The following is a 50,765-nucleotide window of genomic DNA, read 5'->3' as shown; positions in this document are numbered from 1 at the left end:
GAAGTCGCGCCCGGACAGCGGATGAAACGGGTGGGTCACCCGAACGCGTCGGTACTGATCGTCGCCATCGGGTGTAATCGACGGCGTAATCCAACGCATTCGCCGAACAATTCGTGGGAACGCTACGCCGTGAGTGCCTCGACCACCTGCTCATCCATGGTGAGCGGCACCTGCGCAAGGTCCTGACCGAGTACGAGCGCCATTTCAACCATCATCGCCCGCATCAGGGCCGTTCGCTTCGCCCGCCATTGCACGATCCCAGCAAGGTGATCGACATGACTTTGCGGATCCACCGTCGAAGGACCGTCACAGGACTGATCAACGAGTACCACAGAGCAGCCTGATCACCCGGCAAACACCCAGCTCAGCAGCCGTGTCCGCGTTTTGGCACCCCACAGGCAGCCGCCTGCACCCGCAGCACGTCTCCGACCAATTCCTCTGGCTGGCCTACCTGGCCGGGCTACCGCCCGTCAGACTGCATGACCTTCGCCATGGCGCGGCCTCGCTGATGCTGGCAGCCGGGGTAGAGATGAAGGTGGTACAGGAAACCCTGGGACACACATCCAGCGCCTTCACCGCCGACACCTACACCTCCGTCTACCCGCAGGTGGCCACGGCGGCGGCCGAGAAGACCGCGGCCTTGCTGTTCGGCGAGGAAGACCAGGCCGCGCCCGGGAAACTCATCTCGCTGAGAAGCTGATAGTCGGATTAAGCATCCGGCCCCGCACTCGCCGCCTACTCGCGGCGAGGCGGCGCCGCTGTTCTTGCCGCAGCAGTCGGAGACGGTGAATGGATCATGGTGTGTGCGGGGTTGGTGCGCGCGAGCACGTAGGGAGCACGCAACCGCTAGACAAAAGTTCTAGAACGCATCCGATCCCGTATAACCGCAGGTCAGACCATGATCAAGCGCGCCCTGCAGGATTCGAACCTGCGACCGTCGGATTAGAAGTGGAGGGTATGTCTGACTCTTAGCAGCACTCTGAACTGGTGTTTTGGGTACTGCCTGATCCTCACCTAGGCAAAGTAATCCGGATATAGTCCGGATCTTGAAATTCGGCCCGCTCACGGGACTCGTCGACCACTCCTTACGTTCTCCGTGACGTCATATTACCCGTGGCCAGCCACCATACCCGGGGGGCTGGGGCTGAGGAACGAAGTCCCAGACCGTCGATCGCCCCCAGCCTCTTACGGCGACCAGTCACAGGCGGGCGATCGTGAGTGCAGCGCCAATCGCTATCGGCTCTATAGGCGTGCTACTCAGGGCTTTGTGGCAGATCTGATCTGCGTGAGTGCTAAAACGTCGACGCCATCCGCGGAGACCGTCCCACGCATCCTTGATAATCACACCAAGAAAGAGAATAGATTGAGGTTAATAGAGAAGCTCAACTGCAACTATTCCAATTTGACATGCGGAGCCTCTCCGCAATGTAGACTATAGCCTCGCACGCCAGTTCTTGAGTTCGCCCAAAAGCAGGTCGAACGCGTCTGGATAAAGCCTGATAAAAGCTATAAAAAGAAGCGGCCAGTAATCGTGACGTAGCGCATCGACGGTCAATCGATATGCGGACTCTGATAGTGTATCGCGCGAGGCACCTTCCAACTCGTCTTGGAGAGAGTTCGCGATTCCGAGAAGCAGGCTATTGATGGCATTAACTCGATGCTTATGATTAGCCAGGTCGCCGATAAGAGTTTCTGCTAGCAGGAATCTGTCCTCACGAATCAAAGCATCTATAATTTCTTTCGTTGTGGGCGATTGGAAAAGATCGCTTAAACCTCTGATAAGATTGCGCGCCTCACCCACATAGCGCTCCCCCAACTCGGCATCATGATCGATGAGAGATGCACCGAGACAGCCAGTCAATCCAGCTCGGACCTGAAGGTCCGAGATATCGTCTATGAAGGACTTCGCAAGTTCAAAAGACTCTTCGCGAATCAAAAGCTTGGCGATATGCCTTGCGGTAGAAGATTGAAATAGCTCGTCCATCCCCTTCAGAAGCATACGCGCTTCACCGAGAAGGCGCCTTCCCTGCTCGACATTCCGAGTAACGATCGACGCCCCAAGTGTACCCAGCCCTCTGGAACGTTCCTCAGACGCAGATATTGTGGCTATCAGCCGTTCCGCGTATGCTTCCTGGTCATACATGGCCAAAGCCGCTACATTATCGGCGATAATAGTATCCTTTATCTCCAAGCGCTCCACGCGATGCAAACACTTATCAAACGCGCCAATATGACCTTGATGCGCAAGGAAGCTGGCCGTATCAGCAATAATGGCATATTGAAATCGCCGCTGGTCAACGTGTGCAGCAGTATTCAAAGCACGTTCCCATTGCCCAGATCTGGTCAGCACATATGCCTTTCCCTTCGCCATGACTCCACCACGTAGTGGATGCCGCGATTCCCCTTTCCCTTCAAACATGCGATCTACGATCGCCAATGCTCGCTTTGGAGATTCATTGACAATCGCCATCGCTACCTCTATCTGGGATTCCAACCGTGCAGAGAGCGGCTCGATACTTTCTGTGGTGTGAAGAGCTAGCTCTTCTTGCCCATGTTCGGCGAACAGTACAGAAATAAGTCTGAGCGACCTGCTGCGTCCGGCTAGATCTTCGATATCGTAGGCAAGCGATCGAGCGGCCTCCCAGTCTCCCGATCGAGCCAGAGCTACAGAGACGTCCGTAAGGGCGGCTGCACGACGAACGGGATGGCCAGCTCTGAGCACTGCATCTCTTCCCTCGAAAGCTGCAGTTCTTGCACGTTCACGGTCTAGATCCGATATGAGCGTGGAGATTCTGGCAAGTAGGCATGCATACTGGAGTGCAGAAATTGGAGGAGGTTTCCATTTTCCACCAGAACTACCGATGCCCATAATGCCACGATGGAGCGTGTTAACTATCTTGTTCTGCCCGAGAACTCGCGCACGCTCAATCGCCACGTTAGTTAGAACAGCGATATCGAGACTGCGACTGTCCGCGACACTCTGAAATGCTATAATTTCGCTAATGGCACCCGCAGACGAGGCCTCTCTAGCAAGCATTAGATCATGGCGTTTAGCATCAGACACTAGATCGCTATAGCGCTCAATATTATCTGCATCCAGCAGCATTCTCCCGTACGGGCTAAGCAGATATCTCGGCGTGTCCGCTGGCCACCCTCTCGCCTTATATGTATCCGCCCATTCATTGATCCTCCTGCGATAGTGGTCGAGGTCACCATCCAGTATCAAGTTGGCACTACGGCGTAGCGTATCATGCGCAAATACATACCCATCGTGAGAGCCATCATTGAAACCCACCCGAAGACTTCTCCCCAAGCGAGTATTCAAGGTCTTACGTATGTCAAAGTGCTTTCGGCGCGTAAGCTCCGCGAGATCACGAACCGTGAGTCCATCTTGGCAAGCAGCCAGATAACCCACTATCTCCAGGTTTTGAGATTTCTCCTCCAATAGTTGTTGAAGCTCATTTTCAGCTTCAATCTCAAGAAGCGTGGCATATGGCGATGGCGTAAGTTCATATCGTCGGCATGATCGCAATGGATGCTGGCCAGGCACATCGCTAGGGAGAGCGGGATGCGGCCGGCCTGTCACTATAATTCGAACATTCTCCGGCGGATTGCGCGGCAGAGCCGAAGCAATACTTGGCCTGCTGCCGCTATCTTCATCCAGACCATCGATAACCAAAACTAGCAGTGAAGTTTTCGGTATTGACTGGGCGGCAACGGAGATCAGATGGTTGAACTGCCCTATCCGACCCTCTTCGTCGTTTGGAATGCGTACATGCCTATTTGCGATATAGGCAAGCTGGCGCGTCATACTTACAAGAAATGGATGAATACTCGCTTCGCTGCTGATTCGCAGAGCAATAAAGAAGGATGCAACGTTGGTTCCGAAGGGCGGATTGAGGACAAACCACGATGCTAGCGCAGTTTTCCCCGCCCAAGGTGGCGCTTGTATCCAAAGATATTTTTCATTGCCAGCACAAAAAGAAATCAGCTGATCAATCTCGCTGTCACGATCCACCAAGTTCTCTGGAGCGTAGTTTTTGACACGCGCCAGGTAGCTCGGGCTCGATGTCGGTCTGCGGTTTGGGCTAAGAGGGTCAGTTAGTTCTTCTCTTCCCGAAGGCAGCCCAATCAGGTTTTGCAGCCGCTCAAGGTTAGCGCGGCTCATTTGTTGATAAGAAGTGTCAATCCTAACCGCTGTGAGACGTTGGGCACCTTCCGTCTTATAGTGCCTGGCGATTACGCCAATCAGCACATTTTCGGCGAACACTGCCGCGCCCGACATGCCTTCCCAGGGAGATGCTTCTCCTGATAGCGGGATATTCAGCGGCGTCGAGACATCTATCTCCAGGGTTCCTTCCTTTTGATTGGAGAGCAAGGGAGCACTTCCGCTTAGGTGAAAGCTATCGCGATACTGTGCAGGCCCGCCAATGTGCTCTGCAACGACATCATCGTCACGCAATTTGAACCGAGGGAACCCGACGGCACTGCAGGCCAGAACTGCAGCTTTCTTGCCAATTAGCCCGAAACTGATCGGAGTTACTTCATCTACTACGGAGTAATCAACAGCAAGGACCGCGATATCTGTTTTCTCATCGGATAGTTCGACCGTAGCTACGCCGAGCCATTCTTCAGCAGTGTCACCTTTGAAGCGCACTTGTATAGTAGACGCATCACTAACAACATGCGCGCACGTGAGAACCCTTCCCAAGGCAACCAGGTAACCACTGCCCCGCTTCGCAGAGCCATCCATATGCCTGACGATTACTTCAGCGATTCTCTCATATTGCGGATGAGGATTCTCCGCTTCGTCGAGTTCGCTTTCATCTGGCGCATACAGCTCGGGTGGTTCAGGGAATTCATCGTCGTACCGCATAGGTCATTAGCGTTCGCGGTCTCCAGATGATCCAGATATCCATGGGGTGGTAGTGGAATTTGCCACTTTAGGCTCCAAGGTAAGTTTTACTTTCTGGGTAGCCACGGATGTCTCTTTTGTATTGCCATCCGCGCTCAGTATCCAGAAGCGAATCTTCCCGCCTAGGCCGTCTTCTTGTGTTGCCGCGATTGATAGCTCTAGCTCTATGGGGCCGAGTTCGAATCTAAGCTCTTCGTCCTTTGCATTCTCGATCGCCCCTGTAAGCTGGGCGCGGAGTTCTTTTATCGCTGTTGTCAGTTCTATCATTAAGACCTCCTAAATTTTGGCATATCCTAACACTCATAAGCTGAACATTACAGGCCAGCGCGCCGTGTATGTCCTGTTGGGGTGTTTGGGGGGATTGTGTCGGGGAGTAGACGGAGACGCGTCCAGGGTGGCTTGGCCAGCCACACAGCGTTGATTTGTACAGCATGAAGGATGCATACAGTAGCGAAACCAAGCGGCCCGAGCACGGCCGTGCGCGAGAACGGCCCCCAGGCCGCACGCGCAGCGTGCGGCCGAGCGCAGGGCCGCGTCGGCGCCGCGGCTTGATACCTAAGAGATCAATTCGGCAAGTTTTCCAATGCCAGAACCCACGGGTAGGTGCCAATGCGTTCCCCGCCGGAGTTGGGCGGGTGTGGCTCGAACTGGCCTGGTCCGAGTAGGACGCGCACGCCCTCTGCCTTGAGCTGGTCAATGCTGCGTTGGAAGGGGATACGTGAGGCCAGGGCGGTGTTGACGAAGGGCAGGATGATGACTGGGATGCCGAGTCCGGGGGCTTCGGAGAGCAGGCCGAGTGCATAGGTGTCGGCAATGCCTTGGGCGAATTTGTTGATCGTGTTGTAGGTGGCCGGGGCAACGATGATGGCATCGGCGCGGGGTGATTTCGGCTCATCGGGGCTGCGGTACTGGCTGCGTATGGGGCGACCGGTCTGCTTCTCCAACGCGGGGATGTCGATGAAGTTCAGGGCTGGCGGGGTGGCGACGATCTGGACGGTCCAACCTTTGTCTTGGGCGAGGGTGACGAGGCGGCCGACGTCGGGGGCGGGTCCTGCGGCGCAGACGATGATGTAGAGAACCTTGCCGGGTTGGGTCACGCGATGACTCCCAGGGTGGCCGCGTATTCGCGGGCTTCACGGCGGACACTGATCGGGGCGGTTGCCAGGATGTCACGTACGAGCCGGAGAGCCGCGGGGCGGCCGGTGATTTCCTCGGGGGCGATCTCGCCTGCGGCGCGCAGGATGTGCAGCGCCTTGTCGTGCTGGTTCCACATGAGGAACGCGCGGGAGGTATCGAGCAGAAGTGTGGCCTTACGCTCGTTGATCGGTAGCTGGTCCAACTGGACCTGGCGGGCGTAGTCGATGGCGGTGCCGGCGTCCCCGAAACGGAGGGCGACGTTGACCCGGTGGCACAAGACGTTGTTCGGGCCGAACGCGGTCCACATGTGGTTGCCGTCGTGGCCGAGCCGGTGACCGGCTTCGGCAGCTTCGTTGAGGAGTTCGACGCTGTTGTGCCGGTTGCCGGTGTTGGCGGCGGCGACGGCTCCGCGTAGCAGCAAGGACCCGTAGATCGACAGGTCGTCGGCGGAAGGGCTGGTGAGGTCGGCATCCATGCGTTGGGCTGAGCTGCGTGCGGCGTCGGTGGCGGCGCGGTGGTGCCCGCCGTCCATCAGGGCGTGGGTGATGATGCGGGAGCTAGAGCCGATCATGAGGGGACTCTGACTGGCGTGAGCGGCTTGGATGCTGCGGTCTGCCGCGAGCCAGGCGAGTCCCTTGTCCTCCTGTTTGAGCAGGATAGAGGCGGTCACGTGGTATGCCTCGGCGCACAGCATGTGGGCGCGTAGCTGATCGTCGCCGTGCAGCGTGGTGCTGGCGGCACGGAGCTTGCTGAGCAGGGCCGGCAGTTTGGCGGTCACCTGGGCGTATCGGCATGCCTGGTAGTTGCGCTTGGCGGTGGTGACTGCGGTGGCAAGTGCGTCGAGGTCGATCAGGCCATCTGCGGGGGCCGAGTAATCGACGAGTACAGCGGCGAGATTCTCGATGTCGAGGCCGGTGTCCTGGGTGGGACCTGGTTGTCTGATTACTGAGCTGAAGAGGGCGGCCCCGGTGAGGCCGACGAATTCGCGGCGTCGCACGTCGTTCTCGTCCTCTCCTGTTTCGACGAGATTCACAGCGCGTGGTGCATTTGCAAGCGTATCAACCGTTTTGGGGGAATCCAGGTGCGGGCGGGCGCGCTTGGTGGGGACGAAGCCCAGGTCTTCCGGGTCCAGGTGGGTGAGCTCGGTCAAGGCCAGTCGGTACGGCTCGCGCGGCCATGTGACCTCGCCTGCCTCCCAGCGGCGTATGCGCTCCTCGTCACAGGCGAGGTTGTACCTAATACCGCTTTTGGTGAGGTTGACCATTTTCGCCATTTCGGCGCGGGTCAAATCGGCCTGCTGCCGCCAGTTCCGAAGTCGCACGTTGGGCGTTGCCTCGGGCATACCTGGCCTTCTTTCCGACGTGGATCGAAAAGGGGGTTAAGAGGGGGGCCTCTTAGCGGGTCCCCTCATTCTGCTTTGCCGGTGGACTTGCCATCAATCAACCACGGTACGTCAAGCGGACTTCCGCCACAGGGAGTACCGAACGACTCGCAAGGAGATGGCGACGGTGACCCGGCCAGACGAGAACAGCGAGGCAAGGCTCTGCCCTGCGTGTCGAGGGCGCGGTTGCAAGCTGAAGGGCTCACGCCGCGCTCTCCTGATCGGCAACGACGGAGAGGAGCCCGAACGGATTGGGGAGCAGAAGTGTCTCGACTGCCTCGGAAGCGGCCGGGCCGAAGGGAGCGGAAGATGAATCCGATCGCGGCCGAACTGGCGGCCGACGTCATGCGGTGGGCTGCGGAGCGCATGCTGGTGCGGCTGCGTGATGAGCTCACCGCCCTCGGTATGAATGCCGAACTGCGCGACAACAACAGCGCGCTGATGGTGGCTCGACCCCATCCCGGGCTGCCACTGTCGGTGGTCGTAGGGCATGGCGGCGCGTATTACACCTGGCAGGACGCGAACAAGCGACACCCGACCAACGATCCGCAAGGTGCAGCCTCGATCCTGGCCGAGTACATCAAGGGTCGCTGAAACGGACGCGGCGAGGCGGTGACAGTGCTCGGCCGGACGGGGCCGATGCGTTTCCCCTGCCTCGTCGCGTCTCATAGTCCCGGCAGGCTGTTGCTGCCGGTCCGACCTGCCGGGGCGTGTTCATGGGCGGCTTGCGTTACCTGAACCTGGTGGACAGATGGTCCGAGCCAGGATACGCTCAAACTTGGTAAAACAACCTGTCGGGTGTTGGACGGTCAGAATGTCGCTAGAGTCCGTGCCACCGAAGTATGCGCAGCTTGTGCAGGCGCTTCAACGGCGTATCGAGTCGGGAACCTACCCGCCCGGCTCTCTCCTCCCCAGCGAACACCAGCTCATCCAGGAGTTCAGTGTCTCCCGGCCCACTGTGGTAGCCGCGCTGCGGGTGCTGCGTGAGCAGGGCTGGATCGAGTCCCAGCAGGGCAAGGGACGTTTCGTACGGGGCCGTCCTGCGATGGCAGCGGTGGAGCCCAACCGTCCCGGCCAGGCGTACCTGACCAACCCGGAAACTAACGCCCCCGGCGAACTGGTCGAGGCCGGCGCCGTTGCGCTGCCCAACCGTGTGGCGGCGTTGCTGGATGCACAGCCCAAGAGCAAGGCGTTCCTGCGCCGACGCTTGGTCGTCCGTGATGGCGAGCCGAGCGAGCTGGTCTCGCTATGGCTGCTGTTGGAGCTGTCAGAGGGCACAGATCTGACCAGCGGCGAGCCGTTGCGGGAGGGCATCCGGCAGCATCTCCAGACTCGCAAGGGCGTCCGCTTCGATCACATCGTGGAGCAGATCACCGCCCGCATGCCCACCACTCAAGAGGCCAAGCAACTCGGCATGCCCAAGAACGTCCCGCTCCTTGTGGTCTTCGGCGCCGTTCGCGATGCCTCCGGCCGGCCCCTGGTCGTGGTCGAGGTACTACTTCCGGCAGACCGTCACGAACTGGAAGACGCCTACCCCATCAGCTGACCGGCCCTTCCGGCTACTTGCGCAGCACCAACCACGCCCAGAGAGCGGCCACCGCCAGCAGGGCCACGCCGAACACAATGGTGGCGCTGCGTCGCCTGGAGACGAGGGCGAGCAGGAGCCCCAGCGTGGGCGCGCCGAAGCCGACGATCAGCATGGCGGTTCCGCAGATCTGGGAGAGCTGCTTGTTTCTCGGCTCTCCTCCGATCAGGGCAAAGCCGTAGCTGAACCACAGCACTCCCAAGAGGGGCGTGCCCAGGATCCATAAGAGGAACAGCAGCCATAGCCAGGCGGCGTCCTTGCCCGGCGGATCCGATTTCATGATCCGGATTGTTCCTCTGACGCCTCGGATAGCCCAGCAGCGTTCGGCGCCAACCGTGACACAACTTGGCATCGTGACGTATCCGGCTGGTTAGATCGCCGTCACCCGTTCCTAGGCACTTGACCTACCAAGTTTGCCAGTCGTACTCTCAGAGCATCACTTGATAGGTCAAGTGTCAGACATCCAAGAAGGGAGCCATCATGGCTCTGCAAGGCCCCATCCCCGTCACCTTCGCCATGGTCTTCCCGCACGGCTGCTACATCGTCGGCGAGGTCGAGCCCGTCAAGGACTTCGACGCCTCGTCCAACGGCCGGTTCGTGCAGGCCCGCGACAAGCAGACCGGAGAGCTGGTCTGGCAGGTCGCGGTCATGGACAGTGACCCCACTCTCAAGCCCGCCCAGAAGACGGTGGCGGTCAAGATCCTCGCCCCGGTCCAGCCGGTGCCCCCGCAGCCGATGCCGGGGCTGCCCTTCACGCCGGTCGAGTTCGACGGCATGTCCGTCACGCCGTACGTCAACGGCGCCGGACGGCTCGCCTACTCCATCAAGGTCCACGAGATGCACGCACCCCGCCAGAGCACACCGAACAAGCCCGCAAAGGACGCCGCCTGATGACCCGTCGCCGTACCCCTCGAACCAGCGTGATCCGGCTGACCACCGGCCGGACCGCCCGAACCCTGCTTCACCCCTACGGCCACCGTGAGCCCGTGCTCGCGCTCGACTTCGGAGCCGCCAGCGTCCTGGTCACCACGCGAGGACCCGTCACCGCGGACGACCTGACGTTCGCGCGCCAGCTCGCCCACGAGGCCGCCCGCTACGCCCGCTCGGTCGAGCGCACCTACCGCGCCCTGACCGCCGACCACGAGATGACGCAGCAGGGGAGGGCGGCGGCGTGAGCAGCCTCAACCCGTACACCTACCTCACGCTGTCGATGCAGCCCGGCTCCAGTCCGCGTCTGCACATCTCCTTCCACACGGCGGACCTGCACGTCCGTGCCGGAATGCTCGACAAGCCGCGCCCGTACCTGGAGATCTCCTCCCGCGAGGCGAACGTGTCGATCTCGACCACCGGCGCCGGCCCCGTCACCGACGCGGACCTGAGCACCGCCCGCCTGATCTTCGACGCCGCCGCTCGCTACCTGGCCGACTGCGAGCGCCTGCACACCAATCAGTCGGCCACCAAGACCGCCACCGACACGGCGGCCTGACCAGGCAAGGCGGGGCCGCCAGAAGCGGCAACTTCCGGCGGCCCCTCGGTTCTCCCACGACCCAACATCACGAGAGGCATCAAGCTTATGTTCCGCAGGCTTCCCGGTGACGAGGCACGCAACCTCGTCTCCACCACGCCCGACACGGCCATCGTCTTCCGCCCGGCCGTCGTCACCACCCCGGCCATCGTCACGATCGTCATCCTCGCCTGCCGACTGCTCGTCGGACTGGTACGGCTGATCTGGCGGCACCCCATCGCAGTCCTGGCCGCGTCCGTTCCCGTCGCGCTGTACTACCTGTACGGCTGGCAAACCGCTCTGCTCCTCGTTGCGCCCGTCCCCACAGGGCTCCTCGCCTGGGCCGTCGCCGATCGCGCAAGCTTCGCCCGGTGGGTCGGGTGGCGGCTGCTGGCCTGGTGGCGGCTCATCTTCATCTACCGCCGCCACTGGCAACCCGTCATGATCGTCTCCGGCCTCGGTAAGCACCTGCGCGGCCGGGACTACCTGCCCCGGCTCGGCAAGGTCACCTGCAACGCCTGGGCCGACACCGTCACCGTGCGCATGCTGGATGGCCAAGCAGTCAAGGACTGGGCCGACCGCATCGACGCACTTGCGCACGGCTTCGGTGCCTCCTCCTGCCGCGTGTCCATCCTCAAGGCCGGTCGGCTGGTGCTCACCTTCCCCCGCCGCGATCCGCTGGCCACGCCGATACCAGCGCTGCCCATCCCGGCCGTGCCGACCGCGGGGCCGGTCGAGATCGGCAGGCAAGAGGACGGCTCCCCCTGGCTGCTGAAGATCCTCGGCACACACGTGCTGGTAGCCGGCGCCACCGGAGCGGGCAAAGGCTCCATCATCTGGTCCACCATCCGCGCACTACTCCCCGCCCTGCGGGCGGGCCTGGTCGAGATCTGGGCGCTGGACCCCAAACTGATGGAACTCTCATTCGGCCGTGCCCTGTTCGGCCCCCACTACGCCGCCACCCCCGAAGAGTGCGCCGACCTACTCGAACAGGCCGTCAAGATCATGCAAGCACGCGCCGCACGCTTCGGCGGCGTCCAGCGCTCCCACACCCCCACCGTCGATGACCCGTTCATCCTGGTCCTCGTCGACGAGGTCGCGTTCCTGACCGCCTACCAGGCCGACAAAGACCTCAGACGGCGCGTCTCGGCTGCACTGGCCACCCTGACGACTCAGGGCCGCGCGGTCGGCGTCGGCGTCCTGGCAGCGCTGCAGGACCCTCGCAAGGAGGTCATGACCATCCGCAACCTGTTCCCCGACAAGATCGCTCTCAGGCTGGACGAGTCCGAACAGGTAGACATGGTCCTCGGCGATGGGGCACGCGACCGCGGCGCACTGGCCGACCGGATCTCCGCGAACCCTGGACTGGGCGCGGGCGTCGGCTACGTCCGTCTGGAAACCAGCCCTGATCCGGTACGGGTTCGCGCGGCCTACGTCTCTGACACCGACATTCGCGCCATGGTCGCCAGCTTCGCCACCAAGGGCGGTGAGGCCCGATGACGCTGGCCCACGTCTTGGACGGACTGCGCTGTTCGATGTGCAAGACCCTCAACACGCTCTGGCTCGACCCGTCTCGGGCGCTTGTCGAGTGCCGCGAGTGCGGACAGTCGGCATTGATCTTCCCCGAGATCGGCGAGGCCAGGCAGGAGGGGTGCCGATGACAGACCGGTCCACTCCTCGTGCCCTGCGGATGGCCCAACCGCTTGCCCGCAACGTCATGGAAGAGGTCGCCAAGCAGCACGGCGTGTGCATCCGGCCTATCCCGCTCAAACGGCTCGACATCCACACCGGCCAAACCGAGATCATCGATGTGCCCTGCGGGGCAACCCTGGACAGCACATGTCCGCCGTGCGCCAAGCGCAACCGCCAGCTCCGCATGGCCCAATGCCGGGAGGGATGGCACCTCGACCACGAACCGACCATCACGCCAAACGAGCCCAACGACGAACAACGCTGGCTGATCGAGTTCCGCGCCGACATGCAGGCCCAACGCGACCAGGCCGAACGCCTTGGCCAGGACACCACCGACCTGGACGCGGAGATCAACGCGGCAGGTATGCGCGGCAACGTGCTGGGCCGGGCTACGCCGAAGCGCACCCGCTCGACTCGGCGGCGTCAGGACGCTCCCGACCTGCCCAAGCGCAAGATGGTCAACACCACGCTCGGGCGGACCTTCACCAGTTCGGATGGCAAGGTCTACCGGCCCTCGCTGTTCGTCACGCTCACCCTGCCGTCCTACGGGAAGATCAAGGACGGGGTCCCCGTCGATCCCGATACCTACGACTACACGCGGGCCGCTCGGGATGCGCTGCATTTCTCCAAGCTGGTGGACCGGTTCGTGCAGAACCTGCGCCGCGTGGCGGGCTACGACGTGCAGTACTTCGCCACCGTCGAGCCTCAAAGGCGACTGGCCCCTCACCTGCACATAGCCATCCGGGGCACGCTGCCACGCGCGGACGTCAAGCAGATCGCGGCAGCCACCTACCACCAGGTGTGGTGGCCATCGGCCGATCAAGTGGTCTTTGAAGGCGATCACCTACCGGTTTGGGAGAACGGCGTCGGCTACCTCAACCCGGACACCGGAGAGGTCCTGCCCACCTGGTATGAAGCGCTCGACCAGCTCGACGCCGACCCAGCGGCCGAACCCCTGCACGTGGTGCGCTTCGGCGACCAGGTGAACGTCCAGGGTGTGCTGGCCGGCACCCCCGACGCGGACCAGTGCATCCGGTACCTGTCTAAGTACCTGACTAAATCCCTCGGCGAAGGGCTCGACTCTGATGACCCGACGCAGCGGGAACACACGGCGCGACTGCTGGAAGCGTTGCGGTTCGAGCCATGCTCGCCGACGTGCGCGAACTGGCTGCGGTGTGGCATCCAGCCCAAGGGCGCCAAGCCGGGCATGGTTCCTGGCCGGTGCCGGGGCAAGGCGCACAAGCCCGATCACCTCGGCTACGCCGGTCGCCGCGTTCTGGTCTCCCGCAAGTGGTCGAACAAGACCCTGGCCGAACACAGGCAGGACCGCCGCACCTGGGTCCTGGAAGCCCTCGGCCAGACCGACCAGCCACCAGACCCCCACCGCTACGTCTGGAAACCTGTCCCGGCCGGAGACGCCAACGTGCCCTCGCTGGCGGTGCGCCTCCTCCGCGCGGTAGCCGAACGCCAACGCTGGCGCGCCCACATGGCCCAACTCCAGGCCCAAGCAGACAGCCAAGATCTCTCGGCAACTGAGCACACGGGGAGGGCGGCATGAGCCAGCGAGACGAACTACTCACCGTCGCCCAGGTCCTCGACGAACTCGGCGGCGTCTCCCGCCGCACCTTCTACCGCTGGCGCGAGATCGGCAAGGCGCCACAAGGCATCCGCCTGCCCAACGGCGAACTTCGCATCTACCGCAGCGACCTCAACGCCTGGCTCGAATCCCTCAGGAGCGCCGCATGAACACCTCCTACAAGGTCAAGTTCTGGGACATCCGCACCAACACCAGATCAGACGGCAAGAGCAAGAAACCCCGGATCGTCTCCCACACCGTCCGCTGGACAGTCGGCAACCGCGAGAAGTCCTCGACCTTCAAGACCAAGGGCCTGGCCGAGAGTTTCCTGTCCGACCTCCGTCAGGCGGCCAAGAAGGGCGAGGCATTCGACCTGGAGACTGGCCTACCGACGTCGATGGTCAAGGCTAAGGACGCCCGCACCTGGTACTCCTTCGCGATCGCCTACGTCCACGCCTGGTGGCCTCACGCGGCGGCCAAGTCCCGCGAGGGCATGACCGACACGCTCGCCACCGTCACCCGCGTCCTGGTCACCGAAGCGCCCGGCCGCCCGTCCGACGAGATCATCCGGAGAGCGCTGCGCGAGTACTCCTTTCTGCCCGAGGACCGGAGGCCAACTCCGACACCGGAGATCGCTCGTGCTGTGCGCTGGCTTGAGACGGCGTCGCTCTCCCTGAGCGCTCTGGAAGAGACCAAGCACGCTCGTACGGCCTTGGAAGCCCTGGCTCTGTGCCTGAACGGCAAGGCCGCGGCGACCTCGACCTATCGCCGCAAGCGGGCTGTCTTCCACCACGCGCTCGAATACGCGGTGGAGTTGGAAGAGCTTTCGGCAAATCCGCTGCACAAGGTCAAGTTCCGCAAGGCCAAGGTGAGCGGCGAGGTTGACCGGCGCTCGGTGGTCAATCCGCAGCAGGCCCGCGAACTGCTCACCGCGGTGACCTATGTAGGACGGTCGCGCGGGCCGATGCTGGCCGCGATGTTCGCCTGCATGTACTTCGGCGGCCTTCGTCCGGCTGAGGCGGCCGGACTGCGGCAGAAGGATTGTCACCTCCCAGCGGAGGGCTGGGGTCTGCTGACGCTGGAGAAGACCAGGCCGCAGAGCAACAAGCGCTTCACTGACTCCGGGCAGGCCCATGATGAGCGCGGTCTGAAGCATCGGGACGTGAAGCAGACACGCACTGTTCCCATCCCGCCCGAGCTGGTGGCCATCCTCCGCGATCACATCGCAGCGTTCGGGGTCGGCGAGGACGGCCGGCTCTTCCGCACCCGCACGGGCGGCGTGATCTCCGGATCGGCCTACGCGAAGGTCTGGCAGGAGGCTAGGACGTACGCCCTCACACCTGACCAGGCCGCCTCTCCCCTGGCGGGCAGGCCGTACGACCTTCGGCATGCGGCTGTCTCGCTCTGGCTCAACGCGGGCGTGCACGCCCCGGAAGCCGCCGAACGGGCGGGACACGGCATGGACGTGATGCTCCGCGTCTACGCCAAGTGCATCGACGGCCAACGAGAAGTCGCCAACCGGCGCATCTTGGGCGCGCTAGCTGCATGATCCACAACCACTGGCAGGACCCCGGGACATCTCGGGGTCCCTTCGCCGTTCCGGGCCTCGAAACCGCCGCGCCCACCTGGGAAAACGGGCCTGCGAGCATTCCGCGTATGTTCCGCGACCAGTGGCACAGGGCTGCTTTCGGCCGCTTCGCCCTGCCTACGAGCCAAGACCACCGATCATGCAAAAGACCAGGTCAACCCGCAGATTGCCTGGTCTCGGTTGCGCGCCCTGCAGGATTCGAACCTGCGACCGTCGGATTAGAAGCAAGATCTTTTACTGCCGCGCTGTGCCGTTGGGTGTTGATTCGTGCCATCTCAGCGCGGTTTGCATGCCTAGCAGTGCCGGGCCCTGACGGCGTATAACGGGGCGTACGAGCACGCACCGAGCACGGCCACCACCCTCTCCGGTGGTGCATCTGCGCCCTGCGCAAGTAGATCCCGCGTTCCAGTCATCCAGGCACTGTCCACAGAGGTCGCTCGCAGTGCTCGGCACGTGCTCTAACCGATACACCACCTCCGTAGACGTGACCGGCAACTCGGACACGCCATGGCTGCGGCCGTGACCCCCTCGTGAACGGCTTGCCGTCCGGTTTGATGTACGCCGTTCAATGGTGACGTGCTTGGCTACCGCAACGGGCGAGGTCCCATCGCTGCCATGCCTCCGCATGAAGGTTCGACGCTCTGCCATGCACGCAGCTCCGGCCTGCAGTACCTTGCCCGAATGTTCGCGTTCGACCCGCAACCTGTTCCCGCACCCACGGTGACCGTGACCGAGACGGTGATCGTCCCGACTTCGATCCCTGCGCCTATCATCGCACCGCCAGACCCAGCCATCGACTGGGTGAAGGACGTCCTATTCGGCGACTTCGGCGGTGCAGCCATCGGAGCTGCGGTAGCCATCGCCGTCGCCTACAGGCTGATGAATCGTGAGCGGGAAGAGCGGCTTGATGACCGACGACGTGATCTAGCGATGCAGGTGTGCACCGAATTGGAGGGCTTTCTCAACGCCACCAGGCAGGAAGGCGACATGACCCGAGAGCAGCGAATGGAGGCCAGGCTGCGCCTAAGCAAGCTGACCGAGTTGACCTCAATTCTCAAGTCCGAAGAGCATAAGGACCCCCATAAGGTCTTTCGAGACTGGCTCGGTAAGTACGAGCGGCGTCTCATGGAAGCGTGGGCTCTACAGGACGATCTCTCGCGTACGCGAACGATAGCGACACGGTTCCTGGCTGGCGTGCAACTCTGGCATGCGAACCCGCGGCCCTGGCAAAAAGCCAAGAGCGCAGAGCACTACGATCCGCAGCTTCGAGAAGGCCAGCCAGATCATGCATGACGCTTTCTTGAACGCACAAGAGCTGTGAATTCGAGACAGCACTTTGAGCTTTGCGCCTGCCGATAATTACATCCGCCCAGGTCGTGGCCCTGCGAGGGCTTTGTGTGGAGTACGCGAGCTCCGGTCTCTCAGGAGACGGGAGCGCATACGGCAAGATGATCGGCTGTGCTGCTTCGCCTGGCCTACCTGACCGTCACGAACACGTTCGCCGCGCTGCGGTTGCTGCCCATGGGCGATCGAGACAAGGATGTGGAGATCCTCGCCCTGCGTCACCAGATCACCGTCCTTGAACGCCAACTCGGCGCCGACACCCGGGTGAGATTCGCACCCGAGGACCGAGCCTTCCTGGCCGCACTCCTGACCTCGCTGTCCCGGGAGTTCCTGCGTCGGCTGCGGCTGCTCATCCAACCGGATACTGTGCTGCGCTGGCATCGCGATCTGACGAGACGGCGTCATGCCCGTACCTGCTGGCCGAAGCGACGTGGGCGCCCGCCCACGGTCCGCTCCATCCGCGTTCTTATCCTGCGTCTGGTTCGGGAGAACCCGAGCTGGGGCTATCGGCGGGTGCATGGTGAACTCACCACGCTCGGCATCAAGGTCGCGCCGTCCACGGTGTGGGAGATCCTCAAGCAGGCAGGTCTCGATCCGGCGCCCGAGCGGGCCTCCACCACATGGGTCGACTTCCTGCGCTTGCAAGCCGACACCCTGCCGGCCGCCGATTTCATCGAGACCATCACCCTGAACGGGCAGCGCCAGTACATCCTGGCGGTGATCGAGCACGCCACGAGGCGGGTCCGTGTGCTCGGCACCACCGCGCACCCGAGCGCGAGCTGGGTCATCTAGGCGATCAGGAATCTCGTGATGGATCTGCACGATGCGGACTGCCGGGCGCGCTTTCTGATCCGAGATCGGGATGGGAAGTTCCCCGCCTTCATGGACGAGGTCCTCGCCGAAGCCGGCATCAAGACGGTGCTCACCGGCATCCGGACGCCGCGAATGAACTCGATCATGGAGCGGTAGGTGCAGTCATGCCGCCACGAGCTTCTCGACCGCTGCCTGATCTGAAACGAACACCACCTGCGGCACGCCCTGCGCGAGTACGAACACTTCTACAACCAGCACCGAGCACATCAAGCCCTGAACCAAGCAGCCCCGCTGCGCACCATCCCCGATCCGATCACAGCCCCCGGGCGAATCATCGACCTGAAGGTCCGCCGACGAGACCGGCTCGGCGGCGTCCTCCATGAATACTGGCAAGCGGCTTGACCTGCATGGATGGAATTGTCGGCAGGCGCAACGCCAGCATCGTGCTCACCGCCGACACCTACGTCTCGGTGCTGCCGGAAGTGGCCCACGAAGCCGCTCGGGAGACAGCCCGGCTGGTGCTGAACGCGGCGTCCGCACTGGGGCGACAGCTCGGCAGCTGACTCAGGATTGCCCCACATTTGCCTCATGCCGCCAACAGACGCGACAACGCCTGGAGTTTCCGCAGGTGGAGAAGCGCGCCCTGCAGGATTCGAACCTGCGACCGTCGGATTAGAAGTGGGTGATGCTTCGTGCCGCCTCAGCACTTTTTGCGTGTCAGGCGGTGTCAGGCCCTGACCGCGCGTGACGGGGGCGCGCGAGCACGCACCGAGCACGGCGGGTACCCTAATTGATCATCGCAGGTGACGCCATACCAGGAATCCTGTACCCCAAAGCACGTCGGCACTACACATAGATGCGGGTCGCTGTGCTCGTCACGTGCTCCAACGCCCGAACACTCCCTTAGGCCCCCCATGGGCAGCTATCTTCCGACCTTTCTGCAGGACCCGCAGCTTCATCACGGCACTGGTTCGCGCTGCTCGGCCGCCTCATAACGGTTAGCCATGGCAGACCACGGAGCCAACTCCTGCTGATCGAGTCAGCGAGCGGTCAGATCGGTGATGTCGACCGCGTTCACCAGCGCCTGCGGCTCCGACTCGAACCGGAGAACGAACGGACACAGCTCTCTGGTGGCACCCTTCTGATTGATCACCAGGTTGTCGGCGGTGTCGTTGACCACGGTGGCCGCGTTGACGGCGACCCATCGCACGCCGTCGAAGGAGGGCCGGTCGAAGCTTCCGGCGAGCATACAGCCGACCTGAACCCTGCCGCAGCGCCGCGAGAACGGCCCGATCCGCCCAGTCCGGCTTCGGGCGTCCAACCTGACGCTGGAGCATCGCCACCTCATGACGCAACACCATGATCTCCGCGTCCTTCGCCGCTTGAGGTGCCTCGCAGACTCCGGACAGTCGGCTACATAAGCTGACGGAAGTCTGGAAGAGGTAGGTAGGTGACCAGGCGTCGCAGGCAGTTCTCGCCTGAGTTCAAGGAAGAGCTGTCCGCATGGTGCTGGAGGGCGAGCGGACGGTCGCGTCGGTGGCGCGGGAGTTCGGGATCAACGCCAGCACGCTGGGCAGTCGGGTGCATCGGCATCGGATCGTGCAGGACGAGGCAGCCGATCTCAGCGCTGGAACGGGCCCGGATCCGGGAGCTGGAGCGGGAGAACGCCGAGCTGCGAGAGAAGCTGGCGTTCTTGAAAAAGCAGCCTTCTTCGCGGCCGATCATCGATGACGCTCGCCAAGTACGAGCTGATCGACGCGGAGAAGGCGCATCACCCAATCGCGAAAATGTGTGCCTGGCTGGGCGTGTCCCGCTCGGGCTACTACGACTGGCGCGAGCGGCCAGCCTCGGCCACCGCGCAACGCCGGGCCATGCTCGCCGGGCTGGTCGCCGACATCATCACCGACTCGCACGAAACCTACGGCTACCGGCGAGTGCACGCCGCGTTGCTGCGCCGCGGGCCGCGCGACAGGCCGCCGACGCGGCCCTGGCCGAACATATCCGCGCGGTGCACACCGATTTCGACGGCACCTACGGTTCCCTGCGCATCACCGCCGAACTCCGCGACAAGGGCATGACGATCAACGAGAAACGCGTCGCGCGGGTGATGCGGATGTTCGCCTTCGTCGGGACCCGCTTACGCCGACGATTTCGCACCACCATCCCCGAGCCGGCCACCACACCGGTGCCGGACCTGTTCCAGCGGGACTTCACCGCCCCCGAGCCGGGCAGGAAGTACATGGGCGACATCACCTATCTCCCGCTCGGCGACGGGGACTTCCTCTACCTGGCGACCGTGCTGGACTGCTTCAGCCGCCGGGTGGTGGGCTGGTCGATCGCCGACCACATGCGCACCGACCTGGTCGCCGACGCGCTGAAGATGGCCGCGGCCACCCGGGGCGGCCTGGCCGACTCGGTCTTTCACAGCGATCACGGGGCCAAGGCAAACACCACCATGTGGTGAGCCGGGCCGCTGCCCAAAAAGCGAAAATAGTCCTCCACTCAGTCCGACACCTGGAAGCCCAGGACCTGTTCATAGAACGACTTCGAGCGGATCACACCGGTCGTGTTGAGCACCACATGGCTGATGGCCTGTGGTCGGCTCTCGGTCATATTTACGGGCTGAAACTCGCGCAGGCCACACCGCTGGAGACTTCGACGGTGCGACCGTCGCAGTCCAGGAACCGAACGGCATACCCACCGCCGAGTTCCTGACGCTCATGCGGCGGGCCTAACAAACGGCCCTCGCTGTGGCAGGCCACACGTTCAGCAACCTGCTCCACCTCCACGTCGGTGGACACCGCAAACGACAGGAGATCTACGCGGGGTTCCGCCGCGCGCAAGCGCACGACGTAGCTCTCCGCACAGGCGTCACCGAGATAGAGCCGGTCATCGTCGCCGTCGACAAGCTCAAGCTGCCAGTCCCCTCGTAAAACTTGCGCGCGGCCCCCAGGTCTGGCATCGCCAGACTCACGCTCCGGATGTGCGAAATCATTCCTGTGCTCTCCTCGGCACTCGTGCGATTTGAGATCGCAACCGGTCAGTATCAGCACTTCACCCATTCGGCCACATGCCAAAGGCATTGTCGCCTGTGTCATATGTGGATGAAATCCCGCGACAGGCGGATCCTGGCGATGTAAATCAACACCGCTATCCGCCATGTCCAGATAGGAAGCCTTACATCGTCTAGGATCGCCCGTCTAGGTGATCACGTCAAACCTAGTCTTGCTACCAGTGTCGACAGTTGGTCAGATAAAGAGGCGTTGCGCCTCCAAAGGAGATCTGCTTCAATGTACAGGACCTCATTTCGGGCCTCTCCTAAAGGCCAGCAGCCAATGCAGCGAATAGCTGTAGCATTGGGGTCGTGCGCATGGTGTAGCAGTTCATCCGGATACGCAAACCGTCCGCCGCTCTGACCAGTGGGCTGAATGGGTATGCATTCAGAGGGATCTGTAACGGCGGGCGATAGGCGCTGGTCAGCTGCCTAGCGCGACCGGCGGCATCCGCGGGTTGCCGATGAAGGCGCGCTGCATCGCTTCGCACGCGCCTGAAATCATCCAACGCTCAGCCAGCCCGGATCGGCGAACAACTCGCCAGCCGCATCGACCCCAACCACTCCATCCACAACCGGGAGGAGGGGGAAGCGCCGGCCGCGTACCGCATGATCGCGGGCGTCAAAACCTCAGGTCACGACCTGCAGTCGCGACTCGTGAGTTACCAGCAGGGTCAGCATCTCCATGGTTTCTGACAGCACGCTCCTACCACAGCATCCGCCCCAGGCTCGGAATGCTACGAGTTGTTTCTCTGCAGGCCCTTAGCCAAGCGATGGTCAGGCGGTGAGTCAAGCCACTCTCTGGAGGTCGCGCCGAGGCGTTCCGGCCGACCTCTGCGTAGGCGGGCGACCTCGTAGCCGTTCGCCAGTGTGATGGCATCGGCAAGACCGGGGACGCGCCTGACCGACGACTCAATCTGTGGCAACATCACCTGTAAAAACTTGCGCCGCCACCTTGTCGGGCTCAATAAGAACCTCAGGTGGTCACCGTAGTCCGCCTGACGTGCTTCGGTTTTCGTCGGCCGGGACGCCGGAAAAAATCGCGGCCCTCGGTTGACATGCCTGGCTTAAACACGGATCTTGGTTGAGTACTGTCACACCGGGAGTTGCTGTGACCGTCACCTTGGCCCTGCCACCGCACATTCTCCGTCCAGCCTCTCCGGGTCGAGCGGATGCACACCTTGAGCCCCTGAACGTTGTGACTACACAGCAAAATTTCATCACAGCGCTAGAAGGTACAGTGACGTCGCTTTCCGTTGCCGACACGCAACGTCATAACATTTTGACAGTCCGTACAGCGGGTGGGGTGATCGTCACTCCAGCAGATAGATTTCTAGGAATTCTGATCAAAGTGGGATAGGCTCCACGCCGATGATCACGGCGCGGTTCAATCGCTGTGATCGATGCAAGCGGTCACCCGTCAACTTCACACCCCAGCACTACGACGGGCGTGACGTTAGACACAGATCATCAAGGACGGGCAGTCCGTCTATACGTAAGGATCAGGCCCGCTCGACGCAATACATTCTGCCCGGCTTCGAATTAAGTCGGCACCTACGGTAGAGGAGAACGGCCATGCTGGTTGATGACGTCCGAAGAATCGCCCCCAAGGTCCTGACCGAGGAGCAGCGAGAATTCTACTTCCACAATGGCTACCTGCTCCTGGAAGAGGTGATATCCAGCGAGTGGCTGGGGCGGCTCCGAACTGCGACCGACGAGATGATCGAGCGCAGCCGGTCGATCAGCACTCCAGACTCGGTGTTCGATCTTGAGCCGGGCCACACCGCCGAGGTTCCCCGGCTGCGTCGGGTGACCAGTCCGGTCGATCAGCATCCGGATTACTGGCGCTTCGCGCGAGAGTCCATTCTTGCCGATATTGCGGCTGATCTGGTAGGCCCCGACGTTAAATTCCATCATTCCAAATTGAATTTCAAATGGGCGCGCGGCGGCGCCGAAGTGAAGTGGCACCAGGACGTTCAGTTTTGGCCGCACACCAACTACAGTTCGCTGACATTCGGTACTTATCTATATGACTGTTCGATGGACCAGGCGCCGCTCGGCGTATTCCCGGGCAGCCATCAAGGAGAACTGTACAATCTCTACGACGCAGATGGCATCTGGACGGGTGCATTATCTGATTCGGACAGTGCCGCACTGCCCGCCGGTGGCGAGGTGTATCTTCCTGGTCCGGCAGGATCAGTGACAGTTCACAACTGCCGGACTTTGCACTGCTCGGCCAAGAACGAGTCCGACCTCGGCCGTCCGCTGCTCCTGAATGTATACAGCGCGGCCAATTCCATGCCCTACACCGCGAACCCGCTCCCCAGTAGCCACGCCGGCGAGATCGTGCGCGGCGAACCGGCTCGCTGGGCGGTACACGACCCTCGCCCCTGTCTTATGCCTCCCGACTGGTCCGGGGGGGATTACACGAGTCTCTTCGTAACCCAGCAACGAGAGGCGCGGCGCTAGGCGAGCCGGACGATCCGACGATTGAGGGCACTGCCTGGCGCCAAGCAGGGCTGCCCAGCCCTCAGACGGCGTCTGTACCTCCGTACAAGAAGCGGGCGATATGAAGCTGGGAATCATCGGAGGCGGCGGCGCGGCTGTGGCGCTCCTCGCCGCCCTCACCCGTGACCGTGTGCCGGATATAGACATCACGGTCTTCGAGCCGGCAAAGAACTCCGGACCAGGGCGGGCCTATCTCGCGGACTCTGATGCCGCATTGCTCAACGTTCCTGCCGAGCGCATGTCCGTACTGCCGGATGCAACTGGCCATTTCGTGCAATGGATCAAGGATCAGGGCGGTCTGGATCCCACTCTCGCGCTGTCCATCTCGCCGGAAGCTTTTCTCCCCCGTCGGCTGTTTGGCGAGTATCTCACCGACGTAGTCGCGAACATCGCCAACCGGCTGGCCGAACATGGGAAAAGCTTCCGCACGGTGGGATCGGCAGTGATTCGACTGTTTCAGGGGCCAGCAGGCTTTCATGCGCTGACGGCCGATAACCAGCGCTTCTACGATCTGGACCGCGTCGTGCTATGCGTGGGCACCGGAGGGCCGGTCGACGTGTTCCGATTGTCGGGTGCCCTTGGATACGTCAACGACCCTTATCCGATGTGGACTCGATTGGCCGCCGTACCCGCGGGGGCCTCTGTACTGGTGCTGGGAACGGGCCTAACCGCCGTTGACGCGGTACTGTTTCTGCTGGAGAACGGCCACCGAGGTCGAATCAGCATGGCCTCGCGGAATGGCCTGTTGCCAACCGTGCGTACCAGCGCGGCCGCACCGGCCCTACGGCACCTTTCCCGCGAGGCCGTTCTCGCCGCACTGGCAGCCAACCCGGTCATGACCAGTCATCGTCTCCTGACACTGCTCGACTCCGAACTGCGGGAGGTGGGCATGGATCGGAACCGCGCATGCGCGGAGGCTGATCCTGGCGAGCCCTTCGCTCGCCGCCTGCGCCGCCAACTACAACAGGGCCGCCACGGTGGCGCCCTATGGCAGCCCATCATCATCGAGGCGATGCACGAGTCCGTCGAGCTCATTTGGCATGCTATGCCCGACGGCGAACGGCGACGGTTTCTCACTCACTGGCATCGGAAATTCGTCAGTTTGCTGAGCCCGATGCCGCAAAGGACGGCGGCTCGGCTGCAGACGGCCGCCGACGCGGGACAGTTGCGGGTCATACGCGGCCTTGACAGCGTGTGGCGCGGCGAAGCCACGAGGCCCGCATTCCTCGCATCTACTGACGCCGGTGATATCGCAGCGGACGTCGTGATCAATACGGTGCGCCCGGCTGCCGCGGCCATTCCCGAGGCGGCGACCTCCCTGGTGCACGGCCTGGTGGGAACTGGCATGGCACGGCTGCATCATCTCGGAGGGCTGGATGTGGCACCGGACAGCAACAGGATCCTGTCAGCCGGTGGAAAGGAGAGCCGATGCCTTTTCGCTCTCGGCCACCTGACGGCCGGCACCCACTACTACACCAGTTCCATGCTCATCATCAGCCGGCAGGCACGCGTCGTCGCTGACCAAATCCTGGGTGACAACTCGGTCTGACCCACGCTCTCATCCTCCAGTACGCGAAAGGTGTCACTGCATGAGTCTCGATGGGCAGATTTTTGCTACCAAGATTAGAACCACCGATTCTGACAGCCTCATCACCCGGTACTACAGGGGTGTGTGGGAAGCGTCCCGGCACCTTACTCCGGCCGCGTCCGCGAGTTTTGCGCCGGAATTCTCCTATCCGAAGCTGACCGACGCGTGGGAGGAGTACTTCGCGGTCGCAGGAGCTTCGTTGAGCCCGCTGGGCAGTTACTCCGGGTGCGACATGGTTCTTCTGGACCTGATGAAGAATCCCGGCACTCGCACCACCAAGACGACGGCATCGCTTCTGATGGTCGCCCGAGCGGTACAGCACATAAAACGCACCGGCGAATCCATTCTTCTGTTCACTCCCTCCTCCGGCAACAAGGCCATCGCCCTGCGTGACGCCGTGGCCCGCGCCCTGGAGTTGAAGCTGACGACTCCCGACAAGCTCCGAATCGTCACGCTGACGCCAGCGGCCACGCTGTACAAGTTTCGGCGCAATATTCTCACCGAGTCCGATGGGTTACGATTCCTCAACCCGATCCTGGTCTACCCAGGCCCTGATGCAGGGGACGTCAAGCGCATCGGCAAGGCCTTCGCAGAGGCCGCAGCAGCCAACACGAGCGAAAGGGTCTGGTATAGCCTCGACATCGCCAACTACAAAGTAGCTGACGCCTGCCGGGCTTTTTATGAGCACGAATTCGGTGATGTCCGATCCGGTCACCGGCTGCTGCACGCGCACGCCGTCTCGAGCGCCTACGGACTGCTCGGCTATCAGCATGGTATCAACACCATGAGCGCACTGGGAATTTCTCACCCGCAGCCCGGCTACCTCCTGATCCAGCACTTGGCGACCAGCGACATGGTTCGCCACTACCTGAAAGAGAAGACAGGTGCCGAGCCCCAGCTGAATTGGAAGCTCAACAATGCCGAGGACATCTACGAGCAGCGGGATTCCTTGCACTTCCCTCAGGCTACCTGGAGCGTGCAGGAAAATCTCGAGCCCACCTTCTACACACATAATCCACCCACCGCACCGGAAATGACTTCGCTCATCAGCAAGCACGGAGGATCAGCCGTTGTGGTATCGCTGCTGGAATGCCTCCAGCGCTACGGCACTGTGCGACACCACTTCAACAGAAGTGACCGGCCTTTACCGGCCGATCCTCGGCAACTGGCCGAGTGGTCCCTGGTCATGGGACTCACCGGTGTCCTCAACAGCGTCGACCGAGGCTTGGCCCGCGGCTTCGAGGGCGTGATCCTGCATGGCTCTGGGATGTACTTCGCCGAGCCGGGTCAGACACCGGACCGGTCCCAGGTCACAGAGGTCCGCTCGCCCGAAGACATCGCCAAGGCCGTTCTGTAGGCGCCCCGCAACGCGAATCAGGTCGAAATGAACACTATTGAAAACAGCCCTCTGTCCCCCACGGCCCGCAGCACGGTACGCCGCTACAACGACCGTGCTGCGTCCAGTCGACAGGCTTTGTACGACGTGCTCGACGCCGGGCTCGTCTGCCACCTGGGATTCATCGCCGACGGCGGACCGGTAGTGCTCCCGAGCGTCTATGGCCGCGAGGGCAACACACTGTATATGCACGCCTCGGGGGCGGCCCGCAGCGCACGCATCTTCGCCGAGGAAGCACCGGTATGCGTGACGGTGACCCACCTTGATGCCATCGTCTACGCGCGCTCGGTGTACCACAACTCGGTGAACTACCGCTCGGCGGTGGTTCACGGAACGGGCCGGCTCCTGCGCGATGAACAGGATAAGCGGCACGGCATGTGGGTCCTGGCCGAGCACCTCGCACCTGGCGCTTGGAACTATGGACATGAACCGGACCGCAAGGAACTGGCGCGAGTCGCCGTCATGATCCTCGACCTGACGGAGGCTTCGGTGAAGGTTCGCAACGCGCCCCCCATCGACCACGGTGACGACATCGATTTGAATACGTGGGCCGGTTTGCTACCGGTGCACACACACTTCGGTACCCCCCAGCCGGAGGGGCGAGTCCCCGACGGACTGCCTGTGCCAGAACACATCCGCAAACGCCAGATGTGATGCCCGCGGAGGAGCGGCGGTGTGGCACTGCTCCTCAACCTTCATCCGCAGAATTCCCGAAAGTGCAGGTGACCGGATGCCTTCCCCCGAAACGCCGCGAGCCGTTGCAGGGGGCGAGCCGCTGCCGAAAAACGTGTCGTCATCGACGGCCGATGCACAGCCTTCCATCAGCGCAGCGAGAGATTCACGGCGAGCGTGGCTTGCCGCAGTGGGCGCCACACTCTCCGCATCTGTGGTTTACGGGCTGGCGTACAGTTATGGGCAGTTCTTCGAGCCCATGGCCCAGACATTTCGTGCCGGTGACGGGGCGGCGTCCGTAGTCTTTTCGATCACTACCTTGCTGGGCTTCGGCCTGAGCGCGGTCACCGGCCCTGTCGCCGACAGGGTGGGCCCCCGGACGATGCTGATCATCAGCGCTGCCTGCCTGGGGACCGGCCTCCACTTCACTGCGATCTCTGATGCGCTTTGGCAGGCGTACCTGGCCTATGGACTCGGCGTCGGGCTGGGCGTCGGATGCACGTACGTCCCGGTAGTCGCCGCCATTGGCCGTTGGTTCGACCGCTACCGCACCCTCGCGACCGGCGCCGTGGTCACCGGCGTTGGAATCGGCACCGTTCTGAGTTCGCCGCTGTCGGCCTGGATGGTCACCCACTTCGGCTGGCGGCATTCTTATGAGTACTACGCGATCGGCGGCGCCGCACTGCTGCTGTTGGCTGCCAGCCTGGTTGCCCGGCCACCGCAGCAGCCGGCATCCGTCGTCGACACGCGCCCGCCCGCTGCTCACGGTTTTCGTACACTCTACCTCGCGACTCTGCTCGTCTGCGTGGTCAACTACGTTCCATTCGCTCACCTTGGTCCTTCCGCCCTGCGCTTGGGTATAGACGCGGTAACCGCCGCAACCCTGGTCTCGGCCATCGGTATTAGCAGCATCGCGGGACGGCTTCTGATCGCCGCCCTCGCGGGCCGGTTCGGATCGCTTGCCCTTTTCAAGGGATGTCACGTGGGCATAGCTCTAGGCTCGCTGGTGTGGATGACCGCGGGAGGCTACGGAGGGTTGCTGGCCTTTGCGATTATCCATGGCGCCATGTATGGCGGGTACAGCGCCCTGATCCCCGTCGTGTTGGCTGAACAGTTCGGCCTGGAACGCCTTGGCAGACTGCTCGGCTTGCTGTTCACCGCCCTCGGAGCGGGATCTGCCGTGGGTGCTCCGCTGGTCGGCTACCTCGTTGAGAGCACCGGCGGGTACATGGCGGCGTTGACGGCTCTGACCGTGCTCGGGCTCCTTGGCGCCAGCATCGCCATGAGCTATCGCGAGAGAACCAGCTTGTGACCTCCAGACCTCATCAGTCACTAATGGCGCACGTCATGCCTCCTCGCCACGCGATTTCGCATCATCGATACGCATGCGGCGGACGCCCATACCAGTCTCGTGGTTACCGGTCGCCGACTGGTGCTCCCTGTGGCATGACCCCACGGCGCGGCGAACGTCGTGGAAATTGTCGTCGAGGAAGGTGATGTGATGGCAGAGCACGATATCGTGATCTTGGGCAGCGGATCGTTGGCCAGATCAGTATGTTATTCTCTGGCGCTTGTCAGCCCTAATGAGTCCGTCGTGACTGTTGTATCGAGGACGGCGTCAAGTTCAGCGGAAGTGTGTTATATCGCGGATGTCCGTGCGACATTGGCCGGCACTGCAGTGAAGTTTCGACCCTTGTCCTTGGGTCGGTACTCGGCTGACTCCATATCCTCTATTCTGCGGCAGACTCGTCCGAAACTGGTGCTGAACTGCGCCTCATACCAGTCGCCCTGGGAAAAGATCTACTCGCCTTCGGCGTGGACCACGCTTATGAGTCGAGCTGGTTTCGGCATCACCCTCCCTCTACAGGCGGCTGTCGCGATCGAAGCGTCTACAGCTGTCGCTGGCTTGGACTCACCGCCCTTGTTCGTCAATGCCTGTTTCCCCGACGCGGTGAACCCGCTGCTCAAAGCACTGGGGCTGCCAGTCTTCTGCGGCGTGGGAAATGTGGCACTGCTCGCCGCGTCACTGCGGGAGTCACTTCGTCCGGACGGAGCGGGACGACTTCAAGTCCTGGGGCATCACTGGCACCTGCACACCCCTCCAACGGACGCCGATGATGCATTGGCCTGGCTGGACGGGATGCCGATACACGGCGTTGGCTCGCTGCTCCGGCGTCAACGTGCGACGGCTCGGTCCGAGTTGAATATCGTAAACGGCCTCGTCACTGCGCTGCTGCTGGCAGGCATCGTCAGCGGACGTGAGATGTGGACTAGCCTGCCGGGCCCACTTGGTCTTCCCGGAGGTTACCCTGTCCGAGTTCACGGGGACGTCATCGAATTGAATTTGCCCGAGGGAATTTCGCAGTCGCAGGCACTTTTTTTGAACAGCCAGTGGGCGGAAAGAGATGGTGTCTATGTCGAAGAAGATGGAAAAGTCACGTTCTCCAAGCAGGGCTTCCTTCAGGTCAGGTCCGAATTACCGGACTTCGCGAGCACTGTGCCCGCCACGGACATCCCGGGCATCTGCTCACGATTGCTGGAAGTGAGATCGCGTCTGCGACTGATGCAAGCCGCCTCAGGCGGCAATTCGAAGTGATCTATCGTCGTGCGCTCTCCCATGTGCAAGCTCGAGATATCCTCGAACGCGTGCAGGGCTACGTTCTGGCCTGCTGTCGGTCGAGCGGCCTGCTGCAGATGCTCATGAGCGCGATTTCTGATGGCCAGCTCACGTGACCCAAGGGAGGCGCTTGCTCAGTCTGCCGAACACGCATATACGCCTTCCCGACCCCTGCCGACCAGCGCGAAACACGCCCGACAACCACCAAAGGAGTCATTACTTCGAGGGGGTCAGAACCGGAAGTCGGTGGTATTTGGCGGATTTATCCAAGTCCACGCGGCTCTTGCTTTCTTGACCTTGAGCTACAACAAGTCGACGGCTCTGTCGACAGCGCCCGCCACATCCCCGTCAGCCGGATAGAGCAGAGACCGGCCGGGCACCAGGCCAAGGGTGGTCGGTATTTTAAGCGCACGCCCCCACCTGGCAAGCGTCTGCTCGGATTCAGCGACGTCGCCCCCAAGGAGCAGCACTGGCAATGTTGAGGAGGCCAGAATGTCAGACATATCATCGATGGCGGGGAGCTTTAACCAGGTATAGGCGCTGCGCCGCCCCAGGCCACAGGCGATCGCTATCGATTGGATCACCGCCTCCGGTGACAAATCATTGGAAACCTTGCCGTTGGTCCACCGGGAGATGAAGGGCTCGACCATCGTGATCAGCTTACGATCGCTGAGTTCGTTCACAGCGCGAGCCGTATTTTCTAACACCGAAGGTGTTGCGGGATCGTCGAACGCGATCCGGGTGAGGGTCTTGCCCCCGTCGAAGCCCATCGCGGCAATGGTTTCCGCGTCGTAGCCAGTGAAGCGGTCGTCGATCTCAAACGTCGAGCCGGCCAAGCCGGTCCGATTCATTGATCCGAACACCGACTTCCCGTCCAGCACCCCGAGCAGCAGTAAGTCTTCCAAGATGTCAGCGGTGCCCATCACTCCGGTTACTCCTGGACGTCCAAGCGCCACGCAAAGCCGGTCCAGAAGCTCGCCCCGATTAGCCATCGCCATCGGATCGCCACCCGCACCAAGCGCGCCGCGCGCTGGGTGATCCGCAGCGATGATCATCACCCGGCCATGTTCGCCCACCACGGACTGCGCCGGTACGCGCCGCTTGGCCGCCTCGGCAATCACCTCAGGGTTGTGCACCCGAGTCCGCACGATTTCCGCCACCCTGACAGCCAAACCGATCCTCCGATATTAGTTAGGACGTCATCTTGTCCTCACAAAGCTAGCATGTGGTAAGGGCAGCGTCTACGATCAAGGTACGAGCTGCAGGGGTACCGACTCGCCCGCGTTGCGATCGAGACCGGACGCGAGATCGCTCCGCATCCGCCAGTCGAGGTAGGCGGCCGACTGCGCCGAGGCAGGCGACTCCGGCTTGACTGTTCACCCCTTTGGGCGAGGTGTTGAACGCGGTGCACCTCCGTCGCCAGAGTGAACGCGGGGTTCGGTATTTCGCTATGCAAGTTCTGCAATTGCCTAGCCCTGGACTGTCTCACTCCGTGGCGTTTATCGGCCTACCAAATGCGATGTTGCTCTCTCGCGGAAACTTAGGTCCGCAACTAAATCAGTTAACACATAGAGAATCGAGAGTCAAGTCTTGAGCTACAGAGGCAGGTTCGGCGAAGATCTATAGGTGGGGAACAGCATAAGGGTCACCCGCCAGCGCAAAGCTGGACGGGCACACCGGATAAGAGCAGCACCACGAGGCGGCCCTCTTCCGCTGAACATATGCATCATCAAGAGAAAGGCAATCATCGTGAGAAGCATGCTCAAGTCAAAAATTCATCGCGCTACGGTCACTCAGGCCGACCTGCATTATGTTGGATCGCTGACGATCAGTCGCGATTTGATGGAAGCGGCCGACCTGCTTCCCGGCGAGAAGGTGGATGTGGTCGACATCAACAACGGTGCCCGGTTGACCACCTACGTCATTGAAGGCCCCCTGGACTCGGGCATGATTGGAATCAATGGCGCAGCTGCGCGGTTGATCCAGCCTGGGGATCTGGTCATCATTATTGCCTACGCGCAAATGCCTGACAACGAAGCTCGCACCTTCCAACCACGAGTGGTGTTCGTCGACGGCGACAACAAGATCTGCCTGCAGAGCAGCGACCCTGCAGAGGCATTATCGGATTCAGGATTGTATCGGGGAGACGAGATAGTCACGCCAGCCGACTCGCTCGCGTAAGGCCGACTTTGGACGGGCGCTCCCTGATCTCGACCAGGGCTTGAGGAGTCTCGCATGGTGAGACGGTGATGGGAGCGGCGCAGGTCACGGCTTGATCGCGTACGGCGTGGCGAGGGCCTGAGATGCAACAAGGCCCTGTAGAACGGCGGGTCTCACGCCAATCCGATCTACCGGAGCCTCGTTGTCCGTGCAGTCTGTCATGCCGTCCGTCCTGTCCGCCATCGCGACCGTGGTCACCCACACTGACATGGGCGGACCCGCTGCCGAGGAAGAGGCAGCCGACATCAGGTGCGGGCGCATGTGCCCGATCCCCGCGATCCGCGCGGCCGGCGCCATCCGCTGACGGTGCTGCTTGGCCTGGTCCAGGCAGCCATCGTGTCCGGCGCGACCACCTACGCCGCGACCCGGGCCACCGCCAGCGCGTCGATCGGGTCGGACTTGCCGCGTTCCCGGCCGGAGCGGCGTTGGCCGGCCATCAGCTGGGTGGTGACCCGCACCACTCGATGACCGGCCCGCAGCAGATCGCCTTCCAGGCGGCGGCTCACATGCCGACAGTCCTCGATCGCGAACAACACCGTGGGCCATTGCGCGGCCCAGGCCGCGATGTCGCATGTCCCTCCGCCGTGGCGCGGACGGTGCGCTCGGCGAGCTTGCGGCCGACCTGATCGACGGCGACCAGGGTGTGAGTGCGCTTGTGGGCATCGATGCCGATGACGACCAACCGTTCCTCCCGACGACTCTTCTCCCAGGCAGGTGGGTCCATACCGGTCCGGTGGGCACGCCTAAATCGAGCCGGGGCACGCTCCTATCAAGCCACACCAGGCGGCAGGACCCCGCCGGGCCGCACATCGGGACAAGCCACCAGCACCCGGCTGGGGCAGCGAAAAACGAGCAAACCCGACGGGGACGACATCGATGATATTTAAGCGAAAAAAGCCGAGGCCGCCTTGAGGATCTCATTGGCCCGGCGCAGCTCTCGCACCTCGCGCTCCAGCTCGGCGATCCGCTGCGCGTCCTCGCTCGTCGTGCCAGGCCGCTGCCCGGCATTGACCTCGGCCTGGCGAACCCAGCTGCGCAGCGACTCCCACCCGACGCCCAGCCGGCGCGCCACCCGGGTGATCACCCCGTGTGATTCCCCGGACTGCTGGATCGCCTCCTGCACCATCCGGAACGCGCCCGCTGCTTCAACTCCGGCGGGTACCGACGCTGCGAGGGGTGTAAGGAGGAAGATTGACCGGCCATGGGCTCCATCCTTTCCAACCGCAGGAGCCTCCATCAATGCCGGACGGGTTCACTGGACCACCACGGCTCGTCACCGCATGCCCTGACACTCTTCCGCACGCCCCGGCAACCCATCCGGTAATCACCCAACGTCACACTCAAGACCGCTCTTCGGATCACGGCACCAAACGTGCCCTAGAGCATAAATATCGCGCCAAGTCTTGACATCCGACTGGCGAGATTCTTAGCCTCGACCTTGATCTTAACTAGTCTCCACAAGCTTACAAGATCAACACTAAGGGGACGGGCAGTGAGCTTGCAGGTAGGAGCATTCGGAATCGGCACAGGCGCTGACTGCTACTCCACTGGTGAGGTCGGAAAATCCTCCAAGCAGGGAGTTGATTACTCGACAAGCGGGCCGACCCCTCAAAGATATCCGGCATCCGCTTGATCCGCTCCCGCATCGGCGAGACGTTCTTCGCCATTTTTGATGCAATGGACGTCAAAAGTTCGACCTGAACAGCAGCATCCGGGGCGAGAACCCCACTTGCGGGCTTCGCCGTGGAGTCGAATATGCCAGCCGCAGGATCTCTGGAACAATGATGGCTACCGGTAATGCATTGTATATGGGAAGAATTCCCTCGCCCGCCCTTTCGAGCGATTGCCAGGGAGGTGATTCCCACGATCACTGGCAAGGCGTTCGTTGAATGTTTGCTGCGCGATGGTTTGACCAGGTGGTTGGTGTGCCTTTCTCGTACTTCGGCGACGCGTTCAACGCGATGGCGGATAAGCATCTATACCGCTCGCTGTCCAACGAGGGGCTCGCACTCTCCTACGCTGCAGGGCGGTCGACGAGTGGACGACGAACTGCGGTCCTGCTCCAGAACTCCGGGCTTGGCAACGTGATCAATCCACTCACCTTGCGTGTCCTCCCATACCAGCTGCCTGCGCTTGCGTTCATGTCGCTGTGTGGTTGGCCCAACGCCAATGCCGATGAGCCGCAGCATGCGGTCATGGGGATACGGGCTATGGATCTGCTCCGCGCCATCGCGAAGGAGCCGGTTACGCGGATGCAATGTCGGTATCCGATCAGGGCGAATTTCACGACGCGCTCATGAAAAGCGTTCGCCGCGCCTTCGGGGCCTGTGCTTATCGTGGCCGCGACCAACGGCGACCGCGACCTAACACTGCCACGTGTGACGGACACACTGTCTCAGCCAGATCTTTATCGGCGGTTCTCCTCTGCCAGACGCATCGATGCGTCCGCAAGCCACCACTAGGAGGGACCTGCCATGCACGACGCCGAGAGGACGTATGTGAGCAGGAACTATGTAGCTGGCAGTCGGGCAAGTGGATCTGTCCGAGAGCTCATAGCCACCCAGGGGCACCTCCGAGTCGTGGAGGTGCACAGCCCGATCGCCGCTCTCATCGCCGAGAATGCCCGGTGTGGAGCGGGACCGTCCTCCACGCCGAAGAGGTTCGACGCCTTCTGGTTAGGCTCGCTCGCTGATTCCGCAGTGAACGCCACTCCCCGATATCGGGGTCTACTCGGTGCGTGAGCGGCTCGCCAACGTGTCGCGCATCGCTCAGGTCACGTCGAGTCCGATCATTCTCGACGCCGATACAAGCGGGGAGATCGAGCACTTGCAGCTGACAGTCCCCATGATCGAAACAGCAGGTGTGTCAGCGATCGTCATAGAGGACAAGACGGGTGTCAAGCGAAACTCGTTGATCGCCGACCACGCTGTGCACCGCAGCGCTGAACCGTTCCACTTCGCAGCGAAGATCGCCGCCGCGAAGAGCGCGCAGCGCCGCGACTCGCTTATGGTGTTCGCTCGCATGGAAAGTCTGATTCTACGATTTGGCATGGATGATGCGCTGAGAAGAGCGTTCTGCTATGTCGACGCCGGGGCAGACGGAATAATGATCCATAGCAAGCATTGTTCGCCGGCAGAGGTCGTCGACTTTGCTCGTCAGTTCCGCTGCAAATTCCTCCACGTCCCACTCATAGCGGTTCCGACCACGTACTCCAGCATCACAGCCGCCGAGCTCTTCGAGAACGGCTTTTCGGTCGTCGTTTATGCAAACCAGCAGGATGGCAGAATCCCACGCTCACGATTATGGCCCGGTCAGCCCGCGCCGGCCAGTACACCTCTAAACTGCTCCATTCTGGCGCTCTCTGACGAGGAGGCAACGCAGCGAGAGAGAACACCACAGTGGTGGCGTTCGCCTGCTTCCCACGACAGTCTCATCACCAGCACCGACAGCAGGCAGTCACGACCGCTATGCACCGCACAGTCGCGACATCGCGAACCGCCGACATAGTCAAGATCTCCGGCGTTCGACCGCCTCACCCTACCACAGTTAACGATAAAATGAGAGAGGGCACTGGTGTCTAAGATTCTTGAGGTACGAGAGATCGAGATCGCGTCACTGGTGATGAGTGAAGGGCAAGTGAGAATTCGCAAAATACAGGCCGATATCGACGAGCTCGCCACCAGTATCCGTATCCATGGCCTCCTGGAACCTATCCTGGTCTGCTCGTCTCATAGCGGTGACGGGGCCTTTGAAGTCCTAGCGGGGCAGCGCCGGGTTCTCGCCCACCAGAGGCTGGGCAGGGAGAAGATAATGGCCGCCATTATCGATGAGCCAGTCGATGGGGAGAATGCTAAGGCGATCTCGCTGACGGAGAACATAATCCGGCGGGACTTGGACACTAAAGACATCATCGACGCCTGCTCCTGGTTGTACAAGAGGTACGGAAGCGCCCGCGCTGTGGCGAAAGAGACCGGTATCCCGTATGCGCAGGTCCTGAAGCACCTCAAGTATGACCGCTTGCTCCCTGAGCTCCAGTCGAAGGTTGATTCCGGTGAGGTCAGCCTCAATATCGCACTGAAGGCGCAGGATGCCGTCGAGAGCCTGAGCGGGTCCGCGAAATCAGCGGAAGCGCTGGACTTGGCCGAGGCGCTGGAGACGATGAGCGGGGCCGAGCGGCGGCAGATTCTCCAGGAAAAGCGGGCGAATCCGGAAGTGCCCATCCGGGGCATCCTGGAGAACTTCTGGAACGAGAATGAGCGGGACCGACAGATTCTGGTGACACTGCCGGAAGCCGTGCATCGGGCTCTTCAATCGCGGGCGAAGGAAATGAACCTGACCCAGGACGCCGTCGCCGCCCGCCTGATATGTGACGCGATGACCGAAGATCACTATCCCGGCCACCGGGATGGCCGGGGCCGACAGCATCGATGACCTGGGGCTGATCCGGCACGGCGCGATGCCGGAGCTGTTCAGCGGGCTGCGCGTCCCGCCGACCCGGAGCTCGCAGCCCGCGTTCCGCAGCTCGTGGGCACACGGGATCACCGGGTGAGACAATTCCGCTGGTAGAGCGCCTGTTATGGGTGGGTGCGATCAAGCGCTCCGAGCTCGAAAGTGTAGTAACACGACTTACCGAAGACGACTACGGTTAGCTCTGGTTCGTGATTTGTGTAGTCATGTACTTGCGGGTCACCCAGCGGAGCAACGCGGATGGGTCGGTTGTGAGGTATGTCGGCTCTTCGAAGTTAAGCGGGGTTGAGCGCCGGAGCGTGCCTGGTGACGATGTGACGGACTGAGGCCGGCATCTTGAGAAGGCCTGCGGCTCTCGTTGATCATTCTTGTTTGTCAAAGCAAGATCTCACAACAGAAGAGCCGCGAGCGTGGTCAACGATACGACCCAGCTGCTGGGGCTGGAAGGCGTGGCTGTCACCAAGGTCGTCGCCGAGGGCAAGGATGCTGGTCAGGGGCCTGTGGTCTATCTGGAGACCTGGGACGAGGGGGCGCGTGCCTGCCCGGCGTGCGGGACATTCGCGACCCGGATGAAGGAATGGGTGGTCACCCGGCCGCGGGATCTCCCTGTCGCGGGGCGTCGCTGTGACCTGCGATGGCGTAAGCGGCGTTGGGACTATGACCAGCCGCGGTGTCCGCGTAAGTCGTTCACCGAGTGCGTGCCTCAGATCCCGGCGCGCTCCAGGCTCACCGCTCGGTTGCGGCAGGCGTCGGGGGCGGCGGTCGCCGACGGCGGTCGTACCGTCGTGCAGTCCGCCCGGCGATCACGGGCTGTCGTGGCCGGTGGTGTCGGCCGCGTTTACCGCGCACGCCGCCCGCGTGCTGCCCGGCGAGCCACAATCGGTCGCGGTGCTGGGGATGTTCGACGAAGCCGCCCAGGCGTGGAAGGCGGTGGTGGATCGATGGCATGTGGGGTTCGTGGACCTGTCCGGCGGTCAAGGGCTGCTCGGCCAGGTCGAGGGCCGAACCAGCGAAGCCGTCGTCGGCTGGCTGGATGCTCGCGGCCAGGACTGGAAGGACCGGGTGGAGTTCATGGCCATCGACATGTGCACGATCTTCAAGGCAGCCGTCCGCCAGGCGCTCCCGCGCGCCACGCTGGGCGTCGATCATTTCCATGTGGTCCAGCTGGCCAACGCCGCTGTCACTGAGGTCCGCCGCCGGGTCACCGTCCAGGTTCGTGGCCGGCGCGGCCGCAAGGGCAACCGCGAGTGGGAACTGCGTAACCGGCTGATGCGCTCGGCGCGGCGGATGCACGGCACTCAACTCGATCCCATGGTCGACGATCTGGAGGCGCTGCCGAAGACGCTCGGGCGGCCGATCCTGGCCGCGTGGAACGCCGAGGAGGACCTCCTTGATCTACTCGCCCTGGCCCGCCCCCATCCCGACCGGCACGTCATCGCGGATTGGCTTTTTTCGCTTCTACGACCGGTGCGCCACCTCCGGCCTGCTCGAACTCGAACGTCTGGCCACCACGATCGAGACCTGGTGGCCCGAGATCCTCGCGTTCCTGCAGACCGGGATCACCAACGCGGGTTCTGAAGGCACCAACCGCGTCATCAAGACCGTAGCCCGCGATGCCTACGGCTTCCGCAACCCCGACTACCAACGCTTACGCACCCGCTGCGCGACCACCCGTAGAAGCCGCAGATGTCTCAACCCCGCCTAACTTCGAAGAGCCGGCATGTCGCGCTCGCCCGCAGATTCCGGTGGAGACCTTGCGGCATTCGAGGCCGAGGAATTCCTCCCATTCGACATGGGTGGGTGTCCGGTATACCTCGCTCGGGCGGAGGCTCCGCCGCCGGGCCAAGGATGGGCAGGAGCACCCCGCTGTCCCTGCCCGGCTGCGAAGCCACCGTCTCGGAAAACAACCCGAGCCCACGGACTACGCGAATGCCGCTACAAAGGCCTGGCCAAGACCCACGTTCAGCACGTCCTGACCGCGGCAGGCACCAACGTCCTCCGCCTGGCCGACCACTACACCCCGGGCGCCTATCCCCCCGTTCCCGCAGCCCTTTCCAGCAACTCTGCCAAAACCCACGCCCCACCCAATGAAGATCACCAACAGCATCCAGAGAATGTGCCAGAGCCGTCTTCAGCGAGCCGCATCACCGGGAAGATTCACAGGCAGACCGGTGCCGCCAGGCCCAGCCCTTGCCGCCGGTCCAGCCGGTCGGCCGCCTCGTGGACCAGGAAATCGGCTAGTTCTGGCGGCAGGCTCGCGGGCCGGTTCCGCGCAGCGGCCCGCAACCGGTGCAGCACCGCCGCGAGCCAGCGCTGGTCCGCGATGAACGCCGCTGGGTCGCTGGCTCCGTCGCCGGTGCTGCTGGTGCGCCGCCAGGTCTCGAAGCAGGCGCTTGCCACCAGGACCCGGACATACCTGGTGACCAGGTCATAGGACCGGGGGTCCGCCATGATGCCCAGCGAGTCGATGCCGAGGTCCCGGCACTGCGCGGTCAGCAGGCGGTGCTCGGCTGCGAAGTACCCGGCGTGCTGGGCGACATCCTCGTGCAGGGTACCTGCGGGGGAGGCCGCAAGCCCGGCGGCGAGCGCACCGGACAATCCTTCCCGGCCAGCGGCGCTGATGGCGAGGTCGGCCAGGCTCAGCTCCGGCAGGGCGGGGCGGATGGCGAACAGCTCGTCGGGCACGGCGGCGGGCTCCGCCCAGCCGCGCCGGGCCAGCAGCGGGAGCTGGGACAGCAGCGACACCTGGCAAGCGGCCCGGGCGGCGTGCCCGAAGCCGGCGGGCTGGATGTCGCGCAGCAGCTTGGCGAAGATGGCCGCTTCGCCGTCGCGGATGTAGAAGTGCGCGCCGAGGACATGCGACAGGTCGTTCATCGCGTCGATGAGGATCTTGGACGTGAAGAACTTGACCGCCTGGGCGTACACCGGGGTTTGTGCTGGCAGCAGGTGCAGTGCGCGAGTGGCCACGGACGCGAAACAGTCGGCTGCCAGCAGGTCGGCGTATGCGCCGGCGATCACCGACCGCACATGCGGCATGGCGATGACCGGGCCGCCGTACAGCCGACGCCTGGTCGTGTGCCGGATAGCGGTGCGAAGCCCAGTGTCCAGTATCCCGCAGAACATCGACACCAGGGTCGTCCTGGTGATCTGGAAGGAGCGGAGCGCGATCTCCATTCCGTGGCCTAGCTGCCCGAGCAGCGCTGACTCCGGCGCCGGGCAATCGCGGAACTCGATGCCGCCGAGCTGCACCCCGCGCATCCCCATCGTCGCAAACCGGGGCAGGTAACGGAACCGCCGGGGGTCCAGCGACCCCTTGCTGATTAGCAGCGGGGAATGGCTCCGGGGACCAGGCTGGGCGGAGGTGCGGGCGAAGAGCACGAACGCCTCGCTGCGCTGGAGGTTGGTGACGACTTCCTTGCGCCCGTTGAGCGTGATTCGCCCGGCCTGGCAGTCGGCCCGGCATTCGGTACCCGCCATGTCGTTGCCGTGGGCCAGCTCGTGGTAGGCGACGGCGATCCGCTGCCCGGAACGCAGCAGGTCAGCGGCGGATTGCTGCTGCTCCGGGGTGCCCGCCGCCCAGATGTTGACGCCGGCGATGAACGAGCTAGCGCCGTACCCCAGCCCCATGCAGGGATCACGGCGGTAGATCGCCCGCATGATCTGGACCAGGTCATCGAGCCGGTCCAGCCGCCCGCCGAGCCGCGACGGCACGAACTCCGCGTTCAGTCCGAACTCCGCGAGCGTGTCCTCCCCGGGGCCGAATGGGGTCCCGGCCTCATCCGCTGCGAGAACCGGGGCGAACCCGAGAGGGTTGCCAGGCTCGAAGGGATCCCCGAACTCGTGCTCCAGGCGGGCGAGCCGCGCTGGGCCGTCAGCCAGGTTCATATCGCTGTCACCCCGGAGCAGGACAGCGATGGCATCCGGTCGTCATCGCGGGCGTCCAGCAGAATCTGGGCCAGTGAGTCGAAGGCAGCGCCGTGGGTGAGCCCGGTGCGGTGCTGCTCCGGAAGTTTCCCCTCGATCACCGCGAGTGCGCTGCCCAGCCATTCGCTGGACAGTAGCGGCGCACTGGCGGGGCCAGGGTCCCGCTGGCCGTGCGCCCACAGGTGGCAGCTGGCTGATGCGGCGAAGCACAGCTCGAAGTCGCGGGCGACATCGAAGGCTTCCTGCGGTACCTGGTGCGGCTCCCAGGAGAGCCTAGCCATCCGGGTCCGGGTCGCCTCAAGGGCCGCCGAGGCAGCGGCGGCCAGCGCCGGTACCCGGTCCGGCAGGCGGCCTGCCTGGGCCTCGATCGTTATCAGCTCGCTGAGCGGGCCGAGCTGGTCCGTCAGCGAACACCGGCGGGACAACAAGCTCAGCAGGGACACATGCGCGGACCGCGCCGGGACCGCCAGGAGATCGTTATCCCAGGTCGCGGTGGGAGCGCCGCGGGCCAGCAGCGGGAAGTGCTCGACGAGCAGGGAACGGCAGACCGCGGTGCTTCCATCGAAGATGGGGACGATGCGGTGATCCCGGTCCAGTTTCTGGAATGCCCGGTATGGCTCATCGGCGGTCAGGAAGCCGCGCAGCCCGAGCAGTTCGCCGATCGCGGATATCGCTTCTTGGCACAGCTCGGGGACGAGAGCCTTGGCGACCGCGCTGGCCACGGCCATCTCGCTGGTCGCGGTGGCAGCGAGCCTTGCGGCGGCGAAGGTGACCGCCTCCGCGACATGCAGCGTCGCCAGGCACCGTCCCAGCATCTGCCGGATATTCGGCACCTCGGCCAGCCGCTTGCCGTACAGGGTCCGGTGCCGCGCGAAATCGGCGCCGAGCACGAGCGCGTGCTCCAGTGCCCCGAGCGACAGCCCGCAGGCCGCGACCCTAGTGAGCTGCAGTGTCTTTAGGGTAGTTTCCAGGCCGGTGCCCGGCTGGCCGATCAGGGCGCTGGAGCGCAGGTGCGCCCTGGTGAACCCAATCCCGCTGATGTCCGCTCCCCGGACACCGTGGGTGGGCACCTTGGGCAGCGCGTGCCAGGTGCCTGGTTCAGCGTGCCGCTTGTCGAACAGGAGCAGGCTGAAGCCGCGCGGGCCGCCCTCGCGGCTGGTCCTGGCCAGGACGCAGATGAGCTGGGCGCGAGTGGCGTTGTTGATCAGCCATTTCTCCCCGGTCAGGGACCATCCGTCTCCGGACGGCTCGGCGTGTACCTGGCCGGCGAGCAGGTCGCCGCCGTGCCCGCGCTCGGTGAGCCCCCAGGAGACGATGGCGCCGTCACGTACCTGGGTCGCGAGCCGCCTGCGCTGCGCGTCGTCACCGGCTACCCAGACGCAGGCCGCTCCCAGGTAGGTCTTGGCGTGCGCCACGGCGAGTGTGAGATCCTGGCGGGCCAGCAGCCTGATCAGCGCTGTCAGCGCGGGCAGCCGCCGCAGGACATCGCCGTCCGGGTGGTCAGCGTAGAACTCCGCGGCCCCGATGGCGTCCAGAAATGCCGTGGCGTCTGCCGGGAACTCCTGCTGGTCATCGAGGGCGAGCAGGGCATCGGGTGACAGCGGCCCGCCAGGACCGGTCGCGGCGCTCATCGCCTCCTCGACTTGGGCTAGCTCAGTCTGACCCAGCGCCGCGCTGGCCTGCCAGGTCACCAGGCACGCTCCGGCGGGGCCTGGAGCGGCTGGGTCGGCATTGACGGGTGCACCGATGACCAGAGCGCGGTGATCTCCCCGGCCTGAAACAGATCACGCATGGCCAGGCGCTGTATTTTCCCGCTGGTGGTCCGCCGCACCGTCCCGCGCCGGACGAGCGCCAGCCCCATGATGGTCACCCCGGTCTCCCGTGCCACTGCCTGCCTGATCTCGGCCCCGATGCCCGCCAGACGGTCCGCTTTCGTGCTCGGCCTGATCTCGTGGATCACCGCCAGCAGCTCGTCGCCGTCGGCGCCGGTCACGCTGAAGGCCGCGCCGAATAGGCCGCGCAGGTCGGGGATCTCCTCGCGGATGATGTGCTCGATGTCCTGGGGGTAGATGTTGCGGCCCCGTACGATGATCAGCTCCTTGATCCGCCCGGTGACGAACAGCTCGCCATTGCGGATGGCGCCGAGATCGCCGGTGCGCAGATAACCCGAGCGGCCATCCGCTGTCGTGGCGTTGAAGACCCGTTCGGTCTCGCCGGGGTTTCGCCAGTAGCCGGCGCCGACGCTGGTACCGCGCAGCCACAGTTCCCCGATCTGGCCATCACCGCATATCTCGCCGGAGTCCGGATCGACGACGAGGATCTCCAGCCCGCGAACCGTTCCGTTGCTCACCAGGTCGCGGGTGGCGGTGTGCTCCTCTGCGGTATCGGCCCCGCGCAGTATTCCAGCAGCCAGTGACGCCTCGTCGGCGCGCAGTATTACCGGGGCGCGGCAGCCGGTCCCCGAGACGAATACGGTGGCCTCCGCGAGACCGTAGCAGGGATTGAGCGCTTCGCGCCGGAACCCGGCCGGGGCGAAGCGCTGCGCGAAGGCATCCAGAATGCTGGCCCGCACCGGCTCGGAACCGTTGGAGGCGTACTGCCAATTCGACAGGTCGAGGCTGGCGATCTGCTCATCGGTTACCGTCCGGGTGCACTGGTCATAGGCGAAATTGGGGCCAGCGGACCAGGTGAGGTTACGGTTGTCCACCATTTCCAGCCAGCGCACCGGGCGGCGCAGGAACGCCGCCGGGCTCATCATGGTGGCCGAACTGCCCGTATACCAGGCCGGGAGGATCAGGGCCATCAGCCCCATGTCGTGGTAGTGCGGGACCCAGCCGCCCAGCCTGGTCTGTGCGGTCAGGCCGAACGTGGCTACCAGGTTCGCCACGTTCGCGATGATATTGCCGTTGGTCAGCATCACGCCCTTGGGACGGCCTGTTGAGCCCGAGGTGTACTGGAGCAGGGCAAGCGAGTCCACGCGGCGCGGGCGCAGAGCAGCGGCAGGCGCCTCATCAGGCAGCGGGAGAACCAGCAGCGGGACCTGGCCCTGGCCGGAGGAGCCCGCGAAGGCCCGCACCTCGTCCCGGGTCGCGGCGGTGGTGAGGATGGCGCCTGGTCTGGCGTCGAGGGCGATCGCCGCGACCCGTCGTTGCTGGTGGGCGTACCTGCCGGGCAGCGGCGACGGCACCGCAATCACGCCCGCGTATAGGCAGCCCAGGAATGCCGCGGCGAAGTCGAGCCCTTCGGGGAAAAGCAGCAGGGCGCGATCTCCCGGCGTGCACACCCGCATAAGCGCGGCTGCCACCTGCCGAGCCGCGAGATCCAGCTCACGGTAGGAGAGGGAAACAATGTCAGCCGGAGTTCCACTATGAGCGACATACTCAATAGCCGGAGATTCGGGATAATTAGCCGCTTGTTCTTGAACTACATCGGTAAAGCAGAGGGCCGTGCTGAATCGAGATGTTATCGGCATCCGATTTCCTCATCTAATATTGACGACAATCATAAAGATCTCGTTATGCAAGTTCATTTGATTCAAAAATGCAACGGAGATCCTGGTCATGTCAACTTCGCATGATGAATTCACGGGCGGCGCGCAATCCTTCCGCCGTGGCCTGTACGGCGTCCATTCCCGCCGCGTCGCGGGCGCCGCCGACCACCCGGTGCCACACGTGGGACCGCCGGGCCGCCGCAGCGGCCGAGGCGTCGGCTACCTGCCCGACGGCGATCACCACTGTGTCTGCGGGCACCCGCTCCGGGGTACCGTCGCCGCGCGCAATCCAGACCTCGTGTGGGGTGATCCGCTCGCAGCGCACCTGCGTGCGCAGGACGGTGCCCCGGGCCCGCAGCGCGCCCAAGACAGCCCACCGGGTTGACCTGCCCAGGCGCGCGCCGATCCGGCCCCCCCGGTGCAGCACGGTCACAGCCCTGCCCGGCGGGCCGGTCTGGCTGGCGTAGTGCGCGATATCCACCGCGATGCCGCCGCCGCCGATGATCACCACCTGTTCCCCGAGCCGCGCCGTGAACGCAGCGGGGTAGCTGAGCACATGAGGCAGTGCCGTGCCGGGAATGTCCAGGCGGCGCGGCCTGGTGCCGGTGGCCACGATCACGCCGGCGAAGCCACGCAGCAGGTCACTGCTGCCTGGGACAGCGTGCCCCAGCCTGATCTCGGCGCCGAGCGCGACCAGCTCCGCGGCCAGGTAGCGGATCGAGGAGATGTAGTCGTCCTTGCCCGGCACCTGGGTGGCCAGGCGGAACTGCCCGCCGAGCTGCCCGGCGGCCTCCAGCAGCGTGACCCGGTGGCCGGCGGCGGCCAGTTCCCGCGCCGCCACAAGCCCGGCGGGACCACCGCCGACGACGGCGACAGCCGCCGGACGGACGGTCCGTGTGGGCGGCGGCAGCTCCGTTTCCCGCCCGGCACGCGGGTTGACCATGCAGGAAACCGATGGCCCGGAATGGGTGAGCGAGCGGTCGATGCACGCCTGATTGCAGGCCACGCAGATGTTGACCGGGCGCCGTCGGCGCGCGGAATGCATCAGGTCCGGATCAGCCAGGAACGGACGGGCCATCGACACGAAGTCGGCCTGGCCGAGTGCCAGGATCCGCTGCGCGGTCTCCAGCCGGTTCACCCGAGTGCTGGTGATCACCGGTACCGTGCGCGCCGTTGTTGTGATAGCGGCCTTGATGGCGGCGGCAACGGGCGACCAGGTACCGGACGGTACACCGCCCTGGACGGCGGGGACCGGCGACTCATGCCAGCCGATGCCGATGCTGAGCGCGTCCGCACCCGCCGCGACCAGCGCGCCGGCGAAACTCATCGTGTCCTGGCGGGTTACCCCGCCGTCCATCAGGTCGGTTCCCGACATCCGGAAGATCACCGGAAATCCGTCCCCTGCGGCGGCCCGAACCCGCCGCATGACCTCGATCCCAAACCGCGCACGCCGGGCCGCATCGCCGCCCCAGTCATCGTCGCGCCGGTTGGTCAGCGGGGACAGGAACTGGTCGATCAGATACCCCTCCGAACCCATGATCTCCACCGCGTCGAACCCGAGGCCGCGAGCCAGTGTCGCGCCACGGGCGAAGTCCAGGAGCGTCTGGTCGATCTGCGCGCCGGTCAGCTCCGACGGCAACGCGCCCGAGAGCCTGCTGAATACCGGTGACGGCGCCACCGGCCCGCCGGCCCCGGCGGGCGCGTAGCGGCCGGCGTGGAAAAGCTGGAGGGCGATCAGCCCGCCGGCGTCGTGCACCCGTGCGGCGACATGGCCCAGCCGCCGGGTGAACCCGGGATCCGTCAGCACGCCGTACCGCGGCCCGCCCGCCCCGGCTTGGTTGACCGCCGCGCCGCCGGTCACGATCAGGCCGACGCCGCCGCGCACCCGGGCCAGGTAGAAGGCGGCCAGCGCGGCCCCGCCGTCGTCGCGGGCCTCAAGCCCCAGGTGCATTGCCCCCATGATGACGCGGTGCGGCAACGACAGGGTGCCGATGGCGCCGGGGGAGAACACCGCGGGGAGCGGATCGCTCATGGCTGACCTAGATGCTGAGGCCGGTCATCGGGCCAGTCGCTGGCGGGCAGGTCGCTGGTGAACGGCGGCGAGACGACCGACAGCCCGCCGTCCACGACGATCACCTGCCCGGTGATGTACTCCGCCGCCGCCGACAGCAGGAACGCGACCGTGTCGGCCACCTCCTGCTGGGTCCCCGGCCTGCGTTTCGGTATCTTCGCCAGCACCGTGGACAGCGGCGCTATCCCCGGTACCGAGTAGAAGTAGTCCAGGGAATCTGACTCGATCAGCCCACCGTTGACCGCGTTGACATTCACTCCGTGCGGGGCGAACTCCAGCGCCATGTACCGCACCCAGGCCTCGATCGCCGCCTTGGCCGAGCCCAGGGCTGCATACGTTGGGTAGGCGTGGGAGGCACCGTAGCTGGTCAGCGCCACGATCCGGCCCCCGCCGCTCATCAGCGGCAGCGCGTGCTGCGCGCCGAGCACGAACGCGCGCACGTTCATCGCATACGTCCGGTCCAGATTGTGGATCTTCAGGTCGGTGATGTTCTTGAATGCGCTGGCCGCCGCGTTGCACACGTAGTAGTCCAGGCGCCCGTACGCATCGGCGGCTGCGGCGAACAGCCGGGCGATGTCCTCGGGCCGCTCCATATCGGCGGCGATGGTAATGGCCTGCCCGCCAAGCTGCTCAACCTCCGCCTGGGCTTTCTTCGCCAGGTCCGCGTTCTTCTTGTAGCCGATCACTACCGACGCCCGATCGCGCGCCAGGGTGAGCGCGAGCGTTCTGCCGATGCCGCGCGACGCGCCGGTGATCAGTGCGACCTTGCCGTCCGTTGGCTCGTTCACTGGCCGTCCTCGAAGATCATCCGGGCGATCACGGTCTTCTGTATCTCGTTGGTGCCCTCTTCAAAGCGCTGCGCGCGGGCGTCTCGGTACACCCGCTCGATCGGGCTGGACTCCCAGTAGCCGATGCCGCCGTGGGCCTGGAGTGCCTTGTCGGTGACCCTGGTGAGCATGTCCACCGCGGTCAGCTTGGCCATCGAGGCCAGCGCGCCCGCCCCGGGGGCACCGTTTTCCCACTGCCGCGCGGCGTGCAGCGTGAGCTGCCTTGCCGCCTCGATATCGGCGGCGTTCTCCGCGAGCGCGAACGCGACCGCCTGCCGGGCGGTCAGCGGCTTGCCGAACGTCACCCGGTTCCTGGCGTAGCCGACCGCGAGCTCCTGGGCCCGGCGGGCCAGCCCGACACAGCTCATCGCCACCGAGATCCGGCTGGGGGTGAGGAACCCGCCGAGCGCCACATCCAGCCCCTGCCCCTCCGCGCCGAGCCGACTGGTCACTGGGACCGGCACCTGGTCAAAGAGCAGGTGTGCGTGGTCGGTGCCGCGCACGCCCATCGTCAGGGGCATAGCCGTGACCGTGACGCCGGGGGAGTGCCGGTCCACCAGCAGCGCGACCGTGCCGTCCTTGCCCGTGCTGCCCGACACCCGGGCGAACACCAGCCAGTAGTCGCAGTCCACACCGAAGGTGATCAGGTGCTTCTCCCCGGACAGATAATAGGTGCCGCCGTCACGGGTCACCGCGGACCGCAGGTCCGCTCCGGTACCACTGGCGGGCTCGGTCAGGGTGAAGGCCACGTTGATCGCGCCCGCCACCTGGGGGAGGACGAATTTCTTGTGCTGGGCATCATCAGCGAACTGGCTGATCGCTCGCCACATCCCGTTGGCGACGTGCACGATCATCCGCACTGATGCGTGCGACATGGAGAAGAGTTCGGCGAGTTCGAGGTACCGGGAGAACGGTATCCCCTGGCCGCCGTAGTTCTCCGGCGCCGCCAGCCGCAGATATCCGAGTTCCCGCAGCTCGGCCCGCAGCCTCGCCGGGGCTTGATGGGTCCGCTCGATCTCCGCCGCGTACTCCTCGCCGGGACCGCGGACCCAGTCCTCTATCTCTTTTTTCAGTTCGGTTACCCTGCTGTCGGTCATGCTCATCTGCTCTCCTGGGCAACGGATGTACGCACAGACTCATTCACGATCCCGTTCACGTGTTTTCCGGCTTCGATCAGTGCCCGCGCGTGCTCGCGCAGCACGAACTTGCGCACCTTTCCGGTCTGGGTGCGCGGCATGGCGTCGATGATCTCCAGCCGTTCCGGCCAGTACTGCCTAGCCACCTGGGCGCGGTCCAGGAAGTCCTGCATCTCGGTGAAGCCGAACTCCGTACCGGGTCCCCCCGGTCCGTCCGGCGCGGGCACGGTGGTGATAAAGGCGCAGGCCCGCTCCCCGAGCCGGTCATCGGGGATGGCGACCAGGGCGGCATCCCGCACCGCCGGGTGCCGCATCAGGAGCTGTTCGATCTCAGCGACCGGTATCTTCTCCCCACCCCGGTTGATGATGTCTTTCACCCGGCCGCTGATCCGTACGTACCCCTGGTCATCGAGCACCGCGAGATCACCGCTGCGGTACCAGCCGTCCGGTGTCACCGCCTGCTCGGTCAGGTCCGGTCGGTCCAGGTAGCCGGCGAACAGGCAGTCGCTGTGCACCTCAAAGTTGCCTTCCTGGCCTGGCGGGAGAACATTCCCCCGGTCGTCGGTGACCCGCAGCAGCGTGCCGGGCAGCGCCCGCCCGTCGGTGCCCCAGACCCTGGCGGGCTCGTCGTCGGGTACCGACAGCGAGCCGAGACAGGTCTCGGTGCTGCCCCAGGCCCCGCAGACGGCGGCGCCTAGCACCCGGGTTGCCCGCTCCGCCAGGTGGCGGGGGATCGCGGCGCCGGTCGCAACGAAGATCCGCAGGGTGCCTGGCCGCTGGCCGGTGGCCTGGACGATCTCCACCAGGTCAGCGAGGAAGGGCGTAGCGGCCTGGATAAAGGTAGCCCTGTGGCGGCGCAGCAGGTCGAGCCCGGCGCCGCCATCCCATACCGGCATGAGTATCTGCGGGGCGCCGAGACCGAACGCCAGCCACATTCCGTACAGGAAACCCGTCTGGTGCGCCAGCGGGGACGGCACCAGGATGCGGTCCTGGCTGGTCAGGCCGAGCGCGCGGGCCTGTGCCGCCGCCGCGCGGGTCAGCACGTCCATCCGGTGCAGTACCCCTTTGGGCTCACCGGAGGTCCCGGAGGTGAACATGAGCTGGGCGATCGCGCCGGGCTCTGGCGCCAGGCGCTCTAGCAGCCCCTGGTCTGGCACCTGGCGCGCGGTCGCATCGGCATACCAGTGCCAAGACAGGCAGGGCCCTTGACGAGGCTGCTCGTCGCCTGGTGCGATGCCTGGCTCGCGGGGCTTGTCGCTGAGCACCACCACATGTTCCAGGCGCAGGCCGCCGGCCCGCGCCACGCCGGCTATCTCCACCGGGCAGTCGCGGCCCCGGAAGGAGTCCGGGATAACGATGATCCGTGCCTTGGAGCGCCGAAGCATGTCGCTGAGTTCCCGGGCACGGAAGATCGGCATCAGCGGGCAGCAGACCGCACCGATCCGGGTGGCTGCCAGGGTCAGCGCGGCGAACTCAGCGACATTGGGCAACTGCCAGGCGACCGCCTCGCCCGGCACGACACCGAGTTCGAGTAGCAGCATGGCCAGCCGGTCCGCTTCGGCGTCCAAATCCCGCCAGGTCCAGCACCGCGCGGTCCCGCTCTGCCCGGTTTCACCGTGGGTGTCGATTACCGCCGGCTCGGCAGGCAGCTCCCGCGCCCAGCGGCGTACCTGGTCACCGATCCGCACGGCTGACCGCCATCTCGATGCCGATCGCGTTCATCTCCTGCAGGAACCGGGGGTAGGAGATGCGGTAGGCGTTCGGGTAGGTAAGCCGGGTCTCGCCCTCGGCGCGGGACCCGGCGATCGCCAGCGCCATCAGCACCCGATGATCGTTATAGGAGGACAGGTCCGCGCCGTGCAGCACACCGGTGCCGGTCACAAGCAGTCGGTCGCCCGCCAGCTCGGCGTGTCCGCCCATCCGGTTGATCTGCATCATCGCGGAAACCCGGTCGGACTCTTTCAGCCGCACATGGGCGACATCGGATAGCACGCTGGTGCCGCTGGCGGCGCTGGCCAGGACGCTGAGCACCGGCAGCATGTCGGGGACCGAGCTGCAGTTCACCTCTACCGGGGCCAGCCGGATGCCGTCGTGCCGCACCCGTACGAACCCGCTGCCTGCCTCGGCGGAAACCGACAGCCCCATCCGGGCCAGGATGTCGAGCAGGGCGGCCTCGGGATGGTCCACTTGGGCGGACGAACTGGCGGTCAGGCCGACCAGCCGCACGTCGGCTGGATGCAGCGCGGCGGCGGCGAGCCCGAACGCCGCCGCGCCGATGTCGGGCGGCAGGGTGATGGACGCGGGAACGGCCTGCTGCCCCGGCTCGATCTCGTACCGTAGTCCGTCGGGGCTGACCGCCACGTGCAGGCCGAACCGGGCCATCATGGCGATGGTCAGGTCGATATAGCCGCGCTCGTTGAGCGGCCCCTCGACTTCGATGACACTGGGGCCTGTCGCGAACGGGGCGAGCAGCAGCAGGCCGGATATCCACTGCGACAGCGTGCCGGCGATCGTCACCCGCCCGCCCGAGGGCCGGCTTGGCCGGACCTGGACGGGCGGGGCGCCTGTCGGTGAGCTGAGCTGCACGCCCAGGTCGCTCAGCGCGGCCAGCAGCGGGGTGATTGGGCGCCGCTGGAGATACTTCTGTCCGGTGATCAGGACCGGGGCACTGGCCAAGCTGGCCAGGCCGGTCAGGAAATACAGCGTCGTCCCCGAGCTGCCCACCCAGATCTCGCGGCGGGACGGGCGGAGCTGACCGCCGCGGACCAGGAACACGTCTCCTTCGGTCGTGATCTCGGTGCCCAGCGCGCGCAGCGCCGCGATCGTGTGCCGGACGTGACCGGCATCGGACAGGCCCGCTATCCGGCTCAGACCCGGAGCCAGCGCCGCGAGGATCAGCGCCCGGTGTGCGTGATACTTGGAGCTGGGGATTATCAGGTCGCCAGCGACGCGACCCGTAACCTGTTTTACTAGCAGCCGCATCGTCTAGCTCCCCGCCATTAATATAAGGACCTGAACATGTTGCACATTCGGGAATGTTGCCATTTCTTGATGTTATTACCAGATGTGCGCTGATGCCAATGCCGGTGACAGGGGTCTATTCAAAAGCGTGAAGGTGTTCTAGTAGGAGATCGCATTATCGGCGCTCTCAGAAATCCACAGCCTGCGAATTAAGCGAAACTCGAGACAAAACAACGGCTCCTGTCGTGGAATCTCGAATCACCACAACACGAGAGCCGCAGAGGAACCATTAGACCTGCAG

50 protein-coding genes and 4 pseudogenes are annotated in these 50,765 nt (G+C 64.0%); 34 read left to right on the top strand and 20 right to left on the bottom strand.

The window, feature by feature from the left end:
- Positions 1 to 113 precede the first annotated feature (113 nt).
- Entirely contained in the window at positions 114 to 344 is a 231-nt protein-coding gene (locus ACIBVN_RS54260; protein WP_397149668.1) for an integrase core domain-containing protein, read from the top strand.
- A gap of 29 nt (positions 345 to 373) precedes the next feature.
- A complete protein-coding gene (locus tag ACIBVN_RS54255; protein WP_397149666.1) occupies positions 374 to 700 on the top strand; it encodes a tyrosine-type recombinase/integrase in 327 nt (108 codons plus the stop codon).
- A 732-nt stretch (positions 701 to 1,432) separates the two neighbouring features.
- Here the strand turns inward: ACIBVN_RS54255 and ACIBVN_RS54250 are convergent.
- The 4 genes from ACIBVN_RS54250 to ACIBVN_RS54235 form a co-directional block, all read right to left on the bottom strand.
- On the bottom strand, positions 1,433 to 4,876 hold the full coding sequence (locus ACIBVN_RS54250) for a trypsin-like peptidase domain-containing protein (protein ID WP_397149664.1): 3,444 nt from the start codon (positions 4,874 to 4,876) through the stop codon (positions 1,433 to 1,435).
- Between the two features lie 6 nt (positions 4,877 to 4,882).
- Positions 4,883 to 5,182 carry a trypco2 family protein gene (locus tag ACIBVN_RS54245; protein WP_397149662.1) on the bottom strand — a complete coding sequence of 100 codons (300 nt, stop codon included), beginning with the start codon at positions 5,180 to 5,182 and terminating at the stop codon, positions 4,883 to 4,885.
- Positions 5,183 to 5,478: 296 nt separating this feature from the next.
- A complete protein-coding gene (locus ACIBVN_RS54240) occupies positions 5,479 to 6,012 on the bottom strand; it encodes a flavoprotein (RefSeq protein WP_397149660.1) in 534 nt (177 codons plus the stop codon).
- Entirely contained in the window at positions 6,009 to 7,394 is a 1,386-nt protein-coding gene (locus tag ACIBVN_RS54235; protein ID WP_397149658.1) for a helix-turn-helix domain-containing protein, read from the bottom strand. The genes ACIBVN_RS54240 and ACIBVN_RS54235 overlap by 4 nt, the downstream gene beginning before the upstream one ends.
- Positions 7,395 to 7,742: 348 nt before the next feature.
- On the opposite strand from ACIBVN_RS54235, the gene ACIBVN_RS54230 reads away from it, so the two are divergent.
- Together ACIBVN_RS54230 and ACIBVN_RS54225 are read left to right on the top strand one after the other, a co-directional pair.
- Complete coding sequence (locus ACIBVN_RS54230) at positions 7,743 to 8,027, top strand: hypothetical protein (RefSeq protein ID WP_397149656.1); 285 nt, start codon at positions 7,743 to 7,745, stop codon at positions 8,025 to 8,027.
- Positions 8,028 to 8,286: 259 nt separating this feature from the next.
- On the top strand, positions 8,287 to 8,979 hold the full coding sequence (locus tag ACIBVN_RS54225) for a GntR family transcriptional regulator (RefSeq protein WP_397149654.1): 693 nt from the start codon (positions 8,287 to 8,289) through the stop codon (positions 8,977 to 8,979).
- Between the two features lie 13 nt (positions 8,980 to 8,992).
- On the opposite strand, the gene ACIBVN_RS54220 is transcribed toward ACIBVN_RS54225, so the two are convergent.
- Positions 8,993 to 9,298 carry a hypothetical protein gene (locus ACIBVN_RS54220; RefSeq protein ID WP_397149652.1) on the bottom strand — a complete coding sequence of 102 codons (306 nt, stop codon included), beginning with the start codon at positions 9,296 to 9,298 and terminating at the stop codon, positions 8,993 to 8,995.
- Between the two features lie 200 nt (positions 9,299 to 9,498).
- On the opposite strand from ACIBVN_RS54220, the gene ACIBVN_RS54215 reads away from it, so the two are divergent.
- The 11 genes from ACIBVN_RS54215 to ACIBVN_RS54165 all read left to right on the top strand — a co-directional run bounded on the left by ACIBVN_RS54215 (position 9,499) and on the right by ACIBVN_RS54165 (position 17,691).
- Positions 9,499 to 9,909 (top strand): plasmid replication, integration and excision activator, encoded by a 411-nt coding sequence (locus ACIBVN_RS54215; RefSeq protein ID WP_397149650.1) that lies wholly within the window; start codon positions 9,499 to 9,501, stop codon positions 9,907 to 9,909.
- Entirely contained in the window at positions 9,909 to 10,193 is a 285-nt protein-coding gene (locus ACIBVN_RS54210) for a hypothetical protein (protein ID WP_397149648.1), read from the top strand. Before ACIBVN_RS54215 ends, ACIBVN_RS54210 begins: the two co-directional genes overlap by 1 nt.
- Positions 10,190 to 10,504 carry a hypothetical protein gene (locus tag ACIBVN_RS54205; protein ID WP_397149646.1) on the top strand — a complete coding sequence of 105 codons (315 nt, stop codon included), beginning with the start codon at positions 10,190 to 10,192 and terminating at the stop codon, positions 10,502 to 10,504. The genes ACIBVN_RS54210 and ACIBVN_RS54205 overlap by 4 nt, the downstream gene beginning before the upstream one ends.
- Before the next feature lie 87 nt (positions 10,505 to 10,591).
- Entirely contained in the window at positions 10,592 to 12,022 is a 1,431-nt protein-coding gene (locus ACIBVN_RS54200) for an FtsK/SpoIIIE domain-containing protein (protein ID WP_397149644.1), read from the top strand.
- On the top strand, positions 12,019 to 12,183 hold the full coding sequence (locus ACIBVN_RS54195) for a hypothetical protein (protein WP_397149642.1): 165 nt from the start codon (positions 12,019 to 12,021) through the stop codon (positions 12,181 to 12,183). The genes ACIBVN_RS54200 and ACIBVN_RS54195 overlap by 4 nt, the downstream gene beginning before the upstream one ends.
- Positions 12,180 to 13,772: a replication initiator gene (locus ACIBVN_RS54190; RefSeq protein WP_397149640.1), complete on the top strand. Its 1,593-nt coding sequence runs from the start codon at positions 12,180 to 12,182 to the stop codon at positions 13,770 to 13,772. The genes ACIBVN_RS54195 and ACIBVN_RS54190 overlap by 4 nt, the downstream gene beginning before the upstream one ends.
- Positions 13,769 to 13,960, top strand: coding sequence for a helix-turn-helix transcriptional regulator (locus ACIBVN_RS54185; RefSeq protein ID WP_397149638.1), 192 nt, complete (start codon positions 13,769 to 13,771; stop codon positions 13,958 to 13,960). The genes ACIBVN_RS54190 and ACIBVN_RS54185 overlap by 4 nt, the downstream gene beginning before the upstream one ends.
- Positions 13,957 to 15,339: a tyrosine-type recombinase/integrase gene (locus tag ACIBVN_RS54180; RefSeq protein WP_397149636.1), complete on the top strand. Its 1,383-nt coding sequence runs from the start codon at positions 13,957 to 13,959 to the stop codon at positions 15,337 to 15,339. The genes ACIBVN_RS54185 and ACIBVN_RS54180 overlap by 4 nt, the downstream gene beginning before the upstream one ends.
- A 720-nt stretch (positions 15,340 to 16,059) precedes the next feature.
- The gene (locus tag ACIBVN_RS54175) at positions 16,060 to 16,671 is read left to right on the top strand and encodes a hypothetical protein (RefSeq protein WP_397149634.1); all 612 of its coding nucleotides are present in this window, start codon (positions 16,060 to 16,062) and stop codon (positions 16,669 to 16,671) included.
- Positions 16,672 to 16,899: 228 nt separating this feature from the next.
- A complete protein-coding gene (locus ACIBVN_RS54170) occupies positions 16,900 to 17,514 on the top strand; it encodes a hypothetical protein (RefSeq protein WP_397149632.1) in 615 nt (204 codons plus the stop codon).
- 18 nt (positions 17,515 to 17,532) lie between these two features.
- Positions 17,533 to 17,691: a hypothetical protein gene (locus ACIBVN_RS54165; protein ID WP_397149630.1), complete on the top strand. Its 159-nt coding sequence runs from the start codon at positions 17,533 to 17,535 to the stop codon at positions 17,689 to 17,691.
- A 6-nt stretch (positions 17,692 to 17,697) separates the two neighbouring features.
- Here the strand turns inward: ACIBVN_RS54165 and ACIBVN_RS54160 are convergent, their stop codons facing one another.
- Positions 17,698 to 17,916 carry a hypothetical protein gene (locus ACIBVN_RS54160; RefSeq protein ID WP_397149628.1) on the bottom strand — a complete coding sequence of 73 codons (219 nt, stop codon included), beginning with the start codon at positions 17,914 to 17,916 and terminating at the stop codon, positions 17,698 to 17,700.
- 26 nt (positions 17,917 to 17,942) lie between these two features.
- On the opposite strand from ACIBVN_RS54160, the gene ACIBVN_RS54155 reads away from it, so the two are divergent.
- Positions 17,943 to 18,098, top strand: a complete 156-nt coding sequence (locus ACIBVN_RS54155) for a hypothetical protein (RefSeq protein WP_397149627.1) — start codon at positions 17,943 to 17,945, stop codon at positions 18,096 to 18,098.
- Between the two features lie 476 nt (positions 18,099 to 18,574).
- Here the strand turns inward: ACIBVN_RS54155 and ACIBVN_RS54150 are convergent, their stop codons facing one another.
- A complete protein-coding gene (locus ACIBVN_RS54150; protein ID WP_397149625.1) occupies positions 18,575 to 18,784 on the bottom strand; it encodes a hypothetical protein in 210 nt (69 codons plus the stop codon).
- Between the two features lie 254 nt (positions 18,785 to 19,038).
- Here ACIBVN_RS54150 and ACIBVN_RS54145 point away from each other — a divergent pair, with 254 nt between their 5' ends.
- Together ACIBVN_RS54145 and ACIBVN_RS54140 are read left to right on the top strand one after the other, a co-directional pair.
- Positions 19,039 to 19,266, top strand: a complete 228-nt coding sequence (locus ACIBVN_RS54145; protein ID WP_397149678.1) for a hypothetical protein — start codon at positions 19,039 to 19,041, stop codon at positions 19,264 to 19,266.
- Positions 19,163 to 19,975, top strand: a pseudogene (locus tag ACIBVN_RS54140) (IS3 family transposase); the annotation flags it as partial. The gene ACIBVN_RS54145 and the pseudogene ACIBVN_RS54140, both read left to right, overlap by 104 nt.
- Positions 19,976 to 20,037: 62 nt before the next feature.
- Here the strand turns inward: ACIBVN_RS54140 and ACIBVN_RS54135 are convergent.
- Both ACIBVN_RS54135 and ACIBVN_RS54130 read right to left on the bottom strand, forming a co-directional pair.
- Complete coding sequence (locus ACIBVN_RS54135; RefSeq protein WP_397149623.1) at positions 20,038 to 20,148, bottom strand: VOC family protein; 111 nt, start codon at positions 20,146 to 20,148, stop codon at positions 20,038 to 20,040.
- Positions 20,149 to 20,150: 2 nt separating this feature from the next.
- On the bottom strand, positions 20,151 to 20,597 hold the full coding sequence (locus tag ACIBVN_RS54130) for a hypothetical protein (protein WP_397149621.1): 447 nt from the start codon (positions 20,595 to 20,597) through the stop codon (positions 20,151 to 20,153).
- 1,565 nt (positions 20,598 to 22,162) lie between these two features.
- On the opposite strand from ACIBVN_RS54130, the gene ACIBVN_RS54125 reads away from it, so the two are divergent.
- The 6 genes from ACIBVN_RS54125 (at position 22,163) to ACIBVN_RS54100 (ending at position 29,347) form a co-directional block, all read left to right on the top strand.
- The gene (locus tag ACIBVN_RS54125; RefSeq protein ID WP_397149619.1) at positions 22,163 to 23,056 is read left to right on the top strand and encodes a phytanoyl-CoA dioxygenase family protein; all 894 of its coding nucleotides are present in this window, start codon (positions 22,163 to 22,165) and stop codon (positions 23,054 to 23,056) included.
- A 100-nt stretch (positions 23,057 to 23,156) separates the two neighbouring features.
- Entirely contained in the window at positions 23,157 to 24,644 is a 1,488-nt protein-coding gene (locus ACIBVN_RS54120; protein WP_397149617.1) for an FAD/NAD(P)-binding protein, read from the top strand.
- Positions 24,645 to 24,684: 40 nt separating this feature from the next.
- Positions 24,685 to 26,040, top strand: a complete 1,356-nt coding sequence (locus tag ACIBVN_RS54115) for a DUF6002 family protein (RefSeq protein WP_397149615.1) — start codon at positions 24,685 to 24,687, stop codon at positions 26,038 to 26,040.
- Between the two features lie 27 nt (positions 26,041 to 26,067).
- Entirely contained in the window at positions 26,068 to 26,733 is a 666-nt protein-coding gene (locus ACIBVN_RS54110) for a pyridoxamine 5'-phosphate oxidase family protein (protein WP_397149613.1), read from the top strand.
- A gap of 232 nt (positions 26,734 to 26,965) precedes the next feature.
- Positions 26,966 to 28,063: an MFS transporter gene (locus tag ACIBVN_RS54105; RefSeq protein WP_397149611.1), complete on the top strand. Its 1,098-nt coding sequence runs from the start codon at positions 26,966 to 26,968 to the stop codon at positions 28,061 to 28,063.
- A gap of 159 nt (positions 28,064 to 28,222) precedes the next feature.
- A complete protein-coding gene (locus ACIBVN_RS54100) occupies positions 28,223 to 29,347 on the top strand; it encodes a hypothetical protein (protein ID WP_397149609.1) in 1,125 nt (374 codons plus the stop codon).
- Between the two features lie 323 nt (positions 29,348 to 29,670).
- Here the strand turns inward: ACIBVN_RS54100 and ACIBVN_RS54095 are convergent, their stop codons facing one another.
- Positions 29,671 to 30,528 (bottom strand): aldolase, encoded by an 858-nt coding sequence (locus tag ACIBVN_RS54095; protein ID WP_397149607.1) that lies wholly within the window; start codon positions 30,526 to 30,528, stop codon positions 29,671 to 29,673.
- 586 nt (positions 30,529 to 31,114) lie between these two features.
- Here ACIBVN_RS54095 and panD point away from each other — a divergent pair.
- The 3 genes from panD (at position 31,115) to ACIBVN_RS54080 (ending at position 32,056) form a co-directional block, all read left to right on the top strand.
- Positions 31,115 to 31,549, top strand: coding sequence for an aspartate 1-decarboxylase (panD, locus tag ACIBVN_RS54090; protein ID WP_397149674.1), 435 nt, complete (start codon positions 31,115 to 31,117; stop codon positions 31,547 to 31,549).
- Positions 31,550 to 31,730: 181 nt separating this feature from the next.
- The gene (locus ACIBVN_RS54085) at positions 31,731 to 31,892 is read left to right on the top strand and encodes a hypothetical protein (RefSeq protein WP_397149676.1); all 162 of its coding nucleotides are present in this window, start codon (positions 31,731 to 31,733) and stop codon (positions 31,890 to 31,892) included.
- Positions 31,838 to 32,056 (top strand): transposase family protein, encoded by a 219-nt coding sequence (locus ACIBVN_RS54080; protein WP_397149605.1) that lies wholly within the window; start codon positions 31,838 to 31,840, stop codon positions 32,054 to 32,056. The genes ACIBVN_RS54085 and ACIBVN_RS54080 overlap by 55 nt, the downstream gene beginning before the upstream one ends.
- Here the strand turns inward: ACIBVN_RS54080 and ACIBVN_RS54075 are convergent.
- Positions 31,954 to 32,312, bottom strand: a pseudogene (locus ACIBVN_RS54075) (transposase); the annotation flags it as partial. The gene ACIBVN_RS54080 and the pseudogene ACIBVN_RS54075 overlap by 103 nt on opposite strands.
- A gap of 165 nt (positions 32,313 to 32,477) precedes the next feature.
- Positions 32,478 to 32,714: pseudogene (locus tag ACIBVN_RS54070) on the bottom strand (transposase); the annotation flags it as partial.
- A 799-nt stretch (positions 32,715 to 33,513) separates the two neighbouring features.
- On the opposite strand from ACIBVN_RS54070, the gene ACIBVN_RS54065 reads away from it, so the two are divergent.
- From ACIBVN_RS54065 to ACIBVN_RS54035, 7 genes and pseudogenes are all read left to right on the top strand, one after another.
- Entirely contained in the window at positions 33,514 to 33,888 is a 375-nt protein-coding gene (locus tag ACIBVN_RS54065; protein ID WP_397149603.1) for a hypothetical protein, read from the top strand.
- A 418-nt stretch (positions 33,889 to 34,306) separates the two neighbouring features.
- On the top strand, positions 34,307 to 35,095 hold the full coding sequence (locus tag ACIBVN_RS54060; protein WP_397149672.1) for an isocitrate lyase/phosphoenolpyruvate mutase family protein: 789 nt from the start codon (positions 34,307 to 34,309) through the stop codon (positions 35,093 to 35,095).
- Between the two features lie 66 nt (positions 35,096 to 35,161).
- Positions 35,162 to 36,019 carry a ParB/RepB/Spo0J family partition protein gene (locus tag ACIBVN_RS54055; RefSeq protein WP_397149601.1) on the top strand — a complete coding sequence of 286 codons (858 nt, stop codon included), beginning with the start codon at positions 35,162 to 35,164 and terminating at the stop codon, positions 36,017 to 36,019.
- The gene (locus tag ACIBVN_RS54050) at positions 35,994 to 36,137 is read left to right on the top strand and encodes a hypothetical protein (RefSeq protein WP_397149599.1); all 144 of its coding nucleotides are present in this window, start codon (positions 35,994 to 35,996) and stop codon (positions 36,135 to 36,137) included. Before ACIBVN_RS54055 ends, ACIBVN_RS54050 begins: the two co-directional genes overlap by 26 nt.
- Before the next feature lie 743 nt (positions 36,138 to 36,880).
- The gene (locus tag ACIBVN_RS54045; RefSeq protein ID WP_397149597.1) at positions 36,881 to 37,633 is read left to right on the top strand and encodes a transposase; all 753 of its coding nucleotides are present in this window, start codon (positions 36,881 to 36,883) and stop codon (positions 37,631 to 37,633) included.
- Positions 37,539 to 37,760 (top strand): transposase, encoded by a 222-nt coding sequence (locus ACIBVN_RS54040; RefSeq protein ID WP_397149670.1) that lies wholly within the window; start codon positions 37,539 to 37,541, stop codon positions 37,758 to 37,760. Before ACIBVN_RS54045 ends, ACIBVN_RS54040 begins: the two co-directional genes overlap by 95 nt.
- Positions 37,761 to 37,775: 15 nt before the next feature.
- Positions 37,776 to 38,012: pseudogene (locus ACIBVN_RS54035) on the top strand (hypothetical protein); the annotation flags it as partial.
- A gap of 200 nt (positions 38,013 to 38,212) precedes the next feature.
- Here the strand turns inward: ACIBVN_RS54035 and ACIBVN_RS54030 are convergent.
- The 8 genes from ACIBVN_RS54030 to aroA form a co-directional block, all read right to left on the bottom strand.
- Positions 38,213 to 39,940, bottom strand: coding sequence for an acyl-CoA dehydrogenase family protein (locus ACIBVN_RS54030; protein WP_397149595.1), 1,728 nt, complete (start codon positions 39,938 to 39,940; stop codon positions 38,213 to 38,215).
- Positions 39,937 to 41,610, bottom strand: a complete 1,674-nt coding sequence (locus ACIBVN_RS54025) for an acyl-CoA dehydrogenase (RefSeq protein WP_397149593.1) — start codon at positions 41,608 to 41,610, stop codon at positions 39,937 to 39,939. Before ACIBVN_RS54025 ends, ACIBVN_RS54030 begins: the two co-directional genes overlap by 4 nt.
- Positions 41,611 to 41,666: 56 nt before the next feature.
- The gene (locus ACIBVN_RS54020) at positions 41,667 to 43,451 is read right to left on the bottom strand and encodes a fatty acyl-AMP ligase (protein WP_397149591.1); all 1,785 of its coding nucleotides are present in this window, start codon (positions 43,449 to 43,451) and stop codon (positions 41,667 to 41,669) included.
- Positions 43,452 to 43,542: 91 nt separating this feature from the next.
- Positions 43,543 to 45,501 (bottom strand): FAD-dependent oxidoreductase, encoded by a 1,959-nt coding sequence (locus ACIBVN_RS54015; protein ID WP_397149589.1) that lies wholly within the window; start codon positions 45,499 to 45,501, stop codon positions 43,543 to 43,545.
- Positions 45,498 to 46,328, bottom strand: a complete 831-nt coding sequence (locus tag ACIBVN_RS54010; RefSeq protein WP_397149587.1) for an SDR family oxidoreductase — start codon at positions 46,326 to 46,328, stop codon at positions 45,498 to 45,500. The genes ACIBVN_RS54015 and ACIBVN_RS54010 overlap by 4 nt, the downstream gene beginning before the upstream one ends.
- Positions 46,325 to 47,470 carry an acyl-CoA dehydrogenase family protein gene (locus ACIBVN_RS54005; RefSeq protein WP_397149585.1) on the bottom strand — a complete coding sequence of 382 codons (1,146 nt, stop codon included), beginning with the start codon at positions 47,468 to 47,470 and terminating at the stop codon, positions 46,325 to 46,327. Before ACIBVN_RS54005 ends, ACIBVN_RS54010 begins: the two co-directional genes overlap by 4 nt.
- The gene (locus tag ACIBVN_RS54000; RefSeq protein WP_397149583.1) at positions 47,467 to 49,191 is read right to left on the bottom strand and encodes an AMP-binding protein; all 1,725 of its coding nucleotides are present in this window, start codon (positions 49,189 to 49,191) and stop codon (positions 47,467 to 47,469) included. Before ACIBVN_RS54000 ends, ACIBVN_RS54005 begins: the two co-directional genes overlap by 4 nt.
- Entirely contained in the window at positions 49,178 to 50,485 is a 1,308-nt protein-coding gene (gene aroA, locus ACIBVN_RS53995) for a 3-phosphoshikimate 1-carboxyvinyltransferase (protein ID WP_397149581.1), read from the bottom strand. Before aroA ends, ACIBVN_RS54000 begins: the two co-directional genes overlap by 14 nt.
- Between the last annotated feature and the right edge of the window lie 280 nt (positions 50,486 to 50,765).

This window comes from Nonomuraea sp. NPDC049400 (assembly GCF_044466425.1).
Lineage (GTDB): Bacteria > Actinomycetota > Actinomycetes > Streptosporangiales > Streptosporangiaceae > Nonomuraea.
The sequence above is the reverse complement of the archived record's forward strand: the minus strand, read 5'-3'. Positions and strand labels throughout refer to the sequence as shown.

Coding starts and splice junctions, on each gene's coding strand:
- ACIBVN_RS54230 (WP_397149656.1), top strand. CDS start 7,743: ATGAATCCGATCGCGGCCGAACTGGCGGCCGACGTCATGCGGTGGGCT.
- ACIBVN_RS54110 (WP_397149613.1), top strand. CDS start 26,068: ATGAACACTATTGAAAACAGCCCTCTGTCCCCCACGGCCCGCAGCACG.
- ACIBVN_RS54215 (WP_397149650.1), top strand. CDS start 9,499: ATGGCTCTGCAAGGCCCCATCCCCGTCACCTTCGCCATGGTCTTCCCG.
- ACIBVN_RS54175 (WP_397149634.1), top strand. CDS start 16,060: ATGTTCGCGTTCGACCCGCAACCTGTTCCCGCACCCACGGTGACCGTG.
- ACIBVN_RS54190 (WP_397149640.1), top strand. CDS start 12,180: ATGACAGACCGGTCCACTCCTCGTGCCCTGCGGATGGCCCAACCGCTT.
- ACIBVN_RS54245 (WP_397149662.1), bottom strand. CDS start 5,182: ATGATAGAACTGACAACAGCGATAAAAGAACTCCGCGCCCAGCTTACA.
- ACIBVN_RS54250 (WP_397149664.1), bottom strand. CDS start 4,876: ATGCGGTACGACGATGAATTCCCTGAACCACCCGAGCTGTATGCGCCA.
- ACIBVN_RS54030 (WP_397149595.1), bottom strand. CDS start 39,940: ATGAACCTGGCTGACGGCCCAGCGCGGCTCGCCCGCCTGGAGCACGAG.
- ACIBVN_RS54125 (WP_397149619.1), top strand. CDS start 22,163: ATGCTGGTTGATGACGTCCGAAGAATCGCCCCCAAGGTCCTGACCGAG.
- ACIBVN_RS54145 (WP_397149678.1), top strand. CDS start 19,039: ATGGTGCTGGAGGGCGAGCGGACGGTCGCGTCGGTGGCGCGGGAGTTC.
- ACIBVN_RS54235 (WP_397149658.1), bottom strand. CDS start 7,394: ATGCCCGAGGCAACGCCCAACGTGCGACTTCGGAACTGGCGGCAGCAG.
- ACIBVN_RS54160 (WP_397149628.1), bottom strand. CDS start 17,916: ATGGAGGACGCCGCCGAGCCGGTCTCGTCGGCGGACCTTCAGGTCGAT.
- ACIBVN_RS54130 (WP_397149621.1), bottom strand. CDS start 20,597: ATGGGTGAAGTGCTGATACTGACCGGTTGCGATCTCAAATCGCACGAG.
- ACIBVN_RS54025 (WP_397149593.1), bottom strand. CDS start 41,610: ATGAGCGCCGCGACCGGTCCTGGCGGGCCGCTGTCACCCGATGCCCTG.
- ACIBVN_RS54195 (WP_397149642.1), top strand. CDS start 12,019: ATGACGCTGGCCCACGTCTTGGACGGACTGCGCTGTTCGATGTGCAAG.
- ACIBVN_RS54135 (WP_397149623.1), bottom strand. CDS start 20,148: ATGACCGAGAGCCGACCACAGGCCATCAGCCATGTGGTGCTCAACACG.
- ACIBVN_RS54210 (WP_397149648.1), top strand. CDS start 9,909: ATGACCCGTCGCCGTACCCCTCGAACCAGCGTGATCCGGCTGACCACC.
- ACIBVN_RS54015 (WP_397149589.1), bottom strand. CDS start 45,501: ATGAGCGATCCGCTCCCCGCGGTGTTCTCCCCCGGCGCCATCGGCACC.
- ACIBVN_RS54220 (WP_397149652.1), bottom strand. CDS start 9,298: ATGAAATCGGATCCGCCGGGCAAGGACGCCGCCTGGCTATGGCTGCTG.
- aroA (WP_397149581.1), bottom strand. CDS start 50,485: ATGCGGCTGCTAGTAAAACAGGTTACGGGTCGCGTCGCTGGCGACCTG.
- ACIBVN_RS54180 (WP_397149636.1), top strand. CDS start 13,957: ATGAACACCTCCTACAAGGTCAAGTTCTGGGACATCCGCACCAACACC.
- ACIBVN_RS54050 (WP_397149599.1), top strand. CDS start 35,994: ATGGCCGGGGCCGACAGCATCGATGACCTGGGGCTGATCCGGCACGGC.
- ACIBVN_RS54005 (WP_397149585.1), bottom strand. CDS start 47,470: ATGAGCATGACCGACAGCAGGGTAACCGAACTGAAAAAAGAGATAGAG.
- ACIBVN_RS54020 (WP_397149591.1), bottom strand. CDS start 43,451: ATGCCGATAACATCTCGATTCAGCACGGCCCTCTGCTTTACCGATGTA.
- ACIBVN_RS54170 (WP_397149632.1), top strand. CDS start 16,900: ATGGGCGATCGAGACAAGGATGTGGAGATCCTCGCCCTGCGTCACCAG.
- ACIBVN_RS54155 (WP_397149627.1), top strand. CDS start 17,943: ATGGATGGAATTGTCGGCAGGCGCAACGCCAGCATCGTGCTCACCGCC.
- ACIBVN_RS54165 (WP_397149630.1), top strand. CDS start 17,533: ATGGATCTGCACGATGCGGACTGCCGGGCGCGCTTTCTGATCCGAGAT.
- ACIBVN_RS54150 (WP_397149625.1), bottom strand. CDS start 18,784: ATGCTCGCCGGAAGCTTCGACCGGCCCTCCTTCGACGGCGTGCGATGG.
- ACIBVN_RS54185 (WP_397149638.1), top strand. CDS start 13,769: ATGAGCCAGCGAGACGAACTACTCACCGTCGCCCAGGTCCTCGACGAA.
- ACIBVN_RS54120 (WP_397149617.1), top strand. CDS start 23,157: ATGAAGCTGGGAATCATCGGAGGCGGCGGCGCGGCTGTGGCGCTCCTC.
- ACIBVN_RS54200 (WP_397149644.1), top strand. CDS start 10,592: ATGTTCCGCAGGCTTCCCGGTGACGAGGCACGCAACCTCGTCTCCACC.
- ACIBVN_RS54115 (WP_397149615.1), top strand. CDS start 24,685: ATGAGTCTCGATGGGCAGATTTTTGCTACCAAGATTAGAACCACCGAT.